Origin of the sequence: Kitasatospora sp. NPDC048296 (assembly GCF_043201815.1) — a bacterium.
Lineage (GTDB): Bacteria > Actinomycetota > Actinomycetes > Streptomycetales > Streptomycetaceae > Kitasatospora.
Map to the genome: position 1 here is coordinate 16,264 of NZ_JBICZB010000013.1, position 47,011 is coordinate 63,274.

The following is a 47,011-nucleotide window of genomic DNA, read 5'->3' on the forward strand; positions in this document are numbered from 1 at the left end:
CGGACCGCATGCACCGGGGCGCCTACTCCGAGGTGGTATACCAGACGCCAATGGACCTCCTCGTGTTAGGCCCGGACGGGCGGGCCGGGGGGGGGGGGGGCGCCCCCCCCCCCCCGCCCCCGGCCGTTTCCGCTGCCGTTTCCGCTGCCGCCGGCCTCAGCGCCGCCCGGAGCGCCGGTCGCCCGAGCCGCCGTCGCCGCCACCGGCCAGGCCCGCACGGCGCAGCGCGTCCGCCATGGCGCTGTTGGCCGGCGCGCCGCCGCCGGAGCCGCCCCGGTCGCCGCGGTCACCCCGGTCGCGCCGGTCCTGCCCGCCGCGGCCACCCTGGCCGCCCTGGCTGCCCTGGCCGCCACCGCGCCGCTCCTGGCGCGGCGGGCGGGCCTGCCGGTCGCCCCGGTCGCCGCCTCGGTCGCCGCGGTCGCCCCGGTCCCCGCGCTCGCCGCCGACCTCGTCGTCCAGCCGCAGGGTGAGCCCGATCCGCTTGCGCGGCACGTCCACCGAGAGCACCCGGACCTTGACGATGTCGCCGGGCTTGACCACCTCGCGCGGGTCCTTGACGAAGTTCCTCGACAACGCCGAGACGTGCACCAGCCCGTCCTGGTGGACGCCCACGTCGACGAAGGCGCCGAAGGCGGCGACATTGGTGACCACGCCCTCCAGCACCATGCCGACCTCCAGGTCGCCGATCTTGTCGACGCCCTCCTTGAAGACGGCGGTGCGGAAGGCCGGGCGCGGGTCGCGGCCCGGCTTGTCCAGCTCGCCGAGGATGTCGGTGACGGTCGGGACGCCGAAGGTGTCGTCGGAGAAGTCGGCCGGGCGCAGCGCGCGCAGCCGCTCGCTGTTGCCGATCAGCTCGCGCAGCTCCCCGCCGATCGAGGCGAGGATGCGGCGCACCACCGGGTAGGCCTCGGGGTGCACGCTGGAGGCGTCCAGCGGGTCCTCGCCGCCGGGGATGCGCAGGAAGCCGGCGCACTGCTCGAAGGCCTTGGGGCCGAGCCGGGCGACGTCCTTGAGCTGCTTGCGGGTGCGGAACGGGCCGTTGGCGTCGCGGTGGGCCACGATGTTGTCGGCCAGCGTGGCGGTGACGCCGGAGACCCGGGTGAGCAGCGGTGCCGATGCGGTGTTGACGTCCACGCCGACGGCGTTGACGCAGTCCTCGACCACGGCGTCCAGCGAGCGGGAGAGCAACACCACGCTCAGGTCGTGCTGGTACTGGCCGACGCCGATCGACTTGGGGTCGATCTTGACCAGTTCGGCCAGCGGGTCCTGGAGGCGGCGGGCGATGGAGACCGCTCCGCGGATCGACACGTCCAGGTCCGGCAGCTCCTGGGAGGCGAACGCCGAGGCCGAGTAGACCGAGGCGCCGGCCTCGCTGACCATCGCCTTGGTGAGGTTCAGTTCGGGGTGGCGCTTGATCAGGTCCTCGGCGAGCTTGTCGGTCTCCCGGGAGGCGGTGCCGTTGCCGATCGCGACCAGGTCGACGTCGTGCTTCCTCGCCAGCGCGGCCAGGGTGCCCAGGGCCGCGTCCCACTTGTTGGCGGGCTGGTGCGGGTAGATCGTCTCGTACGCGACGACCTTGCCGGTGGCGTCCACCACGGCGACCTTCACGCCGGTGCGGAAGCCCGGGTCCAGGCCCATGGTGGCGCGGGTGCCGGCCGGGGCGGCGAGCAGCAGGTCGCGCAGGTTGGCGGCGAAGACGCGCACCGCCTCCTCCTCGGCCTCGGCGCGCAGCCGACCGCGCAGGTCGATGCCGAGCCGGACCAGGATGCGAGTGCGCCAGGCCCACCGGACGGTGTCGCCCAGCCACTTGTCGGCCGGGCGGCCGTGGTCGGCGATGCCGAAGCGGCCGGCGATGCGCTGCTCGTAGTCGTTCTCGCCGGGCAGGTCGCCCGCGGACTCACCGTCGTAGGGCGAGAGTTCGAGGTCGAGCACCTCCTCCTTCTCGCCGCGCAGCATCGCCAGGATGCGGTGCGAGGGGAGCTTGGTGTAGGGCTCGGCGAAGTCGAAGTAGTCGGCGAACTTGGCGCCGTCGCCCTCCTTGCCGTCCCGGACCTTCGCGACCACGCGGCCCCGGGTCCACATCCGCTCGCGCAGCGAGCCGACCAGGTCGGCGTCCTCGCCGAAGCGCTCGACCAGGATCGCGCGGGCGCCCTCCAGGGCGGCGGGGCCGTCCGCCACCGACTCGTTCAGGTACCGGGCGGCGAGTGCGGCCGGGTCCTGCGTCGGGTCGGTGAGCAGGGTGTCGGCCAGCGGCTCCAGGCCCGCCTCGCGGGCGATCTGCGCCTTGGTGCGCCGCTTGGGCTTGAAGGGCAGGTAGATGTCCTCCAGTCGGGCCTTGGAGTCCGCGGCGAGCACCTGGGCGCGCAGCGCGTCGTCCAGCTTGCCCTGGGCCTCGATCGACTCCAGGACGGCCGCCCGGCGCTCCTCCAGCTCGCGCAGGTAGCGCAGCCGCTCCTCCAGGGTGCGCAGTTGGGCGTCGTCCAGCGAGCCGGTGACCTCCTTGCGGTAACGGGCCACGAAGGGGACGGTCGCGCCGCCGTCGAGCAGGTCGACCGCAGCCTTCACCTGCCCCTCACGGACGCCCAGTTCCTCGGCGATCTTCCGCTCGATCACCTGCTGGGCCTGCCGGGCCCCCTGTTCGACTGGCGTGGTCACGAAGCCGGTCACCTTCTCCTTCAGCATGACTCAGCGAGGACCCCCGGCCCGTCTGGTCCGGGAGAAACCGCTACTTGACCGAGCGCCGCAAGCGACGCCTCATTACTTGGGGTGCTTACGAATGAGCGCGGAGGACGCAGCCAAGGATTTCCCTCCACGAATAACAGGATTTGGCTCATATGACGAGCTGCGGGTCAATACGATAACGATCGTGAAGATTGTGGCACAGGTGAAGCTCCTGCCGACGCCCGAACAGGCATCGGCGCTGGAGCGCACTCTGCATGCCGTCAACGACACGGCGAACTGGGTGTCCGGCGTGGCGTTCGAGCGTGGTGTGCCGCGTGAGTACGAGTTGCGCAAGCACACCTACGCAGAGTTGAAGGCCCGCGGACTGGGATCGCAGACCGCTCAGCACGTGATCAAGAAGGTCCGAAACGCCTACACGACGTTGAGGGCGAACGCACAGGCTGGGAACCTTGGAAAGCCCGGCTCCAAGCGCCGAACCAAAGCCGAGTCGAAGCCTGTCGCCTTCCGGCCCGGGGCGGCCCGGCCATACGACGATCGATGTTTGAGCTGGCAGATGGACGCGCAGACCGTGTCCGTCTGGACCACCGAGGGTCGCTTGAAAGGCGTGCGGTTCGCGTGTTCGCCAGACGCACTCAGGATGCTGCGTGGGCACCGGAGGGGTGAGAGCGATCTGGTCCAACGTGACGGCACGTTCTACCTGATCGCCACCTGCGAGGTACCGGAATCCCCGGTGAACGACAGCCCGGCAAGCTTCCTCGGTGTGGACCTGGGGGTCGTCACCATCGCTACGACCAGCGATGGTGTCCGCTATGCCGGACGCGGCCTCAATCGGCACCGAAAGCGACAACTCGCCCTACGGAGGAAGCTGCAGAAGAAAGGCACCAAGTCCGCCAAGCGGCTCCTCAAGAAGCGCGCCCGGAAAGAGGCCCGCTTCGCCGCCGACCAGAACCACCGCATCTCCAAGTCTGTCGTCACCACCGCTGAACGCACCGGACGCGGCATCGCCCTGGAAGATCTCAGTGGCATCCGCAGCCGGGTACGGCTCCGCAAGGACCAGCGGTCATCCCTTCATTCGTGGAGCTTCCACCAACTCGGCCAGTGCATTGCATACAAGGCTAGGCGGGTTGGAGTGCCGCTGGTGCGCATCGATCCCGCGCACACCAGCCGACAATGCTCCGAATGCGGACACACCGACCGGAAGAACCGGCCGCTACAAGCAGAGTTCGCGTGCCGCGCCTGCGGCTTCACCATGCACGCGGACCACAACGCGTCCCGCAACATCGCCCGCAAGGGCGAGACCGCGTGGGCTGCGGGGCGTCAGTCATGCGTCCCAGCCATCAGCACATAACAGATGGCTCAGACGCGGGAGGCCACGCGGCAGCCGGTCGCGCCCTACCTGCAAGCCCGGTCTTCAGGGCCGGGTCAAGTTGACTGCTTTCGCCGTACGCCCCGCGCACCCGGCGCCGCGCGCAGTGCCCGGCGCTCCCCCTCCGTCCGCCGACTGATCACCATCTCCTCACCCTATCGGGCCGGGTAGTTCGGAAATCCGGCTGAAGCCCGGCGATCTGCGCTGTACGCTGCCGGGCATGTGCGCTGCCGCCCGGATGCACCCCGATGAACCGGTCGTCGACGCGGCCCTGGTACGGCGGTTGATCTCCGCCCAGTTCCCCGAATGGGTGGGGCTTCCGGTCACGCCGGTCGGGTCCGCCGGGACGGACAACGCGATGTTCCGGCTCGGGCCCGAACTCGCCGTCCGGCTGCCCCGGGTGGAGTGGGCGGCCGGGGACGTCCGCCGGGAACACCAGTGGCTGCCCCGACTGGCACCGCGGCTGCCGCTGCCCGTCCCCGCACCGATCGCCGTCGGCCGACCCGCCGCGGGCTACCCGTGGGAGTGGTCGGTGCTGCGCTGGCTCGACGGCGTCAACCCAGCGGTCGGCGCCCTCGCCGCCCCCGACGCCCTGGCCCGCGACCTGGCCGGCTTCGTCAACGCCCTGCGCACCGCCAACCCCGCGGGCGGCCCCGCCGGGCACCGCAGCGTCCCGCTCGCCTCCCGGGACGGCGCCACCCGCGCGGCGATCACCCAGCTGACCGGCGCGATCGACACGGCGGCCGCAACCGCCCTGTGGGACAAGGCACTTCGCCTCCCCGAGTACGACGGCCCGCCGACCTGGATGCACGGCAACCTCACCCCCGGCAACCTGCTGGTCTCCAGAACCGGCCGGCTCGCCGCCGTCATCGACTTCGCCCTGATGGGCGTCGGCGACCCCACCGCCGACCTGATCGCCGCCTGGAACCTGCTCCCCGCCACCGCCCGACCCACCTTCCGGACCGCCCTGCACGCGGACGACGCGATGTGGGCCCGCGGCCGCGCCTGGGCCTTCTCCATCGCCCTGGTGACGATCCCCTACTACCGCCACACCGACCAGGCGCTGACCGCGAACGCCCGCCACGTCGTCCGCGAGGTCCTCGCCGACCGCAGCGTGTAGAAGCGGCCCGGCGGCTCCTCGCCGACGACGACGTGGTGCGGGGTGCGCTGCCCACTGCCCGCTGCCCGTACACGAGGGCTTCGGACGTCTGATCCTCCGCCACCACTGGTGTTGTCCGCGGCCATTGCTATGGTTCTCCCCGCCACTAGCAGCAGGGGGGCAGAATTGGCACGGAGTGTGATCGACGTCAGGGTGAGCCGACGAGTGCTGTGGATCGGCGGGGACGCGTACCCGCTGCAGCACATCGCCCGGGCACGGCAGCTGGTGTGGTGGCCGCCCAAGCGCTTGCGGACCGTCATCAGGTTCGTCCGGCAGGTGATCGGTCTGCTGTTCGCCGCCGGCTTCCTCGGCACGCTCACCAAGAACGCGACGGATCAGTCGATGGCCCGCGCCGTCCCGGGCGTACTGCTGGTCGCCGCACTCCTGTTCTGCCTCTACCGGTTCGTCACCCGACTGCGGCAGAGGGCGGTGTACAAGCTGGTCATCGAGACCTCGAACTCCGCGACCACCGCCGTGGTGAGCCACGACGCCCGGCAGATCGGCAACCTGATCCAGATGATCATGGAGGCGATCGACAACCCCCAGGCCGAGTTCGCACTCCAGGTCGAGAACGTCCACATCGGCGACAAAATCACCCAGTACGGCGACCACAACACCGGAAAGCGGGTCGGACTGTGAGCAACTCCTTCCACTTCGGCGACTCGGTCACCCAGCACGGCGACCACAACATCGGCATCGTGAAGAACCAGGGCCCGGTCGATCCGCAGGCCGCGCTGCGCGAACTCGTCACCGCCGTCCACCAGTTGCGCGAGCAGGTGCCGACCGAGGATCAGGAGGTGCTGGACGAGTCGCTCGACGCCATCGGCGACGGCGCCGAGGCATCGCCGTCCACCCTGCGGCGGGCACTGCGCAACATCTCCGGGGTGGCCTCGCTGGTCCGGGCGGGTGCGCCGGTGGTGGAGTCGGTCCGGCGGATCCTGGACTCGCTCAACTCCTGAGCTCGCAATTGTCCTACCGGGTCAGAAACCTGCCCCGGTTAACACTGCTGTTAGCCTGATCCCATGAGTGGACTGCGGGAGCGCAAGAAGGAGCGGACGCGACAGGCCATCTCCGAGGCGGCCATCGCGCTCTTCCTGGAGCACGGCTTCGACCAGGTGTCGGTGGCGGACGTCGCGGCCGCCGCCGAGGTCTCCAAGCCGACCCTGTTCAGCTACTTCGCCAGCAAGGAGGACCTGGTCGTCCACCGCTTCGCCGACCACCAGGAGCAGGCGGCCGAGGTGGTCCGGGGCCGCGGCGCCGACGAGACGGTGCTCGACGCCCTGCGCCGCGACTTCCTGGACGGCCTCGCCCGGCGCGACCCCGTCACCGGCCTCAACGACCACCCCCAGGTGCTGGCCTTCACCGCCCTGGTCTACGGCACCCCGAGCCTGGCCGCCCGGGTCGGCGCCTACGTCGCCCGAGCCGAACAGTCCCTCGCCGACGCCCTGCGCGAGGCCCCCGACCTCCCCGGGCCCCGCGAGCTCACCGCACCCCTGCTCGCCGCCCAGGTCACCGCCACCCAGCGCGTCCTCGCCCTGCACAACTGGCACCGCATCCACCACGACGGCCGCTCCGCCGACGACCTCCACCCCGACGCCGTCGCCGACGCCACCCGCGCCTTCGACCTCCTCACCCACGGCTACGCCGAGGCCTGAGCGTCAGAACCCGAGCGCGGGCCCACGGACCCGCGCGGGGCAGCCGGCGTTGGGAGCGCGAAACCCGGCCCCGCGCCGGGTCGTGAGCAGCGGCGAGGCGGGACTACCGCCGACGCGGCCTGCCTGAGCGGCCGCCACCCTGCGGCCCTGCCCCGCCACGCGGCTTGCGCGGGGCGGCGGCGTGCACGGGGGCACCGGCCGCCTCCGGCCAGTGGGTGGGGCGGGTGAGGGTGGCGGGGAGACGGGTGGTGGCGTCGCCGCGGGCGGCGTTGAGTTGGGCCTGGGTGAGGAAGAGGGCCGAGCTGAGGTCGGCGCCGGCGAGGTTGGCGTCGCGGAGGTCGGCGCCGATCAGGTCGGCGAGGCGCAGGTCGGCGCCGGAGAGGTCGGCGGCGACGAGGAGGGCGCCGCGGAGGTTGGCGCCGCGCAGGTCCGCGCCGCGCAGGCGGGCGCCGAAGAGGTCGGCGCCGCGGTGCTCGCGACGGCGGGGGACGGTGGCGCGGACGAGTTCACCGGCGCGCAGCAGCAGGTCGCTGACCCGCCGGCGGTGGGCGGGGACGTCGACGGCGAGGATCTCCTCGGGGGTGCCGCCGGCCAGCCGGTCGGTCTCCTCCAGGGCCTGGCGCAGTTCGGCGTGGACGGGCCGGGCCGCCTCGAAGGTGAGCGCCTCGGTGAGGTACCAGAGGAGTTCGTGGAGCTGCCGCACGATCGGGAACACGTCGAACATCGGCTGGGCGCCGGCCGGTTCCTCGCGCCAGCTGACCCCGCCGAAGGTGACCTGGGAGACCCGCTGTCCGGCGCCGAAGCAGTCGTAGACGGTGCAGCCCTGGAAGCCGCTGTCCCGCAGCCGCGCGTGGATGCCGCAGCTGAAGTCGGTCCGCAGGTTGCGACAGGGGGTGCCGGCGGCCTTGTCGACGGCGAAGTCGGCGGTGGCCGCGAAGGGCAGGGCGACGCAGCAGAGCCCGAAGCAGCTGCCGCAGTCGGACTGGAGCGGGGTCGGCGCGGCCGCCGTCTGGTCCTGCGGCGGCTCGGTCTCGCGCACGTTCCGGGGTCCCTCCAGCAGCGGGGCGCCGGTCCGGCCCCGTGAACCCTGAAATCCTACTGGGCACGGCCACCCTCACATCAGTAATATGTGCAGCAGCAAAGAGACCATTACGTGCGGGGGAGCAGGCAGCATGGCGCAGGCGAGCATCACCGAGCTGGTCCGGATGTGGATCAGCGGCTGGACGGTCTCCCGGGGCTCCGCCGATCCGGTGGAGCAGCCCTGGGGCTGGAGCATCGACGTCGGCGCACCGGCCAGGGAGGTGGGCCGGCACGTGCTGCCCGAGCCGACCGAGGGCGAGGTCCGCAAGCTCGCCGAGACGATCACCGCGCCGACCACCTGGCTGAAGCTGTTCGCCGAGGACGACACCGTGCGTCCCTGGCTCGGCCCGCGGTGGCGGCTGGACCAGCCGGGCTTCCTGATGACCGCCCCGCTCGGCCCCGAGCGGCCCGAGCTCCCGGCCGGCTACACCGTGACCACCTGGACCAGGGGCGGGATCCTGCGGGTGCTGGTGCGCACCGAGGACGGGCACCTGGCCGCCCGGGGCCAGGCGGGCCTGGCCGGCCCGGTGGCCGTCCCGGACCAGATCGTGACGGCCCCCGAGCATCGCCGCCGGGGCCTGGGTTCCGTGGTGATCCGGGCGCTGCAGTCCGGCGCGTACGACACCGGTGCCCGCACCGGCGTACTGGTCGGCACGCCGGACGGTCGGGCGCTCTACACCTCGCTGGGCTGGACCACCCACGCCCCGATGGCGAGCCTGGTCCTGGAAGAGCAGGAGGACTGAAGAAGCAGGAGGGCCGAAGCGGTCGGCCTAGCGGTACGGCAGCAGCTCGGGCCGCTTCGGCGGGCGGCCGTCGCCGGAGGAGCGGCCGGTGAGGCGGCGCCCGATCCACGGGCCGAGGTGGGTGCCCAGCCAGCGGGCGTCCGAGCGCAGCTGCTCGACGCGGCCGACTGGGGCGGCAGGCGGCAGCGGGGCGCGCCAGTCGAAGGCGGCGGGGCGGCCGAGCGCCTCCAGCACACCCTCGGCGACCCGGCGGTGGCCCTCGGGAGAGAAGTGCAGCCGGTCCTCGTCCCAGAGCCGGCGGTCGTCGAAGCAAGGCGCGGAGAAGAGGTCGACCACGACGAAGCCGTCCTGCCGCCCGAGCTCCTGCACGAAGGCCTTCATCCGCAGGATGGCGGGCAGCAGCCGGGCGCCGCCTGCCATCCTGCGGGTGGGGTCGGTGCTGGTGAACAGGACGACGGTGGCGCCGGCTGCGCGCAGGTCGGCGGCGCAGCGGCCGAGCAGCCGCTCGACCCGGTCGATGTCGCAGCCGGGGCGCAGCACGTCGTTGAGGCCGCCGGCCAGGGTGACGAGTTCGGCGCCCATGGCGGCGGCGGTGGCGAGCTGCTCGTCGTGGATCTGGCCGATGAGCTTGCCGCGGACGGCGAGGTTGGCGTACCGGAAGTCCCCGCCTGATTGCCCCACCCGATCCGCGTGCTCGGCGGCGAGCGCCGAGGCGACCCGGTCGGCCCAGCCGCGGTAGTGGCCGTCGGGCAGCAGGTCGTCGCACATGCCCTCGGTGAAGGAGTCCCCGACGGCGACGTAGCTGGCGTAGCTGCGACTGGTGGTGGGCACGGGCGGCCTCCGCTCTTCTCTGATGACTCCGCGGCGCGATCCGGCAATCGTACGTGTGTGTTTACCAACCAATACCACAGGGGCCCGGCCGCTCATCCGGCGTCCACTGCCCGTTTATCGGTCCGCGCCATCCTGAGCACACGGGGCGGCGGCCGGCGACGGGGGCTTTGCCGCCGCCCCACTGCGACAGGGTTCGCTCACCCCCCGACGGCCGCGCTCGGAGCCGTGAACCAGTGCTCCCGCACCGCGTCGGTGGGCCGCTGCTCGCCCAGGGCGCCCAGCCCCCACTCCCCCAAGGCCTCGATCACCGGCCGCAGTTCGCTTCCGCGCCCGGTCAGCTCGTAGACCGTCGCGCTGGCCGGCCGTTCCAGCTTGCGCCGGACGGCGAGCCCCTCGCCCTCCAGTTGCTTGAGCCTGGCCGCGAGGATGTCGGTGGAGACGCCGGGCAGGTCGGCGTGCAGGTCGGTGTAGCGGCGCGGGCCGCCGAGGAGTTCACGGACGATCAGGAGGCTCCAGCGCTCCCCCACCGCGTCCAGGGCGCGGGCGACGGCGCAGTACTGGTCGTAGCTTCGGCGTGACATGTGGATCAGCATAGCCAAAAGGTTGGACTTTCCAAGTGCCAACTTGGTAGAACAAAGCAGAAGCAACGGAGCGGTGGTGACGGTCGGGAGGCCGCAGATGGAGTTTCGGCAGTCGAGCAAGCTGAACGGCGTGTGCTACGAGATCCGGGGACCGGTGGTCGACCAGGCCAACGCCCTGGAGGAGGCCGGGCACAGCGTGCTGCGGCTGAACACCGGCAACCCGGCCCCGTTCGGCTTCGAGGCGCCCGAGGAGATCATCCAGGACATCATCCGCAACCTGCCGCGGGCGCACGGCTACAGCGACTCGCGCGGCATCCTGCCGGCCCGTCGCGCGGTGGTGCAGTACTACCAGCAGCGCGGGGTCCAGGGCGTCGGCGTCAACGACGTCTACCTCGGCAACGGCGTCTCCGAGCTGATCCAGATGGCCGTCACCGCGCTGGTGGACGACGGCGACGAGGTGCTCGTCCCGATGCCCGACTACCCGCTCTGGACCGCGTCGGTCCGGCTGGCCGGCGGCAAGGCCGTGCACTACCTGTGCGACGAAGAGGCCGAGTGGTATCCGGACCTGGACGACATCGCCGCCAAGATCACCGCCCGCACCAAGGCGATCGTGGTCATCAACCCCAACAACCCCACCGGCGCGGTCTACCCGAAGGAACTGCTGGAGGGCATCCTCGACCTGGCCCGCCGCCACCAGCTGATGGTGCTGGCCGACGAGATCTACGACAAGATCCTCTACGACGACACCGAGCACCACTGCCTGGCGGCCCTCGCCGACGACGTGCTCACCCTCACCTTCAACGGCCTCTCCAAGGCCTACCGGGTGGCCGGCTTCCGCAGCGGCTGGCTGGTCGTCTCCGGCCCCAAGCAGCACGCGACCGACTACCTGGAGGGCCTGACCATGCTCTCCGGCATGCGGCTGTGCCCCAACGTGCCCGCCCAGTACGCCGTCCAGGCCGCGCTCGGCGGCCACCAGTCCATCAACGACCTGGTACTGCCCGGCGGCCGGCTCACCGAGCAGCGCGACATCGCGGTCAAGGCGCTCAACGAGATCCCCGGCGTCAGCTGCGTCAAGCCCAAGGGCGCCCTGTACGCCTTCGCCAAGCTCGACCCGGCGGTGCACCGGATCGTCGACGACGAGCGGTTCGTGCTGGACCTGCTGCTGCGCGAGAAGATCCACGTCGTCCAGGGCACCGGCTTCAACTGGCCCCGCCCGGACCACTTCCGCTTCGTCACCCTGCCGCGCGCCGACGACCTGGAGACGGCGATCAACCGGATCGGGCGCTTCCTCGCGACGTACCGGCAGAGCTGAGCGCCCAGGGCCTGTCTCTCGGGTCTTGTCGGACCCGGCAAGGACCCGAGAGACAGGCCCTAGGCTCAAGCGCATGACCGTCCTGCGTTCCGTCGCGCTGTTCGTGCTCGCCGCCGTCGCCGAGATCGGCGGCTGCTGGCTGGTCTGGCAGAGCGTGCGGGAGCAACGGCCGTGGTGGCTGGCGGGGTTGGGGGTGGTGGCGCTCGGCGCGTACGGCTTCGTCGCGGCGCTGCAGCCGGACAGCCACTTCGGCCGGGTACTGGCCGCGTACGGCGGGGTGTTCGTGGCGGGCTCGCTGCTCTGGGGCATGGCCGTGGACGGCTTCCGGCCGACCCGCTACGACGTGCTGGGCGCGCTGATCTGCCTGGCCGGGGTCGCCGTGATCATGTACGGGCCCCGGCGCTGAACGTGGCCGGGCCCCGGCGTCGAGGAGTTCCTCGACACCGGGGCCCGTCGCGTCGATCGGGGCCTACCAGCCCCAGCCGCCGCCCTCGCCGTCGTCGTCGCGGCCGGAGTCCCAGCCCTCGCCGACCTTGCGCAGGATGCTGTAGTTGTCGATCTGCTTGCCGTCCTCGGTCAGCGCGGTGACCTTCATGACCGACTTCTGGCCCAGGTGCGCCGGGGTGACGTCGACCTTGATGAAGGAGTAGCCGGTGTAGCGCACCCGCGACCACTGGATGGTCTCGGGGGTCTTCACCCGGCCCTTGCTCCAGTAGTAGGTCGTGACCTCGTCCTGGTGGTTCTCGTGCCCCTCGTAGGTGTCCGGCACGTCGAACTTGTACAGGCTGCGGCCGGCCGCACCCGCGGTCACGTAGACCACGCCGTCCTTCTCCGGCTCGATCGTGGCGCCGCTCGGCACCTGCTTCGAGACCTTGTTGCCGAGGATGGCGTCGGTGCGCTCGTAGATGTGGTTGTGGCCGTTGATGACCAGGTCCACCCGGTACTTCTCGAACAGCGGCACCCAGGCCTCGCGGACACCGCCCTCGGAGGCGTGCGCGACGGTGGTGGAGAAGGCGCAGTGGTGGAAGAAGACCACGATGAAGTCGACGGTCTCGTCGCCGCGCAGGTCCTTGAGGGTGCGCTCCAGCCACGCGGTCTGCTTGCCCGCCGAGAGGCCCAGGTTGGCCGGGATCTCGTAGGACACGTCGTTGGCGTCGAGGGAGATGACGCCGACGTTCTTGTAGCGGAAGCTGTAGACGCCGGGGACCTTGCGCGGGTCCGGGCCGTTGTCCGGCAGGTAGAAGCGGGTGTTCTCGCCGCCGTAGCCGTTGGGCGAGTACCAGGCCTCGATGTCGTGGTTGCCGTACGCGACCATCCACGGCACGGTGGCGGCAACCGTCTCGGTCTGGACCAGGAAGTCGTCCCAGGTCCGGGCGTTGTAGACGGACTTGTCCGGGTCGGTGCCGGAGCCGGCCGGGTCGGCGTAGCAGATGTCGCCGGCGTGCAGGTGGAAGGCCGGGTTCTGGGCCAGGATCACGTGGTCGTTGCCGGCCGCGTGCGAGCTGACGCCCTGGTCGCCGAAGGCGGTGAAGGTGAACGGCTCGTACACCTTGCCCCAGCGGTGGTCGCGGGCGGGCGCGGTGCGGAAGGTGTGCAGGGTGGAGATCCGCTGCTGCGAGGCCGGGTCGAAGCCCTCGTGGCCGACACCGTAGTAGTAGGTGGTGTCGGGGTGCAGGTCCTCCAGCGCCACGTGCAGGTAGTACTGGTCCACCGGCTGGCTGTTCGGGGTCAGCGCCGGGGTGTGCAGGGCGCGGACCTCGGCCTGGACCTTGTGGCTGAGGTCCCACGGGTGCTTGCCGAAGCGCAGGAACGGCTTCTTGACCGGCGCCGGGACCTGCCAGGAGATACGGAACTGGGTGTCCGGCTCGGGGCCGAACTGGAGGTGGCGCCCGATCGGCGCGACCAGCGAGCCGTCGATGCCGTCCGTCGTGCCGCCCGTCAGCAGCTGCGGGCCGGCCGGGGCCGCGACCGCGGTGCCGCTGCCCAGCGCACCGCCGACGGCGATGGCGCCCACCGTCACGGCGCCGGCGCGCAGCATCCGGCGGCGGGAGAAGCGGGCCCGCAGGTACTCGTGCTGCTCGGCCATGCTCATGCGGTCGGCAAGCTTGGCCGGCACGCCCATGTTGGGGATATCCATGCGCGGGACTCTGTCAGCGGCGCGTTGACCGCACGCGGACTTCCGGTGAACGAGCGTCAGCGCGTCCCCCACTTGAACACCAACGTTCGATCAAGGCCAGGTAAAGAGCATGTCCGTACCGAACCGACGTCGGATCATGGGACCCTTCGATACCAGAGATCTTGACCCTGTGTCATGTGCTGGCCCGGCCCGAGGCGGCGGCGACACCGGCGAGTGCAGATCAGGAGGACGGTTCGTCCCAGTGCGTGGCGGCCCGGTCGCCGGTGCCGTCGCAGGTGCGGCAGATCTCGTCCCGGTAGGCCTGCTTGGCGCCGGTCGCGTCCACCCGGTAGCGGACGTACACCCCGGTGCCGTTGCAGAGGAAACAGTTGCCGCCCCCGCCGCCCACCTCGGTGGTGCCGGTGCCCTGGCAGGTGCGGCAGTTGAGGCCGGCGGTCCGGCCGGTGCCCGCGCAGATGCGGCAGACCGTCGTCATCGTCTTCCTCCCTCGGCGCCCAACCACTCGATGCACCGGTCACTCGATGCACCGGTCATGGTAGTGGTCCGGCCTCACGGCCGCCCCGGGGCGTCGATCTGACAATCAGTCAGTAATGATCGGGCCGGTCAGGGGGTCAGTCGGGCAGGGCCTCGCGCACCCGGCGGGAGACCGAGATCAGCTGGAGGTCGAGCAGGCCGGGCGGGTCGGCCAGGCCCGGACCGCCCGCGTGCACCCAGGCGGCTATGTCGTCGATCATCTCGTCCATCAGCACGAAGCCGAGCCAGACCGGACGACCGCCCGCCGCCCGGCCCTCACTGGAGGGGCCGACCACCACCACGTTGGACTGGGTGCAGACGTCCAGGCACTTCACCGCACGGACCCGGCCCGCCGAGCCGACCGCGGTCCGCAGCCGCTCGTACTGCCCCGCGTGGTCCACCCCCGGGTGCTTCGCCTCGGCGCCGCAGCAGCAGCCGCGGCAGACGGTCACCGTCACCGGGGACCCGGCACCCTGCTTGCGGTCGCGGTCACGGCGGCTCATCGGCTCTGCTCCCCCTCGGGTCGGCGAGCCCTGGTCGGCGGCACGCTCTGCACCGGAACTGTACCGGGCACCCGGGGACCCTCCGCCGGGCCGGGGCACCCCTCACTAGGATGCCCAGGGCCCCGCGCCGACGGGGCGGTTTCCAGGGAAGGACGGGCGGATGCCGAAGCGGAGGGCCGTGGGCCTGTGGTTCTCGGTGGCCGTGGCGGTGCTCGGGATCCTCTGCGGGGCCCTCGGGCTCTCGGTGGTCCTCACCGGCGGCTACTCGGTCCACCGGATGGACGGCACGGCGATGGGACCGGGACTGCGGCAGGGCGACCGGATGCTGACCGACCGGGTCGCGGCCGCGGACGTGCGCCGCGGCGAGATCTACGTCGTCGACTCCCCCTGGGACCTCCACCACCCCGTCGTCTCCCGCGTGATGGCCCTCGGCGGCGACCGCATCGCCTGCACCGGCGGACAGCTCAGCCTGGACGGCAAGCCGCTGGACGAGCCGCCCGCCCGGCAGACCGGCACCTGCCCCCACGACTTCGACGTCACCGTCCCGCCCGGGCGGGCCTTCCTGATGGGCGACGGACGCGACCAGGCGATCGACTCCCGGCTGAAGCTCGACGACGGCCGGCAGGGCACCGTCGACCTCGCCAAGCTCACCGCGGGCCGGGTGGTCTGGCACTCCGGCACCGACTCCCCCGCCCTGCCCGGCAAGCTGATCGGCGCGGCGGTGCTGATGGTGCTCGGGGCCCTGCTCACCCTGGCCGGGCTGGTCGCCTCGGTCGTGATCGCCTCCTTCGCCGTCGCCCGGCGCCGGACGGCGGCGTGACGTACCCGGCGGAACCGGACGCGGAACCGGACGACGGCGCGGACGGATCGGGCCCGGTCGCGCTGTACCGGGGCAGCAGCGTCGACGAACTGCGGGAGATCGTCAGCGGGCGACTCTCCTCGCACCGCCTGGCGGTCCTGGGCAGACAGCAACTCGCCAGCTGCTTCCGGGTGTTCCACGAGGGCGGGATCGGGCTCTACGACCTGTGCTACGGCGCGGACGTCCGGCTGAACACCGAGGAACTGCCCGACTTCTACAGCGTCATCCTGCCCGTCACCGGCGACGTACGGGTCCGCGCCAACGGCGTCGAACTGCCCTCCGCGCTGTTCGTCGCCGGGCCGGGCGACCAGGTCTCCATGGAGTGGGACAGCCGGGCCCGCAACGGCGCGCTCGCGGTCTCCCGCGAGACGGTCGAGCAGGCCCTCGCGGTCCGGCTCGGCGACCTCCCCCGCCAAGCGCCCCGGTTCCGCCACCACCTCGACCCCGCCGACCCGGCTGTCCACGCCTGGGTCGAACTCGCCCGGCACTTCATGCGGTTCGCCGTCTCCCCGCTCGGCCGCCGCTCCCCACTGGGCCTGGGCCACTTCGAGAAGCTGCTCGTCGACGGCCTGCTGGACGCCCAGCCGCACTCCTTCAGCGGGCCGACCGCGGACGGCGCCCGCGCGATGCTGCCGAGCGCGCTGCGCCGGGCCACCGCCTACTGCGCGGAGCACGCGCACGAGGCGCTCTCGGTCGGCGACATCGCCCAGGCCGCCCGGGTCGGCGTGCGCACCCTGCGGGAGGGCTTCCGCGCCCACCTGGACACCACCCCGCTCGCCTACCTGCGCGAGGTCCGGCTCGACCGGGTCCACCACGAGCTGCTCGCCATCGCCGACGGCCGGTCGAGCGGCACGGTCACCGAGGTCGCCTGCCGCTGGGGCTTCACCCACCTCGGCCGGTTCAGCGCGGCCTACCGGCGCACCTACGGGCACCCGCCCTCGGAGACCCTCGGGCGCAGCGCCTGACCGGCCCGCCTGGCTATCCGGAAAGCTGCGTGCGCACCGGCCGGATGCGGATAGGCACGGGGGCGCCGCTCGGGCAGGGTTGGTCGCGAGCAGTGGCGGTGCGCCCCGCTCGGGGGAGGGGGCGCACCGCGACGGCGGCGACGTACCGGGAGCCTGACAGCCGGAGAACCGACGCCCGTACCGTCGGGGCCCGTACCGCCGAGGGCCGTACCGCCGAGGGCCGCTACGCCACCGCCTCCGCCGCCGCCCGGCCCGCCGTGCGCCCCGAGAACAGGCAGCCGCCGAGGAAGGTCCCCTCCAGGGAGCGGTAGCCGTGCACGCCCCCGCCGCCGAAGCCGGCCGCCTCGCCCGCCGCGTAGACGCCGGGCAGCGCCTCGCCGTCCGGGCGCAGCACCCGCGAGGACAGGTCGGTCTCCAGTCCGCCGAGCGACTTGCGGGTCAGGATGTTGAGCCGGACGGCGATCAGCGGGGCGGCGGCCGGGTCGAGGATGCGGTGCGGGGCGGCGGTGCGCACGAGCTTGTCGCCGAGGTAGCGACGGGCGCCCTGGATGGCGGTGATCTGGAGGTCCTTGGCGAAGGGGTTGGCCACCTGCCGGTCGCGGTCCTCGACGGTGCGGCGCAGTTCGTCCGGGTCGATCAGCGGTTCGCGGGTCCTGGCGTTCATGCCCCGGGCGAGGTCGGCGAGGTTGCCGGCGACCACGAAGTCGGGCCCGTGCCGCAGGTGCCCCTGGACCGGGCCGGGGGCGCCGGGCAGCGCCCGTCCGAGCACCCCGCGCACGGATTTTCCGGTGAGGTCGGGGTTCTGTTCGGAGCCGGAGAGGGTGAACTCCTTCTCGATGATGCGCTGGTTGAGCACGAACCAGGTGTGCTCGTGGCCGCTCGCCATGATGTGTTCGAGTGTGCCGAGGGTGTCGAAGCCGGGGAAGAGCGGGACGGGCAGTCGCCGGCCGCGGGCGTCCAGCCAGAGCGAGGAGGGGCCGGGCAGGATGCGGATGCCGTGCCGGGCCCAGATCGGGTCCCAGTTCTCGATGCCCTCGGTGTAGTGCCACATCCGGTCGCCGTTGATCAGGTTGCCGCCCGCCCGTCCGGTGACCTCCAGCATCAGGCCGTCGACGTGCGCGGGCACCCCGGAGAGCAGCTTGGCGGGCGGGGTGCCGAGCCGGGCGGGCCAGGCCTTGCGGACCAGGTCGTGGTTGCCGCCGATGCCGCCGGAGGTGACGACCACGGCCTGGGCGCGCAGTTCGAAGCTCCCGGCGACCTCGCGCGAGCTGGCCTCGCCGCGGCCCGCCGGACTGGGGACCAGCACCTCGCCGGTGACGGTGTCGGTGGTGCCCGCGGTGGCGGTCAGCCCGGTGACCCGGTGCCGGAAGCGCAGGTCGACCAGCCCGCGGGCCGCGGCGGAGCGGACCCGCCGGACGAAGGGGGCGAGCAGCCCGGGCCCGGTGCCCCAGGTGATGTGGAAGCGCGGCACCGAGTTGCCAGGCCCGTCGGCGAGGAAGCCGCCGCGCTCGGCCCAGCCGACCACCGGGAAGAACCGCACGCCCATGCCGTGCAGCCAGGAGCGCTTCTCGCCGGCCGCGAAGTCGACGTAGGCCTCGGCCCAGCGGCGCGGCCAGGCGTCCTCGGGCCGGTCGAAGCCGGCCGTGCCGAGCCAGTCCTGACGGGCGAGCGCGTGCGAGTCGCGGATGCGCATCCGGCGCTGCTCGGGCGAGTCGACCAGGAAGAGGCCGCCGAAGGACCAGTGCGCCTGGCCGCCGAGCGAGGCGGCGGGTTCCTGGTCCAGCAGGATCACCTTCCGTCCGGCGTCGGCGAGTTCGGCGGTGGCGGCGAGGCCGGCGAGTCCCGCTCCGATGACGATGACGTCGGCGTCCAGGGCCATTGCGCAGTCCTCCGTCGCGGCTGTCGGTGTGCGCCCGATAGTGCGGCCTGGGGTGACGCCCGGTCAACCGGTCGGTAACAAGCGTCGACGCGAATTCCGCTCCACCGCGTTTCGGAAATGACGGCGATACGCGGTGGAGCGAAATTCGAAATGTCACCCAGTGCCATCTGACGCAAATTCGGAATTTCCGCCGAAACGATGGACGTGCGCGAAACCTGGCAGTAACTTACCTGCGAGTAGCTGTGGCCCGGCTCGGCACGACCCCCACCCGTCGTTTCTCTCCCCCAGGAGGAACCGTGCTCCGCCCTGCCCGGCCCCGCCCACTGCCACTGGCCCGGCGACTCCGCAATTCCACCGCGCTCGCCGCGGTCGCCCTCGGCGCCGCCCTCGCGCTCACCTCCACCACCGCCCAGGCCGCCACCGCGGCGCCGAAGCACTACGTGGCCCTCGGCGACTCCTACGCCGCCGGCGCCGGGGTGCCCGGCCAGTCGGCCGGACTGTGCCTGCGCTCCGACCACAACTACGGCCACCTGGTCGCCGCCGCGCTCAAGGCCGGCGCGTACACCGACGTCACCTGCGCGGCCGCCAAGGTCAAGGCGATGACGCAGCCGCAGTACGACGCCTTCATCCGGGTCAACGACCCGCAGCTGGACTCGGTGACCGGCGACACCGACCTGGTCACCCTCGGCATCGGCGGCAACGACCTCGCCTCCAGCGACCTCGGTCTCGGCGAACTGGTCGCCACCTGCATCGCCGGCGCGGTCGTCAACCCGCTCGGCACGCCCTGCAAGGACGTCTACCACCACGGCTACTGGGACTGGAACACCTGGTCCTGGCAGTACGGCAACGACGACCTGGCCGAGCGGATCACCACCACGATCGCCCCGCAGATCGCCACCACCCTGCAGCAGATCCACGCCAAGGCCCCCAAGGCCAAGGTGCTGCTGGTCGGTTACCCGTCCGTGCTGCCCGCCGACGGCTCCAAGTGCGTCCTGCGCCAGCCGGTGACGCCGGGCGACGTCGAGTACATGCACAGCGTGCTCGACAAGCTGAACGCCGCCCTCAGGTCCACGGCGGCGGCGGGCGGCGCGACGTACGTGGACACCGCGACGCCGACCCTCGGGCACGACGTCTGCTCGGACGACCGCTGGATCGAGGGCGCGCTGCCCGGCTCGCCCGCCGTGCCGTTCCACCCGAACGCGACCGGCGAGCAGGTGATGGCGGACGCGATGCTCGCCGCCCTGCGGTAGCGGTCCGTCCCGCACGCCCCGAAAAAGCCCCGAGGGGCCGGTGACCAGACCCCGGTCACCGGCCCCTCGGCTTCGTTCAGGGCGCTTTGCCGCCGGTCACTCCGACTCGGCCGCGGCCAGCCCCGCCGACCACTTCTCCTCGACCTTGCCGAACTTCCAGAACGCGATCGCGCCGATCCAGGTCAGCACGAACAGGCCGACGATCGCGTAGCCGACGAAGTTGAGGTCCAGCGCGCCGATCCAGGCGATCGGGCCGCTGGTGATGCCCAGCTTCTCGCCGATCAGGCCGATCAGCTCGATCAGGCCGATGACCAGCGCGACCAGCACCGACAGACCGGTGACGGTCAGGTTGTAGTAGATCTTGCGGACCGGCTTGGAGAACGCCCACTCGTAGGCGAAGTTCATGAACGAGCCGTCGATGGTGTCCAGCAGGCTCATCCCGGCCGCGAACAGGATCGGCAGGGTCAGCAGGGCGTACCAGGGCAGCGAGAACGCCGCCGCGCCGCCCGCCAGCACCAGCAGCGACACCTCGGTGGCGGTGTCGAAGCCCAGGCCGAACAGCAGGCCCACCGGGTACATGTGCCAGGACTTGGTGACCGCCCGGGTGACCTTGCCGAGGATCCGGTTCATCAGCCCGCGCCGCTCCAACTGGCGCTCCAGCTCGGCCTCGTCGTACTCGCCCTCGCGCATCCGGCGGAACACCTTGAGGATGCCGTTGAACGCGCCCAGGTTGATCAGGCCGAGCAGCAACAGGAAGGAGCCGGAGACGGCGGTGCCGATCAGACCGGTCATCCGGTGCAGGCTCGAGTCGTCCGCCTCCACCTGGTCGGCGAGCGAACGGATGCCGAAGGCGAGCAGCGCGCAGAGGCCGAAGACGATCGAGGAGTGCCCCAGCGAGAACCAGAAGCCGACCGACAGCGGCCGCTTGCCCTGGCCCATCAGCTTGCGGGTGGTGTTGTCGATCGCCGCGATGTGGTCCGCGTCGAAGGCGTGCCGCATGCCGAGGGTGTAGGCGGTCAGACCCATGCCCGCGCCGAAGACCTGGCCGCCGACGTCGTAGTGCTCCGGCGCGACCAGCGCCAGCAGGGTGAACCAGCCGACCACGTGCAGCGCCAGGATGAAGCCGCCCATCCCGGCCAGGCGCATCCACTCCTCGCGGGTGAGCCGGTCGCGCCAGCGGGGGCCGGTCATCGTCTTGTCCTTTCGGCAGGGCGGTCAGAGCTGGGCCATCTTTCCCCCCTCGGGCGAGTAGTTGCAAGTCATACGCAAGTACGGGTCGGTTTCGGGACCTGCTCCGTTCACGCCAACCCCCCGCCCGGCTCCCCCGCCCGGCCGAGCGAGGTGTAGCCATTTCGCCCCAGTTCGTCAGGAAATCCACCGCTTCCTCCCCTAGGGTCGGAATGCCGACAGCCCGCGGCGCGACCCCGTACGCGCCGCGGGCCGCTCGGCGCTCACCGGCCCGGTACCCGATGGGAGCGGCCATGCCGTCGTACCCCTTCCACACCACCCGCGAGGACGTCCGCATCCCGCTGCCCGACGGCACCCAGCTGGCGGCCCGGCTGTGGCGCCCGGTCAGCGACGAGCCCGTCCCGGCCCTGCTGGAGTACTCGGCCGACCGCCTCTCCGACCGCACCGCCGCCGAGGACGCCCGCCGCCACCCCTGGTACGCCGGCCACGGCTACGCCACCGTCCGGGTCGACACCCGGGGCCACGGCAACTCCGGCGGCCTGCCCGCCGAACCCGACGGCGAGCAGGAACTCACCGACGGCACCGCCGTCGTCGACTGGCTCGCCCGCCGCCCCTGGTGCAACGGCCGGGTCGGCCTGCTCGGCGTCGGCGCGGCCGCCACCACCGCGCTGCGGCTCGCCGCCCGCGCCCCGAACACCGTCGGCGCGGTGGTCGCCGGCTGCCCCGAGGGCGGCCACCGGCTCGGCGGCGCCGTCCTCGCCACCGACCTGCACACCCGGCTCACCGCCCTGATCGCCGACGCCGCCCTCCCGCCGGATCCCCGGCACACCGGCGACGCCTGGCGCTCCGGCTGGCTGGCCCGGCTGGAGTCGCTGGAACCCCCGGTCGACGCCTGGCTCGCCGCCGGGGACACCACCGTGCCGGTCTCCGTCCCGGTGTTCGCGGTCGCCGGCTGGGGCGACCCGTCCTGCTCCTTCGTGCTGCGCCTGCTGGCAGAGTCCCCCACCGCGCACGCCCTGCTCGGCCCCTGGCCGCACGGCCTGCCCGAGGCCGCCCTGCCCGAGACCCTGCGCTGGTGGAACCACTGGCTGCGCGGCGTCGACACCGGCGCCCTCAAGGAACCGGCCCTGCGCAGCTGGATCAGCACCCGCTGGACCGGCGCGGACAGCTGGCCCTCCCCCGACGTCCGGGAGATCCACTACGACCTGGACGGCCAGCTGCGCACCGCGGGCACCGCCTCCGACGACCGCTACGTCCACGTCCGCTCCCCGCAGCACACCGGCCTCAACGCCGGCGCCTACGTCCCGCACGGCCGCCCCGCCGACCAGCCTCCGGACCAGCGCGAGGAGGACGGCCGCTCGGTCTGCTTCGACTCCCTGCCGCTGCCCGAGCCGATCGAGCTGCTCGGCGCCCCGACGGCGCGGCTGCGGCTGCGGCCGCGCGAGGACGGCGGGTCCGTCCAGGTCGTGGCCCGGCTCTGCACGGTCGGCCCGGACGGCACCTCGCAGCTGCTCACCCGGGGCGTGCTGACCGCCACCGGGCCGGACGCCGAGGTCGAGCTCGCCGCCTGCGCGGCCACTGTCGCGGCCGGGCACCGGCTGCGACTCGCCCTCTCCTCGGTCTACTGGCCGTGGGTGTGGCCGTCCGCCGACGACACCGGGTACGCCCTCGACCCGTCCCGCTCCACCCTCGGCCTGCCCGTGCGCCACCTCGCGGCGGACACCGGCGCCACGCCCGTCACCTTCGAGGCGCCCTCGCTGCCCGACCCGCTGGACATCCACCTCACCGAGCCGCTCACCGCCCGGCCCGAGCACGTCACCATCCACGACATCGGCCGCCACGAGTGGCGCATCGAGCTCTCCCCCGCCGGCGACGGCACCCGCACCCACCCCGACGGGCTGGTCCGCGACGAGCACACCGTCACCGCGTACCGCGTGCTCACCGGCGCCCCGCTCAGTGCCCAGGCCCGTACGGACCGCACGGTGCGGCTGGAACGGCCGGACATCGGCTGGGACGTCACCGTCCAGACCCGCACCCAACTGCGGTGCGACGCCGGGCACTTCGTCAGCGTCGTGCAGCTGCGGGCGCTGGAGGCGGGGTCGGTGGTGTTCACCCGGGAGTGGCAGCACCGGGTGCCGCGGTAGGGCCGGGAGTGCCGCAAAGTAATCCTTATACAATTGCTTCGATACTCTCCTTCGGCTTATAACTGGCTCATGAAGACCCTTGGACTGATCGGCGGCATGAGCTGGGAATCCACCGCCGAGTACTACCGCCTGCTGAACGAGCTCACCCGGGACCGGCTGGGCGGACTGCACTCCGCCCGACTGGTGCTCCACTCCGTCGACTTCGCCGAGATCGAGCAGCTGCAGGCGGCGGGGCGATGGGAGGAGGCCGGCTCGGTCCTGGCCGGCGCGGCACGCTCGCTGGAGGCCGCCGGCGCGGACCTGCTGCTGATCTGTACCAACACCATGCACAAGGTCGCCGACCAGGTCGCGGCCGCGGTCTCCGTGCCGCTGCTACACCTGGCCGACGCCACCGCGGCGGCCGTCCGGGCGGCGGGCCTTCGACGGGTGGGCCTGCTGGGGACGGCGTTCACCATGGAACAGGACTTCTACCGGGGGCGGTTGGCGTCCGGCGGACTGGACGTCCTGGTGCCGGAGGCGGGTTCGCGCGCCCTGGTCCACCGGGTGATCTACCAGGAGCTGTGCGTCGGCGAGGTCCGGGAGGAGTCCCGGGCGGCCTACCGGCGGGTGATCGAGGAGCTGGTCGCGGCCGGGGCGGAGGGGATCATCCTCGGCTGCACCGAAATCGAACTGCTGGTCCGGCCGGAGGACAGCCCGGTCCCGGTGTTCCCCACCACCCGTCTGCATGCGGAGGCCGCTGTGGCCACCGCCCTTGACGGACAGTGAGGAAAAAAGCGCTTGCGCCGGACGTCATTCGAGCTGCATGGTCTTCCCGACCGCGACACCGCCCGAGGAGGTGAGACCCCGTGAACGCTGTATCGATGTGGGTGCTCCCCCTCCCTCTCACGGTCGAGCGACAGACGTAGCTGTCGCCGGGAGCCCCTGAACCAATCCGGGCATCCCGAAAGGCAACACGCTATGTACTCTCTCCAGTTCACCACCGAGTCGTCCTCCCACGGCATGCGCGAGCGCGACTTCACCCTGGGCGACGTCCCCGGGGTCCTCTGGTCGCCCGCCACCGGCGCCGACCGCGCGCCCCTGGTCCTGATGTGCCACGGCGGCGGCAACCACAAGAAGCACCCCGCGATGGCCGGCCGCGCCCGCCTCCTGGTCACCCGGTGCGGCTTCCACGTCGCCGTCATCGACACCCCCGGCCACGGCGACCGGCCGGTCACCGCGCACGACGAGGCCGAAGTCGCCGAGATGTTCCGGGTCCGGGCGGCCGGCGGACCGGAGGGCCCGATCGTCGTCCGCTACAACGCCCACCTCGCCGAACTCGCCGTCCCGGAATGGCGGGCCACCCTGGACGCCCTCCAGGAACTCCCCGAGATCGGCACCGACGGGCCGGTCGGCTTCTTCGGCATCAACATGGGCACCGCCATCGGCGTCCCGTTCACGGCGACCGAACCCCGGATCACCGCCGCGGTCTTCGGCCAGCACTGGCCCGACGTCCTGGTCGACCACGCGAAGCGGATCACCATCCCGATCGAGTACGACATGCAGTGGGACGACGAGCACATCACCCGCGAGGAAAGCCTCGCGCTGTTCGACGCCTTCGCCTCCACCGAGAAGACGCTGCACGCCAACTCGGGCAAGCACAAGGAACTCCCCCGCTTCGAGGCCGACAGCGCCGTCCGCTTCTTCGCCCGCCACCTCGTCCGGATCTGACCGGTCACGACCGTCCACCGCATGGACTCCGAGGCCGCCCCTCTAGCCGCCCTTCTGGTCCGGCACCTCGACGATCAACAAGGTCCCCCGGCTGCCCGCCCGCACCGCGTGCCGCGCACCCGCCGGCACCTGACACAGCCCGCCGGCGCCGACCGTCAACTCCTCACCCTCCACGTCCAGTTCGAGGAGGCCATCGGCGACGAACAGCGCCTCGGCCGTCCCGTGCACCTCCGGCTCCAGCTCCCGCCCGTCCATCCGCAGCACCTTCACCGCCGCCGTCCCGACCAGCCCCAGCACCTGGGAGCGCCAGGCATCGGGCAGTCGGGCCGCGCGCTCGTTCACGTTGAACACGTCCATGGCCCGGGACGCTATCCGGGCCGAGCCGAAAGTTGGTTGACCGGAGGGTAAAACCTGCCAGGATCGGCCCAGTGAACGCTCGCGCGCTGTACGAGGCGCTCCTCGACACCGACGGCCCCTACGAGGACGTCATCGCCCCCTGGCTCGGTCAGGCCGCCACCGACGGCTACGTCGAACGCCTCCGGACCGCCGCCACCCACCGCGACCAGTGGTGGACCGACAAGGAGGAGGGCTGGAACCTCCTCCGGGAACTCTACGCCCTCAGCCGGGTCAGCGACTACCTCCTCCTCGACCCGCAACTCCCGCCCTACCTCAGCCTGTTCACCGCCCTCGGCATGACGCCCTTCAAGCAGGCCCGCTTCGATCCCTTCCTGCACGAGATCACCGAGGTCGAACAGGCCGAGGACCCGGACGCCCCCATCGAGATCCTCGACGTCCGCTGGCCCGGACTGATGCTCGGCGAACTGCTGTTCAGTCGCGCCGGAGTACGGGTCCGGGCCGGCGCCGCGCACGCGGAACGCGGGGTGGCCGACCGCTGGCCGATCTACTGGACCCACCGCCGCGCCCACCGCCCCACCCGCGACCTCTCCCAGAGCTGGGGCAGCAACTCCCAATGGCGCACCGACTTCCGCCTCGACTACCGCACGCCCGACGGCGACCTGCTCAACGTAGCCGAGGACGCCCCGATCGACGGCCGCCCCGACCGCGACCCGAACGACTACGGGAACCTCGGCCCCGAGGAACGCCTGCTCACCCCCGCCGAGCGCCGCGAACTCCTGTGCCACCGCACCTTCCTGCGCACCCCCGCGGCCGCCACCGGACCGGACTGGGCGGCCGACCTCTTCCCGTACGAGTGGCGGCTGCCCACCGACCTCGAACAGTGCAGGTGAGGGCTGGATCACTGTGCACGATCACGGCAGTTGATAGGTAAAGACGCATGGAAGAACTTGTACGCCTCAGGGACGTCGAGGAAGCCGCAGCCGGAGACGGGCACCTCCTGTGGGCAGCTCAGGGGCAGCGCGACGGCCGGCTGGGCCCCGGGGTGCGGGCCTGGCGTCATGGGACGGCCCTTGCGGTGGCGAGCCCTGACCTCTCCGGGCGCGACCGGCTGGCGGTCATGGGCGGTACCGATGACGCCACGCATGTGGTGCGGCACGTGCTGGACGACGTCGGACCGTCCTACCGCCCCGTCGGCCAGGCGTCCTTGATCGAGGCGCTGATCGGCGCGATCCGCGGCCTGTCACCGATCCCCGAGTTCTACTGGATGGAGACCTCGGCCGTGCCCGACTCGCCGGCCGTCGGAGTGGAGTGGCTGGACGAGGTGCGGGTGAAGGAGGCGACCTCGCTGTTCGACCGCTTCTTTCCCGACTCGTTCGCACAACCGGAGGACGGCGGTGCGCACCGTTGGGCCGGAATCGTCGACTCCCTCGGGAGCCGCGAACGACCGGAGCCCCTGGCCGTAGCAGCCGATGTCTGGTCGGCGGCCGACTGCGGCTTCCTGGCCGGCGTGTGCGTGCACCCCTCCGCCCGCGGGCGTGGGCTGGCGCAGGCCGTCTGCGGCTTCGTCATCGAGGCGTTGGTACGTCGGCACGGGCGTGCCGCCCTCATGGTGCACGCGGACAACCAGGCGGCCATCGCCGTGTACGAGCGCTTGGGTATGACCAAGCGGCTCCTCCGCGCGGCCCAGGTCGTCTCCCCGTAGGAGTCGCGGGCCGTGCTCCGTCAGGACTTCGCGGCGTGGTCGGCCAGCACCTCGCCGACCACGTACCGGGCGGTGCGCACCATCCGGGGGTTGGTCTCCCGGTAGTAGTCGAGTTCCCTCAGCGCGACGGACAGCGCCCAGCCCGTCCCCCGCGCCCAGGCCGCGTCGTCGGCGCCGACGGCCGCCCGGAAGGCGTCGCGGGCGGCGGGCGGGAGGACGTACCAGGCCGGGAGCAGGTCCACGGCCGGGTCGCCGAGGCCCGCGCAGCCGAAGTCGATGACGGCGCTGAGCCGGCCCGGGCCGTCGACCAGGAGGTTTCCGGGCTGGAGGTCGGCGTGGATCCAGACCGGTGGGCCGGGGTGCGACGGGGCACGAAGTGCCGCCTCCCAGGCGGAGGTTGCCGCCTCGACGGGGATGACGTCGGCCAGCGCCGCGAGCGCCCGCCGGATCGCGCCGTCCCGGTCCGACAGGGACTCGCTGCGGTAGGAGGCCGGACCGCCGGTCGGGTCCGCCCGGTGCAGGGCGGTGGTGAAGGACGCCAGGTCCCGGGCGAGCAGCCCGGGTTGCGGGGAGTGCCCGGCCTCGGGGTTGGATCCGTCCAGCCAGCGGAGCACCGACCACGGCCACGGACAGCCCTCGACCGGCTCACCCAGGCCCACCGGTGCCGGTACCGCGACCGGCAGTCCGGGCGCCAGGCGGGGCAGCCAGGCGTGTTCCTTGCCGATGTCCTCGGCCGCCCCCGGGATGCGCGGGATCCGTACCACCAGGTCCGCGCCCAGCCGGTACATCGCGTTGCCGGTCCCGGCGGAGTCAACCAACTCCACGGGCAGGTCGGCCCATTGCGGGAACTGCGCGGCCACCATGCGCCGCACCAGCGCCTCGTCGATGTCCAGCTCGTCAGCGTGCATCTTGGGAGAGGACGGCATGGCGTCCGACCCTGCCAGCACCCATCAGGCCTGGCAAACGAATTACCAGGGCACGACCTGCCCCAGGTGGTCGACGAAGTGCAGGCCGGCCTTCCCCCGGTGCCGCTCGATCGTCCCCGCCACCCCGGGGACGCTCTCCTCCACGCTGAGCTCGGCCTCGAAGCCGCCGAGTTCGGTGCGCACCCAGCCCGGGCCCATCAGCAGCAACGTGCGCGGGTCGTCCGCGTGGCGGGCCGCGTAGCAGCGCATCAGCTGGTTCAGCGCGGACTTGCCGGCCCGGTAGAGGTCCTGACCGCCGTCGGTGTTCAGGGCGATGCTCCCCTGGTCCGAGGACATGACCCCGATGGTTCCGGTCGGCGCGACCAGCGGGCCGAGCACCTCCACGACGCGCATCGGGCTGAGCGCGTTGGTCACCATGACCTCGGTGAACATGTCCGTCGGGACCTCGCCGATCGGCAGGTCGCCGCGGGTGATGGCGGCGTTGACGAAGAGTAGGTCGAGGCTGCGGCTGGCGAGTCGGTCGCGCAGGGCCGCGATCTGCCCCGGGTCGGTCATCTCCAGCGACTCGACGGTCAGCCGTCCGTCGGAGGTGTCCGCCAGGTCGTGCAGGCCGGTGCGCCGGTTGCCGCGGACCGTGCCGATGACGTCCCAGTCGCGGCGGAGGAATTCGGCGGCGAGCCCGAGGCCCAGGGTCCGGGAGGCACCGATGATCAGTGCGGTGTGGCGGTTGTCGGTCATGGTTCGAGTCTCCGAGCGGCCCGGCCCGGGCGTCCAATACCCTTCCGAGCGCATTGATACCGTGCGGGCATGGATCTGGACCTGCGCAAGCTCCGCTACTTCGTCGCGGTCGCCGAGCACGGCCATTTCGGCCGCGCGGCACAAGCGTTGTTCATCGCGCAGCCGGTCCTGAGCCGGCAGATCCGCGCGTTCGAGCAGGAGTTGGGCTGCGCACTGTTCACCAGGACCACACGCAGCATCGAACTCACCTCCGCCGGGCGGCAGTTGTACGAGGAGGCGCAGCGCATCACCACCATGGTGGACACGGCCCTGCAGCGCGTGCACGAGGCCGCACACAACGAGAGGCGACTCGTCGTCGCCTTCTCACCCGGCCTGCACGTCTCGGAGGCCATCCGGGAGTTCACCGCGCGCCACCCGGAGGCCGGGGTCGACGTGCTGCCGCTGCGCTGGTGGGAGCGGGACGCGCCGCTGCGCGACGGCCGCGCGCACGTCGGGTACCTGCGGCGCCCCTTCGACGACGCGGGGCTGCGCACCATCCCCATCGGGCACGAGACCAAGGTCGCGTGCCTGCCCGCGACGCATCCGCTGGTCGGCCGCAGCAGCCTCACCTCGGCCGATCTCGACGGTGAGCCGGTCCTCGACGCCCGGGCGCGGCGGACCTACACCCTGGACGAGAAGTTCGAGCTGATCGCCTCCGGGCAGGGCATCGCGCTCGTCCCGCTGAGCATCGCGGGCTCGTACTCCCGCCCCGACCTCGCCTATCGGCCGGTCACCGACCACCCGCCGGTCGAGACCTGCCTGGCGGTCCCGGAGGACGGCGACCGTCCGGGCCCCGTACGCGACTTCCTCGACACCGCCGTCGCCACCCTGCGCCACCGGGCGGCCGGGTAGGCGGGGCAGAGCCCGCCGTCAGGCTCTGCCCCGGCCGGCTCCGGCCTTCCTCACGCCGGTGCGGATCCACCGCCGATTGGCGGCGCAGGCCACAACCGGACCTGCGAGCACGGACAGCCACCACAGCCCGATGCTGGCCGGCGAGTAGATGTAGTACTGCCATCGGTCCGGAAGCGTCGTCGGCAGGAGGAACAGCACGACGAGGGCTGCCCAGGTCGCCATCCAGGTGATCACCGCGCGCGCCACCAAGCCCATGAGTACCCCCCGAAGCCCGAAGATTTGAACATGTTCAATATAGCCCTAGCGGCTTTCTCCGGGCATAGCGGGAGAGGCTTCAGCGCATCAGCCGGCCGGTCTCCGGGACGCTCACCCCCGCAGGACCAGGTCCTGGCTGCCGATCACCTTGAGCAGCCGCAGCGCCGAGTGCGAGGGGGTGCCGGGCGCGGCGGTGTAGAAAATCGTCCACTGGTCGCGGTGCGGGTCGTGCAGCGCCTCGCAGTCGAGGTCGAGCGGCCCGACCACCGGGTGGATGATGCGCTTGCGGGTGGAGCGGCGCATCTCGACGTCCTGACGGGCCCACAGTTCGCGGAACTCGGCGCTGCCCGCGTGCAGCCGCTCGACCAGGCGGCGCACCTCGCTGTCGGCGGGGTAGCGGGCGGCGGCGGAGCGCAGGTCGGCGACCGCGCGGCGGGCGAACGTGTCCTGATCGGAGGGCTCGTAGAGGGCGCGGGCGGCCGGGTCGGTGAAGAAGCGGCAGACGAAGTTGCGCTCCGCGGGCGGCAGGGCGGAGAAGTCACCGAGCAGCGCGGCCGCCATGGCGTTCCAGGCGAGGATGTCGCGGGCGGCGCTGCAGACCATGGCCGGGGTGTCGTCCAGCCGGTCGAGCAGGTGCAGGATGCCCGGCCGGACGTCACGGGGCATCGCGCTCGGCGGCAACGGCGGCTCGCCGACCAAGTGGTGCAGGTGGGCGGTCTCGTCCTCGGACAACCGCAGGGCCCGGCTGATCGCCCCGATCATCTGCCGGGACGGGCGCGGGCCCCGGCCCTGTTCGAGCCGGATGTAGTACTCCACCGACATGCCCGCGAGCTGCGCGACCTCCTGGCGGCGCAGGCCCGGGGTACGGCGCCGACCACCGGCCGGAAGGCCGACGTCGGCGGGCTGGATGCGGGCGCGCCAGCGCCGCAGGAAGGCGGCCAGCTCCGCCCGGTCCACGTGTTCCACGCCTCCAAGTCTGGCCCGGCCGCCGCACCGTGACCATGGGATCGCCGGTACCACCCTCGACAGTGCTCTCCCGCGCTTCGTACGGCCCGGCCAGGGTGGAGCCCATGACAGACAACCACCGCATCGTCCTGATCACCGGCGCCAACAAGGGCATCGGCCTCGCCACCGCCCGCGAACTCGCCCGTGCCGGACACACCGTGCTGATCGGCGCCCGCGACCCCGAGCGCGGCGCCGAGGCCGCCACCGGGCTCACCACCGAGGGCTTGGAGGCCCGCTTCGTCCACCTGGACGTGACCGACCCGGCGACTGTCGCCGCCGCGGCCGAGCTGATCGCCGCCGAGTACGGCCGACTGGACACCCTGGTCAACAACGCGGGCATCACCCGGGACTTCGGCCACACCCCGGAGACCCTGCCCCTCGACGACCTGCGCGCGACCTACGAGACCAACGTGTTCGGCGCCGTCACCGTCATCAACGCCATGCTGCCGCTGCTGCGCAAGTCCCCGGCCGGCCTGATCGGCAACGTCTCCAGTGGCCTCGGCAGCTCCTCCGTGCTCGCCGACCCCGACCATCCGGCCGGGGAGTACGCGGCGCTGCTCGGCTACAACACCTCCAAGGCCGCGCTGAACGCCGTCACCCTGGTCTACGCCCGCGCCCTGCGCGCCGAGGGCATCAAGGTCAGCGCGCTGGAACCGGGCCACTGCGCGACCGACCTCAACCACCACTCCGGCCCGTCCAGCGTCGAGGAGGGCGGCCGCCGGATCGCCCAGCAGCTCGGCGAGGCACTGTCCGAGCCCAGCGGCCAGTTCTTCCACCCCGACGGCGGCCGCTACCCCTGGTAGGCGGCGATCAGCCCGGGCAGCTCGCGCATGTCGTCGAAGACGACCGTGCCCGGCCCGGCCAGCCGCTCCGCCGCCGTCACGCCGCCCGCGTAGCCGAGCGCGCGCATCCCGGCGGCGCGGGCGGCGGTGACGCCGGGCCCGCTGTCCTCGACCACCAGGCAGCGGGCCGGGTCGACGCCCATGCGCCGTGCGGCGTGCAGGAAGAGGTCGGGCGCGGGCTTGCCGCGCCCGACCTCGATGGCGCTGAAGATCCGGCCCTCGAACCGCCCGTACAGTCCGGTCCGGCCCAGGGTGTGGCGCATCTTCTCGTGGGTGCCGCTGGACGCCACGCAGGTCGGCAGCGTGATCGCGTCCAGCGCCTCCACCACGCCGTCCACCGGGGTCAGCCCGGCGTCCACGGCCTCGGCGTGCAGCTCGCGGAAGCGCTTGTCGAACAGCGTCGCGGCCTCCTCCCCGAGCCGCTCGGCGACCATCGCGTGGTTGGCCGCCTCCGACCGCCCGACGAACCGCTCGACCACCTCGGCCTCGGTCAGCGGCCAGCCGAACTCCTCTCCGAGGCGCACCAGGACGCGGACGGCGATCACCTCGCTGTCCACCAGGACGCCATCGCAGTCGAATATCACCAGGTCTATCGGGCTGATCATCCGATCAGCATAGGCGGGCCCGACCTGGTCAGTGATTCGGCGACGGGAAGTTCGTCGCCGACTCGGGGACACTGTCCGGCAGGTGCAGCGGGTTCGAGCACGGGTAGCTCGCCACGACAGCCTTGGCGTACTTCAGCAGGATGTCGAGGATTGCCCGGTGGCTTCTGTCCGGCATCGGACTGCTGACGTACGTGTTGACCACGACCCGCACGTACGGCCGGCCTATACGTGTGTTCTCCGGGTTGTCACACCGGAGCGCGAGGCTCACCTCCTCTGGCTCAACCCACCCTTGCACGTCCGCACCGAAGTCAAGCGGTCTCTTGGATACCTTCGAGCCCGCGCCGTAGAGGACCTCCATGGTGAACTCGTCCACCGACCGCATGTGGACGCTCAAGACAACGTGCTCCGCGTTCCGAACATCGCAGGTCTGGCTATCCGGGGTTGGGTGGAGCCCCCCACCGTAGTCCATCGAGTAGTCCTCGACGAACGTCCCATGCTGGTCAGCCGCCAGAGGCTCAAGGTCGGCCCGGGTGAGAACTGACCAGCAGGCGCTGGCGGGCAGTTCGGCGGGTGCGTGACCCGACCGCCACCACCACCCAACCCCCGCCGCGGCGAGGACCACCGCCGCGAGCCCGGCGGCGAGCCACCGCCGCCGGAGCCGCCTGCGCTCAGTCATTCGCGGCGCGGTCGAAGACCGTCGCGGTCTTGGTGATGCCGTCCCCCACATAAATCGAGGCGGCCTGGGCCATCGTCTCGATCTGCTGTGCATTCATCCCGCTGCCCTGGGCGGCGTTTTTCACCGCAGCCTTGGCGGCGTCGGAGGCCGTGGTAGCGGCCGAAAAGTCCGAGGCCGTGGCCGGGTCCGCGTACTTCGCCTCGATGTGGTAGCTCTGGGCCGCCTTGTCGATGAGGTGCTTGACCTCCTCGCCGGCCCCGGCCCCGATGGCGATCGTGGGGTTCACCTCGGCGTACTTCAACTGGCCACCTGTCATGGTCCAGACCGACTTGAACCACGTCGCATTGTCGTCGATGGCGTCGTTGTACGCCTTCGCAGCCGCCTTCGCGTCACCCACGATCCCATGGGTCCGCCCAGCGGCGATCGCACCGGTCACCTCGCCGCCGGCGTATGCGGCGTTGTTCACCGCTGAGTCGAACTGGGGGCCGTAGAGGTCCCGGTGCTGGATCACCTCCTGGATGTGCGCCGCCGTGTAGGCCTGCTGGGCCTGCGCGATCGCCCCGAACGCGTCGGGGTTGCGGCCGAGCGCGGCCAGCATCTTGAGGGTGTTCGAGTCGTCCAGCTTCGCCGGGGTGCCGTAGCGCGGCAGCAAGTCGTCCTTGCTGAGCGCGTGCTGGAGGTCACCCATGTAAGCGGCGCTCACGTGGCCCAGGCTGGGCGCCAGGGCCGCGAAGTCGCCGCCGGGATAGAGCAGCTTGCGGCCGTCGTCACTCCCGAAGCGGTTGACGATGTCCGACATCACCTCCCCCATGTCCTGCGTGTGCAGCGGCAGGGGGGTGCCCGGGGGTGCGTCGGAGGCCCGCCCGGTGGTGGCCGCCTCCAGCGCGTCGCCGAGGGCGAGCACCCCGGGCGACTGCGCGTGGCCGCCGGGGAAGTCGTGCCCCTTCCAGACGTCCTGGAGCGGCGATTCGCCACCCCCCTTGGTCAGCGCCTCGAGGTAGGTGTTCTTGTCCTGGCTGTGGGCCTTGACCGACCCGTCGAGGTTGTAGACCGTCGGCGGGTCGTGGAAGAACTGGGTCGCGGCCTGGGGACTGTGCGCGAGTGCCTCCAGCACACCCGTCATCGGGTTGAATCCGCCCTGCTGGGACCCCTGCGGGGAGCCCAGGAGCTTCAGCTCGTCGAACTCCCGGTCGCCCCAGTGCCCCGAGGTCCAGAAGTCCTTCCGCTGGCTGAGCTGGGTGACGTGCTCCGCGACCGGGTTGAGGAAGCGCGGGTCGTACGTGCCGGTGCGCAGGATGTTGGTCAGGATCTGATAGCCGAACGGCTGGTCGCTGACGGTCGGCCGACCCGCCGGCCAGACCTCGATCCGGGTGGCTCCGGCCTTGCGCAGGCCCGCATCCCACTCGTCGGACAGGTGCGGGAAGTTGTGGCTGTCGGTGGCGCTGGCCAGCGCCGTGCCGAGGTTCTTCTGCAGGTCGGCGACGGCGGTCGAGCGGTTGCCCTTGTCCGCCGAGGCGACGGCCAGCTGGCCGTAGTACTTGAGGAAGCCGTCCGGTCCGAGCCGATCGTAGAAGGCGGTGGTGAACTGCGGGTTGTTGGCGTTGGCTTTCAGGGCCTTGTTGAGCTCGTCGAGTTGGGCGTCGGAGAGGTTCCCGGCCAGCTTGAGGAGGTCCGCCGCCTTCTTGCCCTGCTCCTCCGGGCCCGTCGACGGCTGGAACGCGGTCCTGCTCTTCCCGGTGGCGCCGCCGAGCGCCGCGGCGGCCGCGGTGTCGGCCGCCTTCGCGCGGGCCACGGCCTTCCCGATGTCCTGGCCCACCGACTGGGCCAGGGCCTTGTACGTGGTGGCGTAGGTCGGGTCGTGCTTGTCGGAGTCGCTGGTCGGCGCGGGCCAGCTGATGTTGACGCCGTCCGCGTCCACCGTCAGGGAATTGTCGGCGGCCCTCTTCAACGCCGCGTCCAGGTCCGCCCGGGCGGCGGCGAGTTCGGTGTGCGCTTCGCGCAGCGTCTTGCCGATCGCGCTGGCCTCCTCGAAGGCCGCGTCGAGCTCGTTGCGGGTCTTGGTGATGGTGGCGGCGGCCCGCTCGGCCGCGTCGCCCCGCCAGTTCGATCCCTGGAGCGGTGTGAGGATGTCGCCGGTGAACTCGGAGGAGAGTTTCCAGTTGCGCGTCAGCGACTCGAAGGCCGAGGCCAGGGTCTCGATGCCCTTGAACGTCTCCTGGCGCAGGTCTGAGTAAGTGCTCATGTCGCCGGCCTCAGTTCGTCTTCATGTTCTGGGCGTTCACCTGTTCGGCGCGCGCGTACTGGTCGGCGTTGCTGGTCAGACCGGTGGAGATGTCCGCGATCGCCTGGCTGGTCGTTTGCGCCTGCGCCTCCCACAACTCGTGCGCGGCCTGGACCGCCCCCACGATCGCCCAGTCCTTGGACATGCCCTGGAGGCTGCTCTGGAGGTCCTTCCACACGTCCTTGGTGGCCTTGTCGAAGTCGGTGTGCAGGGTGCCCGCGTTGGTCCCCGCCTTGCGCAGCGCCTCCGGGCTGACCTTCACCGTCGGCCCGCCGGGGGCCGCCGTGGCCACCGGTGGCGGCGCCCAACCCGGAGCTGCGGCACCCGAGGCGGCAGCGGCGAGGTCGGGGAACCGCTTCTTCGCGTCCTCCGTCAGGTTCCCCGACTTGTCGAAGAGCCAGGGATTCACCCGCCGCTCGAAATCCAGGTCAGTCACTTGTCTCCGCCCCCAAAGCGTGTGGCTCCATGTGGCCGTGGACCGGTGCAAGCGGCGCCGGCGCACGGCAGGTGATCACGCCGACGAATCGCCCACCCGTTCAACGTCAGTCAGCAGCCTAACCATCGACCCTTATGGTGTACGGAAGTTGAACGAAACCAGAGCATCGGTGGGGCCCGGTGGCCGAAGCCACCGGGCCCTTCGAACGTCCAATCGCCGTACGGCGTCAGCCGGTCTGGATCGAGGTGTCGTCGATCACGAAGCTCGTCTGCAGCGAGGAGTCCTCGGTGCCGGTGAACTTCAGGGTGACGCTCTGGCCCGCGTAGGCGGAGAGGTCGAAGGCGCGCTGCTGGTAGCCGGCCGCGGCGTCCACGTTGGAGTAGGTCTTCAGCGTGGTGCCGTTCACGGCGACGGTCAGCTTGTCGTACGCCGTGCTGCCGGTCTCGGCGGTGTCGATGTGCAGCCAGAAGCTCAGCGTCGCCTTGCAGCCCGCCGGGATCGTCACCGTCTGGGCGAGGGTGTCGGTGTGGGTGTTGCCGTAGCCGTCCAGGTACGCCTTCCAGCTGCCGCCGTGCGCCGGCTCGGAGGCGCTGTTGTCGATCACGCCGGAGCTCGCCGTCCACGGCGCCGCCGTGCCCGTCTCGAAGCCCGGGTTGCCGAGCAACTGCGCCGGGGTGCAGCTACCACCGCCACTGCCGAGCACCGTCCAGGCGAAGCTGGTGGTGGCCGACTTGCCGGCGGCGTCCGTCACCGTGACCGTGACGCCGGAGGAACCGGCGGTGGAGGCGGTGCCGGAGATCAGGCCGGTGGCGGAGTTGATCGACAGGCCGGCGGGCAGGCCGCTCGCGCCGTACGCGAGCGGAGCGGTACCGCCGGAGGCGTTGATCTGCAGGTTCACCGCGCCGCCGACCGTGGTGGACTGGTCACCGGGGCCGGCGACCGAGACGGCGCTACCGCTGCCGCCCGGCTTGGTGAGCAGGCAGCCGGGCACGGTGAGGTCGACGGCGCGGCTGGAGTTCAGGCAGGTGGTGAACCAGTAGGTCTCCTCGCCGTAGCTCTGGCCCTTGGTGGCCGTGGTGGTGCCGTCGGCGGCGACCTCGCAGGGGTTGTTCAGGGTGCACATGGCGCCGTCGTCGTTGCCGGTGTTGTTGATGCCGACGATCCGCCCGCTCGCGGAGTCGATGATCGGCGAGCCGGAGGTGCCGTGCGTGGTGTTGCAGCCTGAGCTGTAGCGCAGCGAGTCGTGCCAGGTCCACTGGTCCTCGCGCAGGGTCGGCACGAACCCGTTGACGGAGCAGTTCCAGACCTGCTTCCAGTACGAGGACGGGATGTACATCGAGGAGCCGTCGACCGGGTGCGTGTCGTTGACGGTCAGCGCGGTGGCGCCGTACTTGGAGCGGATCGACCCGTAGGTGTCGGTGAGGCGGTAGAGCGTGACGTCGGTGCCGGTCATCGTCGCGTAGATCACCTGGTCTGCCTGGACGGTGCCCAGGCTGTTGCCCGCACCGTCCAGCAGAGTGCCACTGCGGCTGGCGCTCACATTCTGGATGACCTCGCCGGCCGAGGGCATGGTGGGCAGGCAGTGCCCGTTGGTGAGCATCATCGCCCGGTCGCCGTCCACCGAGGCGGGGAAGCGGACCAGCGAGGCCGAGCAGTCGTCCAGCGCGATGGTCGACGTCAGGTCGGCCGCCTGGAGGGCGTGCGCGGGGGCGGCGGCTAAGGCCAGCCCGCTCGCGACGACGGCACTCGTGCCGGCCACCGCGACAAGTCTCTTGAACATGGCTCTCCTTGTGGGGGATCGCGGGGTGTACGACCGGTCGCCGAGGCCCGCGCCGCACGAAAGTGCCATGGCCACTTCAAGGGGTCAACCGTTCTGGCCGAACTCGCCACCGGGTATCGGGTGTTGTGCCGACGGCCGGCAACCACCCGTCCCGTTATGCCCGTTACGGCCGGGCTCCGCGGCACCCCCGGGCACCCCCCGTGCCGCACCCCCGTGCCGCATGCGCCGTGCCGACCCGTGCCGTGCCGTGCCGTGCCGTGCCGTGCCGTGCCGCAGACGATCACCCGAAGGGGGCCGCCCCGGCCCGCCCGTCAGGGTCAACTACGATCGGGCTCGTGCTCAGCCTCACCGGACTCCCCCTCCAGATCGCCGCCTCGGTCGTCGCGGTCCTCGTCTTCGCCGCCACCATGTGGCTCTGGCCGCGGTTCGGCGGGAAGGGCTGGAAGGCCTGGGTGGGCCGGATCGGCGCCTTCCTGGCGACCCAGGTGGCGGTGCTGGTCGCGATGGGTCTGATCGCCAACAGCTACTTCGGCTTCTACAGCTCCTGGACCGACCTGCTCGGCACCAGCGGCAAGCTCGGCACCGTGGTCGACCACACGCCGAACGCCTCCGGCGTGGCCGTCACCGGCCAGCAGAACTTCTACTCGGCGCAGGGCTCCGAGCCCGAGCGCTCCGGGCTGATCCAGAAGGTCGACGTCAAAGGAGCCGGCAGCGGCCTGACCACCGAGGCGTACGTCTACCTGCCGCCGCAGTACTTCCAGCCGGACTACGCCAAGCAGCGCTTCCCGATGGCGCTGGTGCTCACCGGCTACCCGGGCACCGCGGAGAAGCTGATCTCGCTGATGCAGTACCCGGCCTCCACCCTCGACGCGATCGAGCAGAAGAAGCTGCCGCCCACCATCCTGGTGATGACCCGCCCGACCCTGGTCGGCGACCGGGACACCGAGTGCGTCGACGTGCCGAACGGCCCCCAGGTGGAGACCTTCTTCACCACCGACCTGCCCAAGGCCCTCGCCACCACCTACCGGATCGGCACCGCCCCTGCCAACCGGGCCGTGATCGGCAACTCCACCGGCGGCTACTGCGCGCTCAAGTTCGCACTGCGCAAGCCCGACTCCTACCCGGCCGCGATCGCGCTCTCCGGCTACTACAGCGCGGCGCACGACCCGACCACCGGCGACCTGTTCGGCGGCGACGACAAGCTGAAGCAGGAGAACGACCTGCTGTGGCGGCTGAAGAACCAGCCGCCCGCCCCCGTCTCGCTGCTGCTGACCACCGCGAACGACGAGAACAACTACGGGGAGACCCAGGCCATGGTCGGCGCCTTCAAGGCCCCCACCAAGATGTCGACCATCACCCTGGACACCGCCGGCCACAACTTCCACACCTGGACCCGGGAGATCCCCCCGGCCCTGGAGTGGCTGGGCAAGCACATCACCATGCCGCCCGCCGCGTGACGACCCGGTGAAGGCCGCCTGAAGCCGCGCCCCTCCAGGTGAAGCCCGTCTGAGACCCGCGCCCTTCCGGGTGGAACCGGGGCAGATCACACGCGTCTCACAGCCCCGTCTCACGGTTCTCTCAGCCGCGCCACGCACGGTATGGCGCATGACCACGAGCAGCTACTCCCCTCCGGCCGGCGACCCGTGGCCCGAGGCCGCGAACTACCCGCCGCCGGAGGTGCCGCAGCCGGACGCCGGTCGGCCGGACCCGGCGCCGCTCTTCCCCGAGCAGCCCCTGCCGCCCGTCGGCCCGAAGGGCCCGGCCTCCTGGTCCGGACGGCTGCGCACCCTCCCGGCCCGCGCCTGGCGCGGCCGCCCGGACGACCCGCGCTGGGTGCGCCCGTCCCTGCTGGCGCTGATGGCCGCTACCGTCGTCCTCTACCTGTGGGGCCTGGGCGCCTCCGGCTGGGCCAACGCCTTCTACTCGGCCGCCGTCCAGGCCGGCAGCCAGAGCTGGAAGGCCTTCTTCTTCGGCTCCTCCGACGCCGCCAACTTCATCACCGTCGACAAGCCCCCGGCGTCGCTGTGGCCGATGGCGCTGTCGGTGCGGATCTTCGGCCTCTCCTCGTGGTCGATCCTGGCCCCGCAGGCGCTGATGGGCGCCGCCACCGTCGGCGTGCTGTACGCCACGGTGCGCCGCCGCTTCTCCCCGCTGGGCGGCCTGCTGGCCGGCGCCGCGCTGGCGCTCACCCCGGTCGCGACGCTGATGTTCCGCTTCAACAACCCGGACGCGCTGCTGGTGCTGCTGCTCACCCTGGCCGCATACGGGATGGTGCGGGCGGTCGAGACGGCGAGCACCCGGTGGCTGCTGTTCACCGGGGCGATGTTCGGCTTCGCGTTCCTCACCAAGACCCTGGCGGCGTTCCTGATCCTGCCCGCCTTCGCGGTGATCTACCTGGTCGTGGCCCCCACCGGCTTCTGGCGGCGGCTGCGGCAGACCCTGTTCGCGGGCCTGGCCCTGGTGGTCTCCGCCGGCTGGTGGGTGGCGGTCGTCCAGCTGCTGCCCGCCTCGGCCCGCCCGTATGTCGGCGGCTCGCAGGACGACAGCTTCCTGTCGCTGACCTTCGGCTACAACGGCCTGGGCCGGGTCGACGGCAACGAGCGCGGCAGCGTGGGCGGCGGCGGACACCTCCCGGCCGGGCTCGACCTGCCGGCCGGCGCGATGCACAACCGGGGCTGGGGCCAGACCGGCATCACCCGGCTGTTCGGCAGCGACATCGGCGGGCAGATCGCCTGGCTGATGCCGGCCGCGCTGATCCTGCTGGTGGTCGGCCTCTGGGCAACCCGCCGCTACGCCCGTCCGGACACCGCCCGCGCGGCGTTCCTGGTCTGGGGCGGCTGGCTGATCTCCACCGCGCTGATCTTCAGCTTCATGTCCGGAATCTTCCACCAGTACTACACAGTGGCGCTCGCCCCCGCGGTCGCGGCGCTGGTCGGCATGGGCGTGGACGGGCTGTGGCGGGCGCGGCACCGGCTGCCGTACGCGCTGCTGCTGGCGGGCGTGCTCGCGGTGACGGCGGTGTGGGCCTTCGTCCTGCTCGGGCGCAGCTCCGACTTCCTGCCCTGGCTGCGCTGGGCCGTGCTGGTCGGCGGGCTGGCCGCGGCCGCCGCGCTGGTGGCCGGGCAGTTCGCCGGGAAGGTCGACGGACGGATGGGTGCGCGGATCGCCTCGGTGGCGGGCCTGCTGGGCCTGGCGGCGGCGCTCGGCGGTCCGGCGGCGTACGCGGTGGACACCGTGGGCACCGCGCACAACGGCTCGATCATCACCGCCGGGCCGTCCGTGAAGGGCGCGTCCGGGCCGGGGTCGTTCGGGCGCAAGGGCGGCAAGGGCGCGATGGGCAACGGCCGGATGTTCGGCCAGGGCGGTCAGGGCGGTCAGGGCGGCTGGGGTGGCCAGAACGGCCAAGGCGGCTTCCCCGGTGGCCAGGGCGGCTGGGGCGGCCAGAACGGCCAGGGCGGCTTCCCGGGCGGCCAGGGCGGCCGTGGCACCCACGGCCAGGGTGGCTTCCCCGGCGGCCGCCACGAGCGCGGTGCCGGCGGCACCGGCGGCGCCACGGGCTTCCCGGGCGGCGGCTTCCCCGGCGCCCAGGACCCCGAGGGCATGGGTGGCCCCGGCGGCCCCGACGGCTTCGGCGGCGGCATGGGCGGTCTGCTCGGCGGCACCAAGGTCAGCGACGAGGCCGCGGCCCTGGTCTCGCAGGACGCCGACCACTACACCTGGGCGGCCGCCACCACCGGTTCGCAGAACGCCGCGAGCTACCAACTCGCCACCGGCAAGCCGGTGATGGCGCTCGGCGGCTTCAACGGCACGGACCCCTCGCTCAGCCTGGAGGGCTTCCAGAAGTACGTCCAGGAGGGCAAGGTGCACTGGTTCATCGGCGGCGGCTCCCACCGCGGCTTCGGCGGCGCGGGCGGCGAGGGCGACGAGGGCGGTCAGCAGACCGAGTCCGCCCAGATCGAGGCCTGGGTGACCAGCCACTTCACCGCCAAGACGGTCGGCGGCGCCACCTTCTACGACCTGACGGCTCCGAAGTCCTGATCCCGGACCCGCCCGGAGGGGGCGTACCGCGTTCGCGCGGTACGCCCCCTCCTCGTCCGCGCCGCCGGAGTCCGCGCGGCCGGAGTCGTCAGTCGGACGGGCAGCGCGTCCCGGCCGCCGGCATCCGGCCGTCCACCAGGAACGCGGTGACGGCGTCGCGCACGCACCCGCTCCTGCCGTATGCCATGTGCCCGTCCCCGTCCCGGGTGAGCAGCACGGCGTTCGGCAGCCCGGCCGCCATCCGCTGTGCCCACGGGTAGGGGGTGACCGGGTCGCCGGTGGAGCCGACCACCAGGATCGGGGCGCTGCCGGGCGCGGTCACGGTGTGCGGCTGCTCGGGCGACTGGTACGGCCAGGGGCGGCAGTCCGGGAGGAACAGGGTGGCCCCGGGGTCGTGCCGGGTGGTCAGCGGGGCCTTGGTGGCGAGGTCGGCGAGGGCCGCGTCCAGCTGCCGGCCGGTGGGCGCCATCGGGGCGTCCGCGCAGTGGATGGCCGCGAAGGCGTCCGCCACGGTCTCGTAACGCCCCTCCTCCGTACGGCCGTTGGCGCCGTCGGCGAGCTTGAGCAGCTCCTCGGCGTGGCCGTGGGCGACGGCCGGTTCGAGGGCGCCGCGCAGCCGCTGCCAGGAGCCCCTGCCGTCGCTGAGCGCGTCGAGGACGCCGGCCCAGCCGAGCGCGGCGGTGACGGTGCGGCTGTCGGAGACGCGCAGCGGGTGGGCCTTGAGGCCGTCGAGGAAGTCCGCGAGCCGGTTCGGGGCGGTGGCCGGGTCGCTGCCGAGCGGGCAGGGATCGGCACCGGTGGCGCAGTCGGCGGCGAAGGCGCGGAACTCGGCCTCCATGGCGACGGCCTGTTCGCCGTTCAGGTGGATCAGGTCGGTACTGCGCTCGACGGCGCCGTCCAGGACGAGCCGGCCGGTGCGGTCGGGGAACTCCTCGGCGTAGAGGGCGCCGAGGTAGGTGCCGTAGGAGAGGCCGAGGAAGTCGAGCCTGCGCTCGCCGAGGGCGCCGCGCAGCACGTCCATGTCACGGGCGCTGTCGCGGGTGCCGAGGTGCGGCAGCAGGTCGGCGTGCCGGGCCCGGCAGGCGTCGGCGAGGATCCGGCCGTGGTCGTAGGCCGGGTCGTCGGTACTGGTCCACTCCGCGCGGGTGCGGTCGTCCAGGCAGTGCACGGGGATGGTGCCGCCGGCGCCGCGCGGGTCGAAGCCGACCAGGTCGTAGTGGTCGTGCAGCGGGCCGAAGCCCTTCCAGCCCCAGCGGGCCGTGTTGACGCCGGAGTTTCCCGGCCCGCCGGGGTTGAGCAGGAGGGAGCCGATCCGCTCACCGGGGTCGGCGGCGGGCACCTTGGCGAGGGCGACCTCGATGGTGCGGCCGCCGGGGTCGGCGTAGTCCAGCGGGACCTTGAGGGTGGCGCACTGCACGACGGGCTCGTCCTGGCCGCCGTCGCCCTGGTCGGGGCAGGGTGTCCAGTTGATCCGCTGGTCGTAGAACCCCTTCAGGGCCGGGGAGGTGGCGGCGGCGGCCCGCTCGGCGAGCGGCGGGCGGGTCGCCGGAGCGACCGTCGCCTGCCGACCGCCCGGGCCGGTGCAGCCGGCCGGCAGGGCGAGGAGGAGGAGGGCGGCGAGCGCGGGCAGGGCGCGCCGCGGGAGGCGGGGGGTCATCGGGGCCACCGCCCACGAATACCACCCGTCCCCCTTCCGGGGCACATCGCACCCGTCGCACGCCCGGCCGGAGGATCGCCCGTGGGCCCCGTCGAATCTCACGCGGCGTCGAAGCCCATGCGGCGTCGAAGTTCACGCGCCGTCGAAGCCCACGCGCCGTCGGCGGTCAGCCGCCGATGGCGGACATCGGGCGCTCCGGCCGGACGAACCCGGCGCTGTTGACGGCGTGTCCGGGGCCCTTGCCGGCGATGGAGGCCCGCCAGGCCGCCTCGATGCGGTCGTCGTCCGCCCCGCCGCGCAGCAGGGCGCGCAGGTCGGACTCCTCGGTGGCGAACAGGCAGTTGCGCAGCTGCCCGTCGGCGGTCAGCCGGACCCGGTCGCAGCCGCCGCAGAACGGGCGGGTGACGGAGGCGATCACCCCGACCACCGCCCGCGTCCCGGTGATCCGCCACTCCTCCGCCGGGGCGTTGCCGTGCCGCCCGACGGGCACCAGGTCGAAGCGCTCGCCGAGCCGGGCCAGGATCTCGTCCGCCGTCACCATCGCGTCGCGCTCCCAAGCGCCTTGCGCGTCCAGCGGCATGGACTCGATGAAGCGCATCCGGTAGCCGTGCCCGACGGCGAACTCGACCAGCGGGACGATCTCGTCCTCGTTCACCCCGCGCACCGGCACGGCGTTGATCTTCACCGGGTCCAGCCCGGCGGCCTTCGCGGCCGCCAGCCCCGCGAACACGTCGTCGATCCGGTCCCGCCGGGTGAGCGCCGCGAAGCGTTCGGGCCGCAGCGTGTCCAGGCTGACGTTCACCCGCCGTAGCCCCGCCTCCCGCAGCTGGGCGGCCGTCCGGGCCAGGCCGATCCCGTTGGTCGTCAGCGACAGCTCCACCCCCAGCGCCGCCAGCCGCCCGACCAGCCCCACCACCCCCCGGCGCAGCAGCGGCTCGCCGCCGGTCAGCCGGACCGAGCGCACCCCAAGCCGCTCCACGGCGATCCGCACCAGCCGCACCACCTCGTCGTCCCCCAGCACCGAGTCCCGGGCGAGCCAGTCCAGCCCCTCCGCCGGCATGCAGTAGGTGCAGCGCAGGTTGCAGCGGTCGGTCAGCGAGACCCGCAGGTCGGTGTGGACCCGGCCGAAGCGGTCCACCAGCGGGCGCCGCGGCTCGGTGTGCGGTGCGGTGTTCATCGACCCAGTACAGAGGGCGGGCGGCCCGCGGGGCCAGCGGCCGAACCGCCGGGGACCGCCGCCCACCTGCGCCTTCGCCTTGTGGATTCGTACAACCACGGGGGTGCTGCGCGACCTCGCCCCCACCGGGCAGGCTGGGCCCATGCAGAACACAGCAGCCGGCGTCCCGGCCCTCGTCCTCGCCGCCGGGGGCGGTCGCCGGCTCGGCGGGCGGCCCAAGGCGCTGATCCGGTACGCGGGCCGGCCGCTGGTGGAGCATGCGGTGGCCACCGTACGGGCCGGCGGCTGCCCGGACGTAACGGTGGTGCTCGGCGCGGACGCCGAACGGGTACGGGCCATCGCGCACCTGCCGGGCTGCCGGCTGGTGGCCAACCCGGACTGGGCGCAGGGCATGGGCTCCTCGCTGCGGGCCGGGCTGGCCGCCCTGCCGCCCGGGGCCCCGGCGGTGCTGGTGATGCTGGTGGACACCCCGGGCGTCACCCCGGCCGCGGTGGCCCGGCTGCTGGCCGCGCACCGGGCGGGCGCCGAACTGGCCGCGGCGGCCTACGAAGGGCGGCGCGGGCACCCGGTGCTGATCGGCGCCCGGCACTTCGCCGAGGCCGCCGCGGGCGCCTGCGGCGACGCCGGGGCCCGCGCCCTGCTGGCGGCGCACGCCGGGGAACTCGCCCTGGTCGAGTGCGCGGACGTGGCCGTCCCGGACGACCTGGACACCCCCGCCGACCTGGAACGCTGGTCCGCGCGCTGAACATCCTCCGTGCGCCGACCGCGCATCCTCCCTGCGAAGGGTGTCGGCATCGCCCTCGCCGGGCACCATTCCCTGATCCGTCCCTGAGGATTGCCTCATTCCGCGCCCAGAACCGGGCGTTTCGGGGAGCATGGGAACCGTCCCACCCACCCGACACCGACGGACGGAGCCCGCGATGGCCGGACTGCCCGACGACTTCACCGGACACGACCCCGCGCGGCCAGGGCCGGGGACAGGCGGTGGCGCCCGGGCGATCCGCTGCCCCGCCTGCCGCCGCGAGCACCTGTACGAGCCGCCGTCACTGCCGTGTCCGTGCGGCGCCTCGCTGAAGGTGCCGCTGCTGCGCGGCGGGGTGCCGGTGCAGGTGCGGTTCCGTTCCTGGGAGGACTCCTGGCTGAGCATGCGCTGCCCGCACTGCGGCCGCTCCGACCAGTGGCCGCAGCCCGAGTTCACCTGCAACTGCGGCGCCACCGTCCGGCTCCCGGTGGACCGCGCCACCCGGCTGGGCAGCGGAACGGCCGGTCCGCTCGCCACCCCCGGCCCGCAGTCCTCCCGGCCGTACCCGGCCCACCCGATGAGCGCCCCGGTGCCCGCCCCGCCCGCGCCGCCCGGCGGCTCCGCCGGGCGCCCCCGCCCGTTCCGCCACCGCGCGCCGTTCCGCCCGCACCCGGTGCGCACCTCCCAGGACGCGGTGTTCACCGCCGCCCGCTACCTGGAGTGGCTGGGCTTCGACGACCTGGAGCTGACCGAGGCCCAGGAGCGCGACGGGGTCACCCTGCTGGGCAGCCGAATGGTTGCCCAGGTGGACACCTGGACCGAGCCGGCCGACGTGAAGTCGGTCGAGTGCCTGTGGCTGCAGACCCTGCACGCCGAGGAGATGGCCGCCGCCATGTTCACCCTGGCCGGTTACTCGCACCAGGCCACCGTGCGCGGCGAACAGCTGCTGGTCGCGCTGTTCAGCCTGGACCTGGCCGGCGTTCCGCAACCCGCCAACGGCGCCGCCGAGGCCCTGATGGAGACCGGCTGGACCTCCTGACCACCCGCCGACCGAGCGCCGACCGAGCACCGACCACCCGCCGACCAAGCACTGACCGACCACCGACCGAGCGCCGGCCGACCGATCCCCACTAGATCATTTCCCCGCCGAAAGCAACAACCTGCGCTCGTGATCTGGTGCACAAGCTCACCCCCGTGTTGAATTGCCGCCACAGCGTGGGCCTTTCGCCCTGCCGTCACCATGCGAACGGACCGTGGCGGCCGGGCCTCAGGGCAGGTCCGCGCCCATGCCGGATGGCGCACACAAGGAGGTGGCGTTGTCGGAGCACGGATGGGGCCCGGGCGATCCGCACGGGCGGGGGCGGGGGCGGGCGGCAGCGGAGGAGCCGGGCGACACCGTGTGGCGGCTGCGCTCCCGGGGGTGCTGGCAGGAAGCCGCCGAACTGCTGCGCCCGGCCGCCGAACACGACCCCACGGCCGCCCTCGCACGGGCTGAACTCCTCATCGAGCAGTGTCTGTTCACCGCCGCGCACTGGACCCAGGCGGAACAGGCCCTACGACTGGCCGAGGCCCTGGCGGAGGGCACCGAGCAACGCGCGGCCGCCGCCTGCGCCCGCGGCTTCCTGGCGTACCTGGCGAGCGTACTCGGCCCGCGCGACCGGCTCGACGAGGCGCAGGCCGCACTCGGCCGCACCTCGGCCCTGCTGCCGCCGGACGCACCGGGCCGTCCGCTGCTGGACTTCCGGCGCGGACTGGTCGCCGAGAACCTGCTGGGCGACCGCAGCGCCGCCTGGATCGCCTACCGCCGGGCACACGAGGGCGCGGGCGAGCGCGGCGACGAACTGCTGCGCTCCTACACCTGGCGGCACCTGGCCGCGCTGGCGCTCGCGCGCGGGGACCGCGGCAACGCCCGGGAGGGCTTCGACGCCTCGCTGCGGCTGCGCGAGCAACTCGGCTTCACCGTGGGGGTCGCGCCGGCGCTCGCGGCACTCGCCGAGGTGTCCGAGCCCGCCGAGGCCGCGCGACTGCGCGCCGAGGCCACCCGGCTGGTGCACGCCCTCGGCGGGGTGCCGGTCTGGCTCGCGCGGCAGCTGTCCGCCACGCCCCCGGCCTCCGCCCGTGCGCCGGGGCCTCCCCCCGGACGGACGCATCGCCAGTGAGACCCGGGGAACAATCAGCTAAGGTGAGCCTAACCTGTCCGGGGTGAGCAGTGCCCCGGACGGGTCGCCTTGCCGTTCCCCGGGCACCGCCGTGCCCCGGTCCGGGGGGGGCCGGCCGCCCGGGCGACCCGGCCCCCCCCGGCGGGCCACCCGCGGCCCCCGGCGCCCCCCAGGGGCCCCCCCCAGACCC

At 72.5% G+C, this 47,011-nt stretch carries 42 protein-coding genes and 3 pseudogenes; 23 read left to right on the plus strand and 22 right to left on the minus strand.

All coding sequences use genetic code 11. The annotated features are described in order from the left end of the window. Window positions 1-156: 156 nt before the first annotated feature. The gene (locus ACGF12_RS10685; protein ID WP_393027933.1) at window positions 157-2,682 is read right to left on the minus strand and encodes a Tex family protein; all 2,526 of its coding nucleotides are present in this window, start codon (window positions 2,680-2,682) and stop codon (window positions 157-159) included. Window positions 2,683-2,866: 184 nt separating this feature from the next. On the opposite strand from ACGF12_RS10685, the gene ACGF12_RS10690 reads away from it, so the two are divergent. The 5 genes from ACGF12_RS10690 (at window position 2,867) to ACGF12_RS10710 (ending at window position 6,862) form a co-directional block, all read left to right on the plus strand. Beyond that, window positions 2,867-4,030, plus strand: coding sequence for an RNA-guided endonuclease InsQ/TnpB family protein (locus ACGF12_RS10690; RefSeq protein WP_393027934.1), 1,164 nt, complete (start codon window positions 2,867-2,869; stop codon window positions 4,028-4,030). Window positions 4,031-4,268: 238 nt separating this feature from the next. Then, window positions 4,269-5,168 carry an aminoglycoside phosphotransferase family protein gene (locus tag ACGF12_RS10695; protein WP_393027935.1) on the plus strand — a complete coding sequence of 300 codons (900 nt, stop codon included), beginning with the start codon at window positions 4,269-4,271 and terminating at the stop codon, window positions 5,166-5,168. 192 nt (window positions 5,169-5,360) lie between these two features. Then, window positions 5,361-5,846: a DUF6232 family protein gene (locus ACGF12_RS10700; protein ID WP_393027936.1), complete on the plus strand. Its 486-nt coding sequence runs from the start codon at window positions 5,361-5,363 to the stop codon at window positions 5,844-5,846. After that, window positions 5,843-6,166 carry a hypothetical protein gene (locus tag ACGF12_RS10705; RefSeq protein ID WP_393027937.1) on the plus strand — a complete coding sequence of 108 codons (324 nt, stop codon included), beginning with the start codon at window positions 5,843-5,845 and terminating at the stop codon, window positions 6,164-6,166. Before ACGF12_RS10700 ends, ACGF12_RS10705 begins: the two co-directional genes overlap by 4 nt. Window positions 6,167-6,229: 63 nt before the next feature. Then, complete coding sequence (locus tag ACGF12_RS10710; protein ID WP_393027938.1) at window positions 6,230-6,862, plus strand: TetR/AcrR family transcriptional regulator; 633 nt, start codon at window positions 6,230-6,232, stop codon at window positions 6,860-6,862. A gap of 103 nt (window positions 6,863-6,965) precedes the next feature. Here ACGF12_RS10710 and ACGF12_RS10715 read toward each other — a convergent pair whose 3' ends face one another. Beyond that, window positions 6,966-7,901: a pentapeptide repeat-containing protein gene (locus ACGF12_RS10715; protein ID WP_393027939.1), complete on the minus strand. Its 936-nt coding sequence runs from the start codon at window positions 7,899-7,901 to the stop codon at window positions 6,966-6,968. Between the two features lie 133 nt (window positions 7,902-8,034). On the opposite strand from ACGF12_RS10715, the gene ACGF12_RS10720 reads away from it, so the two are divergent. Further along, complete coding sequence (locus ACGF12_RS10720; protein WP_393027940.1) at window positions 8,035-8,685, plus strand: GNAT family N-acetyltransferase; 651 nt, start codon at window positions 8,035-8,037, stop codon at window positions 8,683-8,685. Between the two features lie 27 nt (window positions 8,686-8,712). On the opposite strand, the gene ACGF12_RS10725 is transcribed toward ACGF12_RS10720, so the two are convergent. After that, on the minus strand, window positions 8,713-9,516 hold the full coding sequence (locus ACGF12_RS10725; protein ID WP_393027941.1) for an SGNH/GDSL hydrolase family protein: 804 nt from the start codon (window positions 9,514-9,516) through the stop codon (window positions 8,713-8,715). Between the two features lie 218 nt (window positions 9,517-9,734). Further along, a pseudogene (locus ACGF12_RS10730) lies at window positions 9,735-10,097 on the minus strand (winged helix-turn-helix transcriptional regulator); the annotation flags it as partial. 97 nt (window positions 10,098-10,194) lie between these two features. Here ACGF12_RS10730 and ACGF12_RS10735 point away from each other — a divergent pair. After that, a complete protein-coding gene (locus ACGF12_RS10735; RefSeq protein WP_393027942.1) occupies window positions 10,195-11,409 on the plus strand; it encodes a pyridoxal phosphate-dependent aminotransferase in 1,215 nt (404 codons plus the stop codon). A gap of 73 nt (window positions 11,410-11,482) precedes the next feature. Beyond that, window positions 11,483-11,815, plus strand: coding sequence for a YnfA family protein (locus ACGF12_RS10740; protein WP_387631203.1), 333 nt, complete (start codon window positions 11,483-11,485; stop codon window positions 11,813-11,815). 63 nt (window positions 11,816-11,878) lie between these two features. Here the strand turns inward: ACGF12_RS10740 and ACGF12_RS10745 are convergent, their stop codons facing one another. The 3 genes from ACGF12_RS10745 to ACGF12_RS10755 all read right to left on the minus strand — a co-directional run bounded on the left by ACGF12_RS10745 (window position 11,879) and on the right by ACGF12_RS10755 (window position 14,562). Continuing rightward, a complete protein-coding gene (locus tag ACGF12_RS10745; RefSeq protein ID WP_393027943.1) occupies window positions 11,879-13,546 on the minus strand; it encodes a fibronectin type III domain-containing protein in 1,668 nt (555 codons plus the stop codon). 220 nt (window positions 13,547-13,766) lie between these two features. Continuing rightward, window positions 13,767-14,021: a hypothetical protein gene (locus tag ACGF12_RS10750; protein ID WP_393027944.1), complete on the minus strand. Its 255-nt coding sequence runs from the start codon at window positions 14,019-14,021 to the stop codon at window positions 13,767-13,769. A gap of 136 nt (window positions 14,022-14,157) precedes the next feature. Then, the gene (locus ACGF12_RS10755; RefSeq protein WP_393027945.1) at window positions 14,158-14,562 is read right to left on the minus strand and encodes a (2Fe-2S) ferredoxin domain-containing protein; all 405 of its coding nucleotides are present in this window, start codon (window positions 14,560-14,562) and stop codon (window positions 14,158-14,160) included. Between the two features lie 160 nt (window positions 14,563-14,722). Here ACGF12_RS10755 and lepB point away from each other — a divergent pair, with 160 nt between their 5' ends. Then, complete coding sequence (gene lepB, locus ACGF12_RS10760) at window positions 14,723-15,382, plus strand: signal peptidase I (protein WP_393027946.1); 660 nt, start codon at window positions 14,723-14,725, stop codon at window positions 15,380-15,382. Continuing rightward, window positions 15,379-16,386, plus strand: a complete 1,008-nt coding sequence (locus tag ACGF12_RS10765; protein ID WP_393027947.1) for a helix-turn-helix domain-containing protein — start codon at window positions 15,379-15,381, stop codon at window positions 16,384-16,386. The genes lepB and ACGF12_RS10765 overlap by 4 nt, the downstream gene beginning before the upstream one ends. Before the next feature lie 223 nt (window positions 16,387-16,609). On the opposite strand, the gene ACGF12_RS10770 is transcribed toward ACGF12_RS10765, so the two are convergent. Next, window positions 16,610-18,265, minus strand: coding sequence for an FAD-binding dehydrogenase (locus tag ACGF12_RS10770; protein ID WP_393027948.1), 1,656 nt, complete (start codon window positions 18,263-18,265; stop codon window positions 16,610-16,612). Between the two features lie 296 nt (window positions 18,266-18,561). Between ACGF12_RS10770 and ACGF12_RS10775 the strand changes: the two genes are divergently transcribed. Next, a complete protein-coding gene (locus ACGF12_RS10775; RefSeq protein ID WP_393027949.1) occupies window positions 18,562-19,515 on the plus strand; it encodes an SGNH/GDSL hydrolase family protein in 954 nt (317 codons plus the stop codon). 96 nt (window positions 19,516-19,611) lie between these two features. Here the strand turns inward: ACGF12_RS10775 and ACGF12_RS10780 are convergent, their stop codons facing one another. After that, window positions 19,612-20,706 carry a HoxN/HupN/NixA family nickel/cobalt transporter gene (locus ACGF12_RS10780; protein ID WP_393027950.1) on the minus strand — a complete coding sequence of 365 codons (1,095 nt, stop codon included), beginning with the start codon at window positions 20,704-20,706 and terminating at the stop codon, window positions 19,612-19,614. 290 nt (window positions 20,707-20,996) lie between these two features. Between ACGF12_RS10780 and ACGF12_RS10785 the strand changes: the two genes are divergently transcribed. The 3 genes from ACGF12_RS10785 to ACGF12_RS10795 all read left to right on the plus strand — a co-directional run bounded on the left by ACGF12_RS10785 (window position 20,997) and on the right by ACGF12_RS10795 (window position 24,554). Beyond that, window positions 20,997-22,847, plus strand: a complete 1,851-nt coding sequence (locus tag ACGF12_RS10785; RefSeq protein ID WP_393027951.1) for a CocE/NonD family hydrolase — start codon at window positions 20,997-20,999, stop codon at window positions 22,845-22,847. Between the two features lie 69 nt (window positions 22,848-22,916). Then, window positions 22,917-23,612, plus strand: a complete 696-nt coding sequence (locus ACGF12_RS10790; RefSeq protein WP_393027952.1) for an aspartate/glutamate racemase family protein — start codon at window positions 22,917-22,919, stop codon at window positions 23,610-23,612. A 192-nt stretch (window positions 23,613-23,804) separates the two neighbouring features. After that, complete coding sequence (locus ACGF12_RS10795) at window positions 23,805-24,554, plus strand: alpha/beta hydrolase (protein ID WP_393027953.1); 750 nt, start codon at window positions 23,805-23,807, stop codon at window positions 24,552-24,554. 42 nt (window positions 24,555-24,596) lie between these two features. On the opposite strand, the gene ACGF12_RS10800 is transcribed toward ACGF12_RS10795, so the two are convergent. After that, window positions 24,597-24,911: a cupin domain-containing protein gene (locus ACGF12_RS10800; protein ID WP_393027954.1), complete on the minus strand. Its 315-nt coding sequence runs from the start codon at window positions 24,909-24,911 to the stop codon at window positions 24,597-24,599. Between the two features lie 71 nt (window positions 24,912-24,982). Between ACGF12_RS10800 and ACGF12_RS10805 the strand changes: the two genes are divergently transcribed. Then, window positions 24,983-25,801, plus strand: a complete 819-nt coding sequence (locus tag ACGF12_RS10805) for a hypothetical protein (RefSeq protein WP_393027955.1) — start codon at window positions 24,983-24,985, stop codon at window positions 25,799-25,801. Between the two features lie 185 nt (window positions 25,802-25,986). After that, window positions 25,987-26,613 carry a GNAT family N-acetyltransferase gene (locus ACGF12_RS10810; RefSeq protein ID WP_393027956.1) on the plus strand — a complete coding sequence of 209 codons (627 nt, stop codon included), beginning with the start codon at window positions 25,987-25,989 and terminating at the stop codon, window positions 26,611-26,613. 20 nt (window positions 26,614-26,633) lie between these two features. Here ACGF12_RS10810 and ACGF12_RS10815 read toward each other — a convergent pair whose 3' ends face one another. Further along, window positions 26,634-27,521 (minus strand): aminoglycoside phosphotransferase family protein, encoded by an 888-nt coding sequence (locus tag ACGF12_RS10815; protein ID WP_393027957.1) that lies wholly within the window; start codon window positions 27,519-27,521, stop codon window positions 26,634-26,636. Window positions 27,522-27,581: 60 nt separating this feature from the next. Further along, window positions 27,582-28,277 (minus strand): SDR family oxidoreductase, encoded by a 696-nt coding sequence (locus ACGF12_RS10820; RefSeq protein WP_393027958.1) that lies wholly within the window; start codon window positions 28,275-28,277, stop codon window positions 27,582-27,584. A gap of 69 nt (window positions 28,278-28,346) precedes the next feature. On the opposite strand from ACGF12_RS10820, the gene ACGF12_RS10825 reads away from it, so the two are divergent. Then, a complete protein-coding gene (locus ACGF12_RS10825) occupies window positions 28,347-29,168 on the plus strand; it encodes a LysR family transcriptional regulator (protein WP_393027959.1) in 822 nt (273 codons plus the stop codon). An 18-nt stretch (window positions 29,169-29,186) separates the two neighbouring features. On the opposite strand, the gene ACGF12_RS10830 is transcribed toward ACGF12_RS10825, so the two are convergent. Both ACGF12_RS10830 and ACGF12_RS10835 read right to left on the minus strand, forming a co-directional pair. Beyond that, complete coding sequence (locus tag ACGF12_RS10830; RefSeq protein ID WP_393027960.1) at window positions 29,187-29,423, minus strand: hypothetical protein; 237 nt, start codon at window positions 29,421-29,423, stop codon at window positions 29,187-29,189. 111 nt (window positions 29,424-29,534) lie between these two features. Then, window positions 29,535-30,389, minus strand: a complete 855-nt coding sequence (locus tag ACGF12_RS10835; protein ID WP_393027961.1) for a helix-turn-helix transcriptional regulator — start codon at window positions 30,387-30,389, stop codon at window positions 29,535-29,537. 104 nt (window positions 30,390-30,493) lie between these two features. Between ACGF12_RS10835 and ACGF12_RS10840 the strand changes: the two genes are divergently transcribed. Continuing rightward, complete coding sequence (locus ACGF12_RS10840) at window positions 30,494-31,231, plus strand: SDR family NAD(P)-dependent oxidoreductase (protein WP_393027962.1); 738 nt, start codon at window positions 30,494-30,496, stop codon at window positions 31,229-31,231. Here ACGF12_RS10840 and ACGF12_RS10845 read toward each other — a convergent pair. From ACGF12_RS10845 to ACGF12_RS10870, 6 genes and pseudogenes are all read right to left on the minus strand, one after another. Then, on the minus strand, window positions 31,219-31,875 hold the full coding sequence (locus ACGF12_RS10845) for an HAD family hydrolase (RefSeq protein ID WP_393027963.1): 657 nt from the start codon (window positions 31,873-31,875) through the stop codon (window positions 31,219-31,221). The genes ACGF12_RS10840 and ACGF12_RS10845 overlap by 13 nt on opposite strands. 28 nt (window positions 31,876-31,903) lie before the next feature. Then, window positions 31,904-32,551, minus strand: coding sequence for a hypothetical protein (locus ACGF12_RS10850; RefSeq protein WP_393027964.1), 648 nt, complete (start codon window positions 32,549-32,551; stop codon window positions 31,904-31,906). Next, the gene (locus tag ACGF12_RS10855) at window positions 32,544-34,793 is read right to left on the minus strand and encodes a hypothetical protein (protein WP_393027965.1); all 2,250 of its coding nucleotides are present in this window, start codon (window positions 34,791-34,793) and stop codon (window positions 32,544-32,546) included. Before ACGF12_RS10855 ends, ACGF12_RS10850 begins: the two co-directional genes overlap by 8 nt. Before the next feature lie 10 nt (window positions 34,794-34,803). Beyond that, window positions 34,804-35,268, minus strand: coding sequence for a WXG100 family type VII secretion target (locus ACGF12_RS10860; RefSeq protein WP_393027966.1), 465 nt, complete (start codon window positions 35,266-35,268; stop codon window positions 34,804-34,806). 226 nt (window positions 35,269-35,494) lie between these two features. Then, window positions 35,495-36,226, minus strand: a pseudogene (locus tag ACGF12_RS10865) (putative Ig domain-containing protein); the annotation flags it as partial. 204 nt (window positions 36,227-36,430) lie between these two features. After that, a pseudogene (locus ACGF12_RS10870) lies at window positions 36,431-37,117 on the minus strand (trypsin-like peptidase domain-containing protein); the annotation flags it as partial. Window positions 37,118-37,383: 266 nt separating this feature from the next. On the opposite strand from ACGF12_RS10870, the gene ACGF12_RS10875 reads away from it, so the two are divergent. Both ACGF12_RS10875 and ACGF12_RS10880 read left to right on the plus strand, forming a co-directional pair. Beyond that, window positions 37,384-38,505, plus strand: coding sequence for an alpha/beta hydrolase (locus ACGF12_RS10875; RefSeq protein WP_393027967.1), 1,122 nt, complete (start codon window positions 37,384-37,386; stop codon window positions 38,503-38,505). 148 nt (window positions 38,506-38,653) lie between these two features. Next, window positions 38,654-41,086: a glycosyltransferase family 39 protein gene (locus ACGF12_RS10880; RefSeq protein ID WP_393027968.1), complete on the plus strand. Its 2,433-nt coding sequence runs from the start codon at window positions 38,654-38,656 to the stop codon at window positions 41,084-41,086. 88 nt (window positions 41,087-41,174) lie between these two features. Here ACGF12_RS10880 and ACGF12_RS10885 read toward each other — a convergent pair whose 3' ends face one another. Both ACGF12_RS10885 and moaA read right to left on the minus strand, forming a co-directional pair. Further along, window positions 41,175-42,743, minus strand: a complete 1,569-nt coding sequence (locus tag ACGF12_RS10885) for an alpha/beta hydrolase (protein ID WP_393027969.1) — start codon at window positions 42,741-42,743, stop codon at window positions 41,175-41,177. Window positions 42,744-42,909: 166 nt separating this feature from the next. Further along, window positions 42,910-43,920: a GTP 3',8-cyclase MoaA gene (gene moaA / locus ACGF12_RS10890; protein ID WP_393027970.1), complete on the minus strand. Its 1,011-nt coding sequence runs from the start codon at window positions 43,918-43,920 to the stop codon at window positions 42,910-42,912. 142 nt (window positions 43,921-44,062) lie between these two features. Between moaA and ACGF12_RS10895 the strand changes: the two genes are divergently transcribed. The 3 genes from ACGF12_RS10895 (at window position 44,063) to ACGF12_RS10905 (ending at window position 46,821) form a co-directional block, all read left to right on the plus strand. After that, complete coding sequence (locus ACGF12_RS10895; RefSeq protein ID WP_393027971.1) at window positions 44,063-44,665, plus strand: NTP transferase domain-containing protein; 603 nt, start codon at window positions 44,063-44,065, stop codon at window positions 44,663-44,665. Between the two features lie 175 nt (window positions 44,666-44,840). Further along, window positions 44,841-45,701 (plus strand): hypothetical protein, encoded by an 861-nt coding sequence (locus ACGF12_RS10900; RefSeq protein WP_393027972.1) that lies wholly within the window; start codon window positions 44,841-44,843, stop codon window positions 45,699-45,701. Window positions 45,702-45,948: 247 nt separating this feature from the next. Next, window positions 45,949-46,821: a hypothetical protein gene (locus tag ACGF12_RS10905; RefSeq protein WP_393027973.1), complete on the plus strand. Its 873-nt coding sequence runs from the start codon at window positions 45,949-45,951 to the stop codon at window positions 46,819-46,821. Window positions 46,822-47,011: the final 190 nt, after the last annotated feature.

Bases quoted from the DNA above. Each gene is read 5' to 3' on its own strand.
- ACGF12_RS10685 (WP_393027933.1), bottom strand. From the start codon at position 2,682: ATGCTGAAGGAGAAGGTGACCGGCTTCGTGACCACGCCAGTCGAACAG.
- ACGF12_RS10695 (WP_393027935.1), top strand. From the start codon at position 4,269: ATGTGCGCTGCCGCCCGGATGCACCCCGATGAACCGGTCGTCGACGCG.
- ACGF12_RS10710 (WP_393027938.1), top strand. From the start codon at position 6,230: ATGAGTGGACTGCGGGAGCGCAAGAAGGAGCGGACGCGACAGGCCATC.
- ACGF12_RS10720 (WP_393027940.1), top strand. From the start codon at position 8,035: ATGGCGCAGGCGAGCATCACCGAGCTGGTCCGGATGTGGATCAGCGGC.
- ACGF12_RS10735 (WP_393027942.1), top strand. From the start codon at position 10,195: ATGGAGTTTCGGCAGTCGAGCAAGCTGAACGGCGTGTGCTACGAGATC.
- ACGF12_RS10740 (WP_387631203.1), top strand. From the start codon at position 11,483: ATGACCGTCCTGCGTTCCGTCGCGCTGTTCGTGCTCGCCGCCGTCGCC.
- ACGF12_RS10745 (WP_393027943.1), bottom strand. From the start codon at position 13,546: ATGGATATCCCCAACATGGGCGTGCCGGCCAAGCTTGCCGACCGCATG.
- ACGF12_RS10750 (WP_393027944.1), bottom strand. From the start codon at position 14,021: ATGACGACGGTCTGCCGCATCTGCGCGGGCACCGGCCGGACCGCCGGC.
- ACGF12_RS10755 (WP_393027945.1), bottom strand. From the start codon at position 14,562: ATGAGCCGCCGTGACCGCGACCGCAAGCAGGGTGCCGGGTCCCCGGTG.
- lepB (WP_393027946.1), top strand. From the start codon at position 14,723: ATGCCGAAGCGGAGGGCCGTGGGCCTGTGGTTCTCGGTGGCCGTGGCG.
- ACGF12_RS10770 (WP_393027948.1), bottom strand. From the start codon at position 18,265: ATGGCCCTGGACGCCGACGTCATCGTCATCGGAGCGGGACTCGCCGGC.
- ACGF12_RS10780 (WP_393027950.1), bottom strand. From the start codon at position 20,706: ATGACCGGCCCCCGCTGGCGCGACCGGCTCACCCGCGAGGAGTGGATG.
- ACGF12_RS10785 (WP_393027951.1), top strand. From the start codon at position 20,997: ATGCCGTCGTACCCCTTCCACACCACCCGCGAGGACGTCCGCATCCCG.
- ACGF12_RS10790 (WP_393027952.1), top strand. From the start codon at position 22,917: ATGAAGACCCTTGGACTGATCGGCGGCATGAGCTGGGAATCCACCGCC.
- ACGF12_RS10795 (WP_393027953.1), top strand. From the start codon at position 23,805: ATGTACTCTCTCCAGTTCACCACCGAGTCGTCCTCCCACGGCATGCGC.
- ACGF12_RS10800 (WP_393027954.1), bottom strand. From the start codon at position 24,911: ATGGACGTGTTCAACGTGAACGAGCGCGCGGCCCGACTGCCCGATGCC.
- ACGF12_RS10815 (WP_393027957.1), bottom strand. From the start codon at position 27,521: ATGCACGCTGACGAGCTGGACATCGACGAGGCGCTGGTGCGGCGCATG.
- ACGF12_RS10820 (WP_393027958.1), bottom strand. From the start codon at position 28,277: ATGACCGACAACCGCCACACCGCACTGATCATCGGTGCCTCCCGGACC.
- ACGF12_RS10825 (WP_393027959.1), top strand. From the start codon at position 28,347: ATGGATCTGGACCTGCGCAAGCTCCGCTACTTCGTCGCGGTCGCCGAG.
- ACGF12_RS10830 (WP_393027960.1), bottom strand. From the start codon at position 29,423: ATGGGCTTGGTGGCGCGCGCGGTGATCACCTGGATGGCGACCTGGGCA.
- ACGF12_RS10840 (WP_393027962.1), top strand. From the start codon at position 30,494: ATGACAGACAACCACCGCATCGTCCTGATCACCGGCGCCAACAAGGGC.
- ACGF12_RS10845 (WP_393027963.1), bottom strand. From the start codon at position 31,875: ATGATCAGCCCGATAGACCTGGTGATATTCGACTGCGATGGCGTCCTG.
- ACGF12_RS10850 (WP_393027964.1), bottom strand. From the start codon at position 32,551: ATGACTGAGCGCAGGCGGCTCCGGCGGCGGTGGCTCGCCGCCGGGCTC.
- ACGF12_RS10855 (WP_393027965.1), bottom strand. From the start codon at position 34,793: ATGAGCACTTACTCAGACCTGCGCCAGGAGACGTTCAAGGGCATCGAG.
- ACGF12_RS10880 (WP_393027968.1), top strand. From the start codon at position 38,654: ATGACCACGAGCAGCTACTCCCCTCCGGCCGGCGACCCGTGGCCCGAG.
- ACGF12_RS10885 (WP_393027969.1), bottom strand. From the start codon at position 42,743: ATGACCCCCCGCCTCCCGCGGCGCGCCCTGCCCGCGCTCGCCGCCCTC.
- moaA (WP_393027970.1), bottom strand. From the start codon at position 43,920: ATGAACACCGCACCGCACACCGAGCCGCGGCGCCCGCTGGTGGACCGC.
- ACGF12_RS10895 (WP_393027971.1), top strand. From the start codon at position 44,063: ATGCAGAACACAGCAGCCGGCGTCCCGGCCCTCGTCCTCGCCGCCGGG.
- ACGF12_RS10900 (WP_393027972.1), top strand. From the start codon at position 44,841: ATGGCCGGACTGCCCGACGACTTCACCGGACACGACCCCGCGCGGCCA.
- ACGF12_RS10905 (WP_393027973.1), top strand. From the start codon at position 45,949: ATGCCGGATGGCGCACACAAGGAGGTGGCGTTGTCGGAGCACGGATGG.